Origin of the sequence: Pseudomonas sp. zfem003, assembly GCF_032621675.1 — a bacterium.
In the GTDB taxonomy this organism is placed as follows: Bacteria; Pseudomonadota; Gammaproteobacteria; order Pseudomonadales; family Pseudomonadaceae; genus Metapseudomonas; species Metapseudomonas otitidis.
This window is the reverse complement of sequence record NZ_JAVYJG010000011.1, coordinates 109901-165260: the sequence shown is the minus strand read 5'-3', so window position 1 is coordinate 165260 and position 55360 is coordinate 109901. Positions and strand designations below refer to the sequence as shown.

The following is a 55360-nucleotide window of genomic DNA, read 5'->3' as shown; positions in this document are numbered from 1 at the left end:
GGGAAAGGTCCACCTCCAGGCCAGGGGCGATGAAGTGATCGCCCTTGAAGCCATCCAGCACCGCTTCCAGGGTCTTCACCCAGGCGTCCGCGTCATCCAGCTGGATGCCTTTCTCGCCCAGCGGCAGGCTGAACAGCTGGCCGTTGAACAGGCGCATCAGGCGATCCACGTCGGCCTGGGAAAACTCCTCGCGCAGGCGCGAGTAGCTGTTGTTGTCGGCATGGTCGAGCTGCTGCTTCACCGCCTTCAGGCGCTTCTCCAGATCGCGCACGCGCTCGTCCAGGTCCTCGGTGGAGAACTGGCGGGACTGGGCCAGCGCACCGGCCAGCTCGTCGTGGGCGTCCTTCGCGGCGAGCAGTTGCTGCTCCAGCACCTTGGCGTCTTCCACCAGCGCAAAGCGATTCTTCAACACCGCCAGCTCACCCAGCCAGCGCTGGGTCTCGGTGATCTCGCGCTCCAGGCGCATCAGCTCGGTGGTGCCACCGCGCTGCTCGTTCTGCAGGCCGTCCTGCTCGCTGCGGTAGTGCTCGGCCTGGATCACCAGCTCCTCGCGGCGCGCGCCCGAGTAGTCGTGCCAGGTGCCCAGCAGCGAATCCAGCAGGGGCGACAGGCGATGCAGCTTGCCGCGCAGGATCTCGCGTTGGGTCACGCCGTTGGCCAGTGCCTCCACCAGCGGGCCGGCGGCCACCAGCGCCTGGTAGTCCTGCTCCATGCGGCGCACATCGCGGAAGGCCTCTTCGGTGGCCGCGATGTAGTCCACGCTGCCCGAGCGCAGGCTGTGCTCGAACGCATCGAGGAACAGCTGCTTGAGCTTGGCCGCGGTGATCTCGCGCATGTGCAGCAGGTTGATGAACAGCGCGCGGAAGGTCTTCAGGCTGTGCTCGCTGGTGGAGCGCAGCGGGATCAGCGTCAGGTCCAGCGGGATCGAGGTATGCCCGCCCACCAGCAGACGGCGAAGCTCATCGGGCTTCAGCTCGTAGGCCTTGATGCCCTCGCGCTCCAGGTTGGCGAACAGCTCGCGCTGGCGCAGGCAGGTGCCGTTCTTCTGGTAGTGATCCAGGTCCAGGCTGCCCTGGTAGGCGAAGAACTGGTGACCGAAACCGCCACCCGGGCCGCGACCGGCCACGCCGATCACGTGCGGGCCGTGGGGCAGGGACACCTCCACGAGGATGTAGCTGGTGTCGGTGGCGAAGTAGAACTTGCGCGACTGCTCCAGGCTGTACTTGCCGAAGCTCATGTCCGACATGCGCGCCAGGATGGGGAACTGCAGCGCGTTGATCGACGCAGACTTGCCCAGGTTGTTGGCGCCGTAGACCGACAGCGGGTTCTCCAGCGGGAACAGGCCCAGGCTGTAGCCGGCGGTGTTCAGCAGGGCGAAGCGGCGGATGCCGTAGCGTTCCTGGCTCATGCGTCGATCTCCTGTGCAGCGCGCTCTTCGGCCATGGCGCGGGCCAGGGCATCTTCTTCGGACTCATCCACAGGGCTCTCCTGCGGATCGAGGCTGACGATGGGCTCGTCGCCGTCGTCGTCCATCAGCACCGGCGCCTGCAGCGGCAGGTCGGTGCTGTGCAGGCTGGCCGCCAGGTCGCGGTCGTGCTGCACCGACAGGCATACATCGAGGAAGCGGTGCATCGGCGGCAGGAAGCGGTACACACCGTTGCTGTCCTCGGCGAAGCCCAGCTGGGTGAGGCGGCGGATGATCTTCTCCTCCAGCTCCTCATGGGTGGTCACCTCGGCCTGCAGGAACAGGTCACGGTACTTGTCCAGCAGGGCCGGCAGCTCGTCACGGCCGATGCTGCCGCCGTCGAGCACCGCCAGCGGGTCGCGGCCCTGGTCGGCCAGGTGCTCCACCAGGATGAAGGTGAACAGCGCCAGGCGCTGCGCCGTCTTGTTCACCTGCGCGCCCATCTGCTCGGGCACGAAGTAGTAGAAGCCGCGCGGGTCACACACCAGCTCGAAGCCCAGGGCCTTGAACAGCGCCCGGTACTGGTCCTGCATGGTGGACAGCTGGGCGTAGCACTCCGGCTCGCTGCGGGAGAGGTGATAGCCCTTGAACAGCTCGCGGAAGATCGCCTGGAGCTGGGTCATTTCGGAAAGATCAAGTTGCATGGTTTTCGCTCTTGATGAGGGCGAAGGAGCTCAGGCTGACCTGATGCTCGGCGGTGAGGTAGTCGCGGCGCTCGAGGCGTTCGCGCTGGAAGCGGCCATCCCGCGACAGGCGGGAGAACCAGTACAGCAATTCGTCGGTGGCGCCGTCCGGCTCCTGCTCCAGCAGCCAGGCCATCAGGTCCGGCAGCGGCAGGGCCTGCTCGCAGCGCTCGATCATCTCCCGTGCCGTGCGCGGGGCCTTGGGCGGCGCGCCCTTGCGGCCAACGCCGGCCTTGGGGAAGTGCGCCGGCTTGGGCTCGAAGCGCGCCAGGGCGTAGACGTAGGCCTCCACCTGGGACGCGCTGCCGAGGAAGGTGCTCTGCGGCCGGGTGAACAGCGGCATCGCCGCCTGGGGCACCCCGTCCAGGCCCTTCTTGCGGATCACCGAGAGCGCCAGGGCGGCGCCACGGGTCACGGCGTTGTGCCGGCGCGCTTCCTCGCGCAGCGGCAGCAGCAGCTCACGGGCCTTGCGCAGGGTCAGCTGGGCCGTGGTCTGCATCTCCAGGATGCGCGCATGGGTGCGCAGCAGCAGGTCGTCGTCCACCAGCTGGCCCAGGCGCTGTTGCTCACCGAGCAGCTTGAGCAGCACCTGCTCCACCCGGCGCACGCCCTGCTCGAAGGCGCCATCGGCGGACACCAGCTGGATCATCGGCTCGACGTACTCGTCCCAGGTCGCCAGGACCTCGGCATAACGCTGGCGCAGCGGAATCTGCCGGTCGCTGGTCTTGGCCCGCTCGGCCACGCCCACCAGCGCCTGCTCGTCGTTGTCGAGCTTCTTCAGCACGTCACGCACACGCATGTCCAGCAGGCGCAGCTGGCGTGCCAGGTCGTTGCCGTCGCGGATCTCGAAGGCTTCCTGGATGTGCCCGGCCAGGCGCTCCAGGTGGCGCAGGTAGGCCTCGATCTCCAGGCACAGGCCGAGGCGGTGCTCGCGGCGCAGGTAGGCGAGAAAGTCGTGGATCTGGGCGTTCAGCTCGAAGCGATTGGGGCTCTTGGCCACCGGCACCAGGATATCCAGGCGGATCCACTGGTCGAGCAACGCGGTGATATCGGTGGGCGTGCCCGCCGGCAACTGGGCGCCGACCTGCATGCGCAGCTCGGACAGGCTCAGGGTGCCCGTATCGAAGCGCTCGCACAGCGGCTCCAGCAGCGACCAGTGTTCGGCGAGGGCGCGCAAGACGCGCTTGGGTTCGATCATCGTGGGAGACGGTCCCTGCCAGGAAAAAGGGGGCGATTGTACTGCATGAGGGGGGCGACGAATCAGCCCGAAGCGATCAAAGGATCGCGTGCCGCACCCGGTCAGGCGTGGCGGAAGAGTCCGATCAGGTGGTCCGCGATGGCGGCCTTGATGGTGTTGACCTCCAGCTGCGACAGGTGGCCCAGGCGCGTGGTGTCGACGCGGTGCAGGTGCAGCGACGGCATGCGCGCCTCGTACTCGCGCAGGTCACCCTTGGCCAGCACCGGCAGGAAGTGGTCGTGCTTGGCCTGGTAGCGCTGGATCAGCAGCTTCAGCCCCTCCTGGAAGGGCACCTCGCGGGAGGCGGCCAGGCGATGCTCGCCGGGGATCTTCAGGTACAGGCCGGTGTGGCCCATGGTCTCGCCAGGGAGGATGTGGATGCCCGTGGGCTGCACCGCCTCCGGCGGGATCTCGTTGAAGGTGTCATGCCAGGCCTGCTCGTCGGGCAGGATGGTGATGCTGCCGTGGGTCTCCTCCGGCACCACGAAGCTGTAGTTGCTGTAGAGCTTCTCCACGTAGCTGGAGTAGACGCACAGGCGGTTCTCGAAGCGCAGCAGGAAGTCGATGGCCTGCTGGCGGTCGGTGATGGCGTCGAGGTCCCAGGCCAGGTCGTTCTGGTTCTTCAGTTCGTCCCAGCGGGCGTCGGCGTAATCCGGGTCTGTGGTCATGAGAGAGAGGAGGGCGGCCATGGCAGGGTGGGAGCAGAAAACATGCCAGGCCGTGAAGGCACGGCCTGGCATGGCCTGGGGCGATTCTACGCCCCCGGCCCCCCTCCTGCGCCAGTCGCAAACTGACGCAGTGCGTCACCTGGGCGATCAGGGCACCAGCGTCACCGGGACCGAGGCGCCGTTGGGGTAGGTGCTGTTGAAGGATTCGAAGGTGGTGCAGAAGGCGTGCTCGTCGAGGAAGTACTGCGGGTAGTTGGGGGCGTTGTCATCCAGGTTGACGGCCAAGTAGTCGAAGTAGGTCGTCCCGTTCTTCACCGATGAGCCGACCTTGCTGAGCGGGAGGTAGGTGCCGTCGAGGCTGACGCCTTGCACGTCAAGGCTGGAGGTGACGAACAGGTTGCACAGCAGGTCCGCCTCCGGGATCGGGGCGGGGTTGAACAGTTTGACCACCCTGGTGAACGCAAGCTGAGTAGTGGTGGCGGCCAGGTTGGGGCTCAAGGAGCCGGAGGTGGGCGGGAGGTTGAAGTACCCGGCCAGGACCATGTTGAACGTGGTGGTATCCGTGGGCTCCTGGTTGTAAGGCGTGTTGTTGTTCCCGTCATAGGTAATGACCTTGCCGACAGTCAGCGTGCCGGTGATGGCCGCAGCCGCGCTCAGTGCATTTCGTCCGAACAGCTTGGGCTTAAGCGTGGATGGGGCGAGCACTGCGCGGGGCTCACCCCTCATCAGGCTGAGTTGACGATCCAGCGCACTCTGCTCACCCGCCGCCGAGGCCATGAAGGGTAGGCCGAGCGCAACGAGGGCGATGGGAAGGACAGGGAATTTCAGCATGGCAACGGCTCCTTGTTGGTTTGGAGCCGGCAGTTGAACAGGTGCCCCGGTGCTCGCCCAGCTATCCAAAGACGGGTGAACGCCGAGGGCGGATAGCGGTGGCGCATCACCAGTCCTAAGCCAGGGCGGCAAGCCCGGGTGTGGATTTGGGTAACAACCGCAACGGTAGCTCGGTACGGGGCCCATGCAATTCCGCCCTTTTCCCGCCTATGGGTCGGGCCTAAATGGCGGGGGCGCCCCTATAGTGGCAACACGGAATCGTGCCGCCCCCGGAGCGGCCCCGGATAACAAGAAAAGTGAGGGAACCCGCCATGCGTCCGTCTCGCAGTCCCTTCAGGGGCGCTGTCTTCCTGCTCGCCGCCAGCTTGCTGGCCACCGGTGCCCAGGCCCAGATGCAGGCCCTGGACGACGACCAACTCTCCACCATCACTGGCCAGGCCTTCATCAACCTGACCACCGACGCCAACGCCGGCATCAACTACACCCGCGTCAACTTCGGGGTGGACGTCGACACCCAGCTCAACATCAAGAAGCTCCAGCTCGGCCAGTACAACCGCGCCGGCGAAGCGGCCGGCTCGTCGGACATCCTGATCAACAATTTCGCCCTCGGCACCGTCAATGCCGACAACACCATCAACCCCTTCAAGGTCTCCAACCCCTTCGTCGAGTTCGCCTATTCGGGCAACCAGGTAGTGGGGGTGCGCATCGGCTTTGGCGAGGCCAAGGGGATTCTCTCGGGTGACATCCAGAGCCTGACCGGGAATATCCCAGTTCACATCAAGGGGACTGGAGAGGCCATTTACAACAAGGCGGATGTAGGGCAGAGGCTTGCGCTTTTCTTGGCCGGTGTTTACCGGTCCAGCACAGTCGAGGCTGATGCCAACCTTGTGAGCTCTGGCGGGACTGCGGATCCGGTCCGTGGAACGATGGCTGGTATCAAGAATGGAGAGGGACTCAACTGCACGGCGGGTTGTGCAGGAGGATGGACAGATGCGTTGCTGGGTGCATTTGCATCGAACAACTGCAGCATCCTGGGTATCCAGACCTGCTTCAACCTGTCCCAGTTCCAGTCTCTGCCGGTGGGCAACACGGCGGACATGAGCAGCATGCAGAACTCTGCCAAAGGCTTCTTCATCTCCCTGCAGACCCAGGATGTGGCCTGGCGCGACATGGACAGCAACGCCTTCATGACTGCCCTCAAGGGCGCCTTCATGAACATGCCCAAGTACCGGGACGCCAACGGCAATATGGTGTCGCCGATCAACATCGACTTCGACCAGGCGTTCAACGGCATCCCCCGCCAGGACACCTGCCTCGGCTCCGCCACCAAGGGGTGCTGACCATGCGCACCCTGGCCCTGTTGTCGTGCCTGCTGCCGGCCCTGGCAAACGCCGAGATGCAGGCCATGGACGATTCCGAGCTGTCCGCCGTGGACGGCGCCGGCATCGGCTTCGTGCTGGACAAGGTGATGCTCGACGCCAGCGGCGCCACCATCACCCTCAATGACATCACCAACGGCAGCGGGCAGAACGTGCCCATCGCCGTGAAGGAGTTCTACCTGGGGGCCACCGGGAGCAACAACGGCGCCAACCTCAACCCGGTGACCATCGGCCGGCTCGACCATCCCTTCACCCTCAACTTCGCCCGGGGCGAGTCGATGCGCACCCTCAACGATGCCGGGCAGTGGGTGCAGACCACCCCCAGCGGCATCTCGGTGCTGGAGTTCACCTTCCCCGAGCGCCTCACCAGCGGCGGGTCGGCCTGCATCAGCGGCTACAGCACCGGCGGCAACACCTGCTCCAGCCGGGCCAGCGAGAAGGTCGACCTGGGCATCCGCTTCGACTTCCAGGTCGCCGCCGGGCGCACCGACGTCATCAACCTCGACATTGCCGAATTGGCCATGGACGGTTCCTACTTGCGCCTCTGGGGCGACAAGGTGAAGAACCAGATGGTCGGCGAACTGCGCCTTAACGTCTTCGCCAAGAGCATCCAGCTCATGTCCTGCGCAGCCGGCACCACCAACTGCACCACCGCCCAACAGCAGCGCGACCGCACGCTCTTCATGAGCGGCGCCTACGCCACCGTGGCGCTGGGCTACGGCAAGAGCCAGCCGCTGCTGTTCGACGTCAGCAGCAACGGCCAGTTCGTGCTGGAGCTGCAGAACCCCACCGCCTCCGGCACCACCGCCGCGCAGAAGCAGGCCCTGGCCGACGACTTCTACGCCAACGCCCCGCGCACCAGCATCATCATCAACAACCTCAAGTCCGGCACCGGCGACCCCGCCACCGGCGGCTACAACTTCGGCTACAACGAGATCGGCGGCCTCAGCATCAACTACCTGAAGGTGACCAGCCATGACCTCTAGGACCCGTCTGCTCACCCTGGCCCTGCTGCTTGCCTGCGCCGGCGCCCAGGCCGAACTCAAGCCCCTGGACGACGCCGACCTCAGCGCCACCAGCGGCCAGGGCGGGGTCTACCTCTCCGGCGAGTTCAGCATCAACAAGGCCGGCGGCGTGCTGTGGAACACCCCCGCCGGCAACAACCCCGCGCAGTGGACGGTCAACGAACGCAGCTGCGCCACCGCCGGTGCCAGCACCCCCGAAGCCTGCGGCATGCGCGTCGCCATCCGCACCGAAGCCAACGGCGGCTGGTACGTGCTGGACAACCTCAAGGGCGTGTTCAGCTTCGAGGGCCTGACCCTGCGCACCCGCGCCATCAACGACGCCAGCGCCGGCTTCAACCAGGACGTGATCGAACTGGGCCTGCCCAACAACGTGCGCTTCAAGGACGGCAGCTTCGCCTTCGCCGTCGCCAACCAGGGCGGCTGGCGCAACAAGGCCGGCACCGTCGCCAACGGCGGCGACGCCACCTACCAGCAGACCAACATCTTTTCCGCCCGGATCGACGGCAGCATCCGCATGCAAGGCAGCGTGCTGGTGTTCCCCAAATAGAAGAAGGAGCAGGCGATGCGTGCAGTGGCGTTGTTCGCGGTCCTCCTCAGCCCCCTGGCCCAGGCCATGCAGGCGCTGGACGACTCCGCGCTCTCCGATGTCAGCGGCCGGGACGGCATCACCCTGGAAACCACCACCGGCACCTGGTCCGCCAGCTCCATCAGCTACCAGGAGGACGGCCAGAGCCTCAACCTCAAGGGCGTCAGCAACCAGGCCCGCACCGGCGCCACCACCACCTCCACCACCCAAGTGGACGTCACCGGCGGCCGCCTGCAGGTGCAGCACCAGGGCGGCGCCCGGGTCATGAACGTCAACAGCGTCGAAATGGGCGGCAGCACCCGCAGCTTCGGCGGCCTGCGCGCCTTCTACACCCTCGGCGGCGTGCTCAAGCTCAAGGGCGGGGGCGCCAGCGGCGTCACTGGCATCTCGGTGGACGACAGCCGCCTGTCGCTCTCCGACGTCACCTTCTATTACCGCGACAACGGCTACGACCTGGTGGTGAAGGGCATGAGCCTGGACGCCTACCTGAACAACGCCTACCTCGACATCGTCAGCGGCGGCGACGGCCAGGCCGTCAAGCTCGACCTCGGCAACTCGCGCGTCGTCGCCGCCATCGGCGGCATCGGGCTCGACCTGGCCAGCGGCGACCCCACGGCCAGCCCCGTCACCCCGGATGCCCCCGACCTGCGCGGCCCCGGCGCCGACAAGAGCTTCGGCAAGCTCAACATGGACCTGCGCCTGGGCGGCACCGTCAGCGTCTCCAGCGGCGGCGCCAGCGGCTCCGGCCTGCGGGTGCGCACCGACGTCAGCATCAGCAACAGCCTGTTCCAGTACCAGGACGAAGGCATCCTCCGCGCCGAGAACTTCTCCGGCACCCTGCGCAGCCTCAACGGCCTCACCCTCGACCTGGTGCAGGACGCCAACGGCAGCTTCGTCCAGATCGCCTTCGCCGACCTCAAGCTCAACGCCACCCTCGGCGGGCTGATCCTCGGCAACCCCACCAACCAGAAGCTCGGCAGCCTCGGCATCGACCTCAACTTCGTCGACGACGGCAGCCGCCGCAACAGCATCGCCCTGCGCCCGGGCGGCGACCCCAACTCCGGGCTGACCGGCCTCACCGCCGACCTCAGCTGGAACATGGCCAACAGCGCGGTCTCGCTCACCGATAACGGCAACAGCATGTGGTTCAGCGGCCTGCGCACCTACGGCAGCGGCCAGCTCACCCTCGACATCACCCGCAGTTGCGCCGGCGGCGCCGCCACCGGGTGCTACGCCGGCACCCAGAGTGACATGAGCAAGGGCAGCTACAACGGCCACTTCGACGGCCTGCGCCTGGGGCTCAACAACCTCAAGGGCAGCTACAGCTTCGACGGCCTGCGGGTCGGCAGCGCCAACGCACCCCTGCAGGGCGGCACCGAGTTGCTGGTGCTGATGGAAATCTTCCCGGCCTACGACTTCACCCTCAACGGCCAGATCACCCTCAAGCCCGGCGGCCTGGTGGGCGACGGCATCGGCTACAACGCCGACTTCGTGGTCAGCGACGCCCGCGCCGCCATCACCGTGGACGAAACCGGCAAGGGCCTGTGGCTGTCCGGCACCCGCTACGACATGCACTTCCGCGACGGCACCGTGGACGTCACCAGCAACGGCGTCGAGCTGCGCAAGGGCACCTACTGGTCCAACCTCGACGTCTCCGACCTGCGCTGGGGCGACCGCGCCACCGGCGCCAGCCTCGGCCGGCTGGTGCTCAAGCGCTACGAACAGGGCTCCACCCTGGCCCTCAGCTCCGGCGGGGCCGGCGCCCTCTGCGTGGGCGGCAGCGGTTCCACCGCCAGCGCCTGTTCCTCCAGCGGCGGCCGCTGGGAAGACCGGGGCAACGAAGGCGTCTCGGTCAAGCTGAAGAACGTCTTCGTCCGCGACACCACCATCGACAGCTCCGTCAACGGCGTCGCCACCGACGAGAAGCGCAACCAGATCATCCTCGAGACCGACCGCGTCAACGGCGTGAACGGCAGCGGCGCCCAGCTGGTTGTGGATAACTTCTACACTTCCGACGGCGACCCCAAGAACCCCGACGCCAACACCTACGGCTTCAACGCCGACCTCAACCTGGACGTCGCGCCCACCAAGGTCTGCACCAAGAACGGCAGCAGCTGCACCCCCGTCACCCCCGACCCGCTGGGCTTCGCGGTGAACGGGCGCGTCCACTTCAAGGAAGTGGACATCGACCGCGTCCAGCACGTGCACCCCACCGGCGGGGCCGTCACCTCCATGTACGGCGTCAAGCTGCAGAACGCCGACATCCGCGCCAACCTCACCGCCACGCCGATCAACTGAGCCTGTACGGCGGCGCCCCTGTGCGCCGCCCGCGCCTTCCCGCCCCGCGCGTTTCGCGCCACAATCCGCCATCCGTCGTCGCGGCCACGAGCCGCGGCGTCATTAGCCAGCGCTCGGCCGCACCCCCGGCGGGACAAGAGGAGAGTGACCACAATGAACAACAACGATCGCGTCATCATTTTCGACACCACCCTGCGTGACGGCGAGCAGAGCCCCGGCGCCTCCATGACCCGGGAAGAGAAACTGCGCATCGCCAAGGCCCTCGAGCGCCTGCGGGTGGACGTGATCGAGGCCGGCTTCGCCATCGCCAGCCCCGGCGACTTCGAAGCGGTCAAGGCCATCGCCGACAGCATCAAGGACAGCACCGTGTGCAGCCTGGCCCGCGCCGTCGAGGCCGACATCGAGCGCGCCGCCGAAGCCCTCAAGGGCGCCAACGCCGGGCGCATCCACACCTTCATCGCCACCAGCCCCATCCACATGCAGTACAAGCTGCGCATGCAGCCGGACCAGGTGGTGGAGCAGGCCGTGCGCGCCGTGCGCCATGCCCGCAACCTCTGCGCCGACGTGGAGTTCTCCTGCGAGGACGCCGGCCGCTCCGAGATCGACTTCCTCTGCCGCATCATCGAAGCCGCCATCGACGCCGGCGCCCGCACCATCAACATCCCCGACACCGTCGGCTACGCCATCCCGCACCAGTACGCCGAGACCATCCGCCAGCTGCTGGCGCGCATCCCCAACGCCGACAAGGCCGTGTTCTCCGTGCACTGCCACAACGACCTGGGCCTGGCCGTCGCCAACTCCCTGGCCGCCGTCGCCGCCGGAGCCCGCCAGGTGGAATGCACCATCAACGGCCTCGGTGAGCGTGCCGGCAACGCCGCGCTGGAAGAGATCGTCATGGCCATCAAGACCCGCGCCGACGTCCTCGGGGTGCACACCGGCATCGACACCCCGCACATCCTCAGCACCTCGCGCCTGGTCTCCAGCATCACCGGCTTCCCGGTGCAGCCGAACAAGGCCATCGTCGGCGCCAACGCCTTCGCCCACGAGTCCGGCATCCACCAGGACGGCGTGCTCAAGCACCGCGAAACCTACGAGATCATGTCCGCCCAGTCGGTGGGCTGGCACACCAACAAGCTCTCCCTCGGCAAGCTCTCCGGCCGCAACGCCTTCCGCACCCGCCTGGAAGAGCTGGGCATCCACCTGCCCGGCGAGACTGAGCTGAACGAAGCCTTCGCCCGCTTCAAGGCCCTGGCCGACAAGAAGCACGAGATCTTCGACGAGGACCTCCAGGCCCTGGTCTCCGACACCCTCGGCGAAGAAGCCCCCGAGCACTTCCGCCTGGCCTTCCTCGAAGTCACCTCGCGCACCGGGCAGATCCCCGAAGCCCGCGTGGTGCTCAGCATCGACGGCCAGGAGCAGGAAGCCCGCGCCCAGGGCTCCGGCCCGGTAGACGCCGCCTTCAAGGCCATCGAAAGCCTGGCCCGCTCCAGCGCCAGCCTGCAGCTGTACTCCGTCAACGCCATCACCCAGGGCACCGATTCCCAGGGCGAAGTGACCGTGCGCCTGGAAAAAGCCGGACGAATCGTCAACGGCAACGGCGCCGATACGGATATAGTGCTCGCCTCCGCCAAGGCCTATCTCAACGCGCTGAACCTCATGCAGGCCGGCGTACGCAAAGCCCATCCACAGGTAGCTGACGTTTGATCCCAGAGCTTCGCCGCCGCGCATACCTCGACGCCATGCAGGTCGCCACCTGGCTGCCGCGCACGGCGCTGCCCTTCGCCGCCCCCTCGCGCCCCGAACTGCTGGTGCTGCCCGAGCCCCTGCCCACGCCGGAACCGGTCCGCCCCGCGCGCCCGGAACCGGCGGTCGCAGCCGTCGTGGCCGAACGCACCGAAGCCCCGGCAGCGCCCCGGCCGAAGATCGAGGTGCCGCGCCCGGGCAGCACGCCCCGCGTGGCCGTGCCCGAGCCGGCGGCGGAGCCCGAGGTGGATGCACCCCAGCCGGTGAAGGCCGCCCCGGTGGCCCCGCCGCGCTTCGCCCTCCAGCTGTTGCGGGCCGGTGCCTGCCTGCTGCTGGTGGAGCTGCCCACCGGGGAAGGCTTCCAGAGCCGCGACCCGGCCTACCTGCTGCTCAAGGACCTGCTGCGCGCCGCCGGCCTGCCGGATGCGCCGCAGCTCATCGGCGAGCCGATCCGCTGGCCGCTGCTGGCCCGCGGCAACATGGACCAGGGCCCGGACGCCGCCCGCGACTTCCTCCAGGGCTTCCTCGCCGCCCGCCTGGAAGAAGGCCCGGCCTGCGCCTGCCTCTGGCTGGTGGGGCTGCCCGCCGTGCGCTTTGCCGGCGAAGCCGACGCCGAGGCCTTTGGCCGCGAACTGCAGATCGAAGGGCTCTGTGCCGCCTGGGCCGTGCCCGGCCTGGAACTGCTGATGGACGAACCGCACCGCAAGGCGGACCTCTGGCGCGCCATGCGCCGGGTCATGCGCCGCTGGAACAACGCTGAATGACCGATGCCGTAACCTTCCGCCCCATGACCGAGGCGGACCTCGACGCCGTACTCAAGATCGAATACGCCGCCTTCAGCCACCCCTGGACGCGCGGCATCTTCGCCGACGGCATCAAGTCCTATGACTGCTGGCTGATGTTCGAAGGCTCCCAGCAGGTCGGCCACGGCGTGATCAACGTGATCATCGACGAAGCGCACCTGCTCAACATCACCGTCAAGCCGGAAAGCCAGGGGCGCGGCCTCGGCCTGCGCCTGCTGGAGCACCTGATGGACCGCGCCCGCGCGCTCAACGCCCGCGAATGCTTCCTCGAAGTGCGCGCCAGCAACGAATCGGCCTACCGCCTCTACGAGCGCTACGGCTTCAACGAAGTCGGCCGCCGCCGTGGCTACTACCCGGCCGTTGGCGGCCGCGAAGACGCCCTCGTCATGGCCTGCACCCTGCTCGACTGACCGCGCGCCCATCCTTCCCAGCCGTCACGCTCCCGGGCCGGCCGACTCGGCATCCAGCCTTGTCAAAGCCGGCCCCCCTCCGTAAGGTGCGCCGGCCAACGGAGGAAAAGCACCATGAGCGACCTGCAGCAGCTGCTGGACAACAACGCCCGCTGGGCTGAACGCATCAAGGAAGACGACCCCCAGTTCTTCGAGAAACTGGCCAAGCAGCAAGCGCCCGAATACCTGTGGATCGGTTGCTCCGACGCCCGCGTACCGGCCAACGAGATCGTCGGCATGTTGCCCGGCGACCTGTTCGTCCACCGCAATGTCGCCAACGTCGTCCTGCACACCGACCTCAACTGCCTGTCGGTCGTCCAGTACGCCGTGGACGTGCTGCGGGTGAAGCACATCCTCGTCACCGGCCACTACGGCTGCGGCGGTGTGCGCGCCGCCATGCAGGATGCCCAGTTCGGCCTGATCGACGGCTGGTTGCGCAGCATCCGCGACCTCTATTACGAGCACCGCGACCATATCGCCCAGTTCCCCACCGACGAAGCGCGGGTCGACCGCCTCTGCGAGCTGAACGTCATGCAGCAGGTGGCCAACGTCAGCCACACCACCATCGTCCAGAACGCCTGGCACCGTGGCCAGTCGCTGTCCGTGCACGGCTGCATCTACGGCATCAAGGACGGCCTCTGGAAAGACCTCAACGTCACCGTCAGCGGCATCGACCAGTTGCCGCCGCAGTACCGCCTGCGCCCCCAGGGCGTGCGCTGACCCATGAACCGCACACACGCCCCGGCGCTCGCCTGGGCCGGCCTGGTATTGGCCAGCGCCTGCTGGGCCGGCAACGCCCTGGTGGCCCGCGCCTTCCATGACGACATCCCGCCCTTCGCCCTGACCTTCTGGCGCTGGAGCGTCGCCCTGGTGCTGCTCCTGCCCTTCATCGCCAAGCCCCTGTGGCAGCACCGTGCCGCCCTGCGCCGCGCCGGCTGGCGCCTGCTGGTGGTGGCCGCGCTGGGCATCTGCACCTTCAGCGTGCTGATGTACTTCGCCGCGCGCACCACCGTGGCCATCAACCTCACCCTGCTCAACACCTGCCTGCCCCTGGCCACCTTCATCGGCGCCGGGGTGCTGCTGGGGGAATGGCCGGCCCGGCGCGCCTGGGGCGGCATGGCCGTCGCCATCCTCGGCCTGCTGGTGCTGATCGGCCAGGGCAGCCTGGCCACCCTGGCCGGCCTGCGCTTCAACCCCGGCGACCTGATCATGCTGCTCGGCGTGCTCGACTGGGCGCTCTACACCCTGCTGCAACGGCGCTGGGCCGCCTGGTTCCAGGGCATCCCCCCGCTGGTGTTCCTCGGCGCGCTGATCCTCTGCGGCGTGCCCATGCTGCTGCCGCTGTACCTGCTGGAGATCGCCAGCGGCCAGGGCTTCGCCCCCAGCCCGGCCAACCTCGCCGCCATCGGCTACACCGGCACCTTCGCCTCGCTGATCGCCTACCTGCTGTGGAACCGGGGCATCGCCGTGCTCGGCGTGGCCAAGGTGTCGCTGACCAACTACCTCATGCCGGTGTTCACCGCGCTGCTGGGCTACCTGGTGCTCGGCGAGTCCCTGCAGGGCTACCACTGGCTCGGCGGCGCGATGATCTTCGCCGGCCTCCTGCTGGGCACCCGGCCCAAGCTGCGCTGACCCGCGCGCCGGCCTGCGACACCACAACGCAGGCTGGCCAGAGGCTTTCTGGCGAAACGGCCAGGAATCGCGGCTTCCCCGTCGATCCCGGGTCAGAACGGGCGTACCAGCCGCGCTATTCCTGTCAATTCGTCGTATCGAAGACATTTTCACTGCGCTGTATAGTCCGCGCAGCAGATTCAGCTGTTTTAACCCGGAAGCCGATTGGCAAGTTGCCCCCCGGCACACCCCCCTATACAACAGCCGGCCGTCCGAGCCTGGCCGACAGGCATGCCCTGTGGCCCCGGACGTCCTCTGCTCCCGCCCGCCCAAACCGGGCCCGCGGGAAACGAGAGCGCCCGCCGGGTTACCCCCTGGCGGGTGTCAGCCCTTTTACAAAAATAAGAGGTTCTTCATGTCCAGCAGCGATCAACTGCACCGCGGTTTGGGTGAACGACACATACGGCTCATGGCGCTCGGCGCCTGCATCGGTGTCGGTCTGTTCCTGGGATCGGCCAAGGCCATCCAGATGGCCGGCCCCGCCATCATGCTCTCCTACATCATCGGCGGCCTCGCCATCCTGGTGATCATGCGCGCCCTCGGCGAGATGGCCGTGCACAACCCCGTGGCCGGCTCCTTCAGCCGCTACGCCCAGGATTACCTCGGCCCGCTGGCGGGCTTTCTCACCGGCTGGAACTACTGGTTCCTCTGGCTGGTGACCTGCGTCGCGGAGATCACCGCCGTCGCCATCTACATGCAGATCTGGTTCCCCGACGTGGACCGCTGGATCTGGGCCCTCCTGGCCCTGGCGAGCATGGGCACCGTCAACCTCATCACCGTGCGCGCCTTCGGCGAGTTCGAGTTCTGGTTCGCCCTCATCAAGATCGTCACCATCATCGCCCTCGTGGTGGCCGGCGCCGGCATGATCCTCTTCGGGATCGGCAACGGCGGCATCGCCACCGGCATCAGCAACCTCTGGACCCACGGCGGCTTCATGCCCAACGGCGTGCAGGGCGTGCTCATGTCCCTGCAGATGGTCATGTTCGCCTACCTCGGCGTGGAGATGATCGGCCTCACCGCCGGTGAAGCGCGCAACCCGCAGAAGACCATCCCCGACGCCATCAACTCCGTGTTCTGGCGCATCCTGCTGTTCTACGTCGGCGCGCTGTTCGTGATCATGTCCATCTACCCGTGGAACGAGATCGGCACCCAGGGCAGCCCCTTCGTCATGACCTTCGAACGCCTGGGCATCAAGACCGCCGCCGGCATCATCAACTTCGTGGTCATCACCGCCGCCCTCAGCTCCTGCAACGGCGGCATCTTCAGCACCGGCCGCATGCTCTACAGCCTCGCCCAGCACGGCCAGGCCCCGCGCGCCTTCGGCCGTACCTCCGGCAATGGCGTCCCGCGCAACGCCCTGCTGCTGTCCATCTTCGCCCTGCTGCTGGGCGTGCTGCTGAACTACCTGGTGCCGGAGAAGGTGTTCGTCTGGGTCACCTCCATCGCCACCTTCGGCGCCATCTGGACCTGGGCCATGATCCTGCTCGCCCAGATGAAATTCCGCCGCAGCCTCAGCCCCGCCGAACAGGGCAAGCTGCAGTTCAAGATGTGGCTGTTCCCCATCAGCTCCTACCTCGCCCTGGCCTTCCTGGTGCTGGTGGTGGCGCTCATGGCCTTCTTCGAAGACACCCGCATCGCCCTCTACATCGGCCCGGCCTTCCTCGTACTGCTGACCGTGCTCTTCAAGGTGTTCAAGCTCGGCAACCAACCCGACGCCCACCTGACCAGCAACCCCGCCTCCTGACGGCCCCCCCACAAACACCCCGCCCCGGCGGGGTGTTTTTGTTTGGGGCGGTTGGGTGTAGAACACCCACGCGATAAATGAAGCGGTGCCATGAAGCCGGGCGCAAAACAGGGGAGGGAGACCGGATGAGCAAATTGGGATGCAGCTGCGGGCATGTGATTGTGGATCAGACCGACTCGCTACCCTACAAGGCCGAATTGCTGCGCGCTGACCGTGAAGAGATGTTCTACGACCGGGTAGAAGCGCTGTTCGCCAGCATGAGAATTGCCATGGCTGAGGGGCGGCTATCCGAGCTGGTGCATGAGGCGTATGGCAGCTGTCTTAAAGAGGACGACTTCTTTATCGAAAAGCTGTCTAGCTTGACCTGCGAACTCTTCACGACGATGTACGAGTGCGAGGCGTGTGGTCGCCTGTGGGTTCAGCGACCGAATGACCCACATTTCATCTCGTACTCGCCGGATGGAGGAAAGCCTCAGAGAATCCTGTCTTCGGAATGATGGTTTGTCTGTTTCAAGGGCTCAGGTCGACACCCGACAAGCCATCGCCGGTGGATCGATAAAGCGCGATCCACCCTACGGGGTGCGCCTTCACCCATGGGCGCGGCCCGATCACTCCCCGACCAATCGCAAATAATTTCGCCCCCACAAACCGGCACATCGCCTCTCGGGGCGTAGGGTGGATGGCGCTCTTTCCATCCACCAATGGCGTTCGACACGGCCCCATGACGCACCCCATGGGAGCGAACTCATTCGCGATGCTTTTCCTGCCCACCATGGGCATCCGGTATGGCTCCGTTGGTGGATCGATGAAGCGCGATCCACCACGGTGTGTGCCTGTACGAATGGCAGTGGGCCGGCACGTTGTCCCTCGTAGCCCGGGCTTCAGCCCGGGAACGGCGCTGACCATTCCCGCCCCATCGCGAACGAACTCACTCCCATAAACCGGCACATCGCCTGCTCGTGGGATGCGGTGAGCTCGGCGAACCGCATCGGTCCCGATCGGTGTTGGCCGGTGGGCTGAAACCCGCCCTACGACGGCCCAGCCGGCCCACGGGCCGACCAAATTCCGGGCAAAAAAAAACCGGCAATCAAAAAAGGGAGGGATTGCCGGCGTGCGCATACGGAGGGGGAGGGTTGGCTATGCGGCGAACTCGTCCTCGTTGAACGCCATCAGGGATGCTTTGCCTGCCATCACCTCGGCCAGCAGGCCGTCGGTCTCGGTCAGGGTTCGGGTCATGTAGAAGTCGGCGGACTTCAGCTTGGCGCCGTAGAAGGTCTTCTCCTCACTGCCGGCGTCCAGCTTGGCCTGGGCCACCTGAGCCATGCGGGCCCACAGCCAGGCCAGCGCGGTCAGCGCGAACAGCCGCAGGTAGGGCGTGGCCGCAGCGCCGGCCTGTTCCGGGTCCTTCATGCCTTCGGTGGCCAGCCACATGGTCGCCTGCTGCAACTGGCGCAGCGCCTTGTCCACCTTGGCCACGTGGGCCGCCTCGGGGTTGGCCTTGAGCCACTCACCCACCAACTGGAAGAAGCCACGCACCGCACGGCCGCCCCCCAGGGCCAGCTTGCGGCCCACCAGGTCCAGCGCCTGGATGCCATTGGTGCCCTCGTAGATACGGGTGATGCGGCAGTCCCGCACCAGCTGCTCGATGCCCCAGTCCTCGGTGAAGCCGGAGCCGCCCATCACCTGCAGACCCTCGTTGGCGCAGGCGAAACCCTCATCGGTGAGGAAGGCTTTCACCACCGGCGTCAGCAGCTGCACCAGATCGTCCGCCTGCTGGCGCACCTCGGCGTCCGGGTGGTTGTGGGCGATGTCCTGATGCAGGCCGGTGAAGTAGGCCAGCGCGCGGCTGCCTTCGATCATCACCTTCTGGCGCAGCAGCATGCGCCGCACGTCCGGGTGCACCAGGATCGGGTCGGCCGGCTTGTCCTGTGCCTTCGGCCCGCTCAGGGAGCGGCTCTGCAAGCGCTCACGGGCGAAGCCCAGGCTGATCTGGTAGGCGTTCTCGGCAATGCCTAGGCCCTGCATGCCGACCATCAGGCGGGCCGAGTTCATCATCGTGAACATGCAGCGCAGGCCCTTGTGGGGCTCGCCGATCAGCCAGCCCTTGGCACCCTCGAAATTCATCACACAGGTGGCCGAGCCCTTGATGCCCATCTTGTGCTCCAGCCCCCCACAGAACGCCGGGTTGCGGCCGCCATCGGCGAGGAACTTGGGCACCAGGAACAGCGAAATCCCCTTCACCCCGGCCGGCGCGTCGGGCAGGCGGGCCAGCACCAGGTGGACGATGTTCTCCACCAGATCGTGCTCACCGCCGGTGATCCAGATCTTCGTGCCGCTCAGCGCGTAGCTGCCGTCCGCCTGGGGTTCGGCGCGGGTGCGGATCAGCCCCAGGTCTGTGCCGCACTGCGGCTCGGTCAGGCACATGGTGCCGGTCCACTCACCGCTGATCAGCTTCGGCAGGTAGGCCTCCTGCTGCTCGCGGGTGCCGTGGGCGGAGAGCGCATTGATGGCGCCGTGGGTCAGGCCCGGGTACATGCCCAGCGACAGGTTCGCCGAGCACACCATCTCCTCCACCATCATGTTCAGCACGTGGGGCAGGCCCTGGCCGCCGAACTCGGTGGGGCAGGCCAGCGCCGTCCAGCCGCCTTCGGCGAACTGGCGGTAACCCTCGCGGAACCCGGCGGGCGTCTTCACCGCGCGGGTCGCCGGGTCGTAATGACAGCCTTCCTTGTCGCCCGAGCTGTTCAGCGGGGCCAGCACACCCTCAGCCAGGCGCGCCGCCTCTTCGAGGATCGCGCTGCCCAGGTCCGCGCCGAATTCCCCTTGGGACGGCAGCGCCTGCAGGTGCGAATAGGCGTCGAGTACTTCATCGAACACAAAGCGCATGTCGCGGAGCGGCGCGCGGTAGGCCGGCATGGTCGAGTCCTCTAAAGCTGTACATTCAGTAAATTTGTATAGCTTTTCTACTGCTGCGTATAAGTTTGCGCAAGAGGCTTGTACAACTTTTTCCCACCGGGGGGATGACCGGCCAGTTCCGCTTTCAGCGCCCCGGCAAGCCGCCATGGCCCGCCAGGCCCCGCGCCCTGTAGGCTTCGCCCACCCGCAAGGAGGCCTCGATGAAACGCGCGTTAGGGATCACCTCACTCACCCTGGCACTCGCCGCCAGTGCCGCAGCCGCCGGCTACCTCTACCTCACCCAGGTGCCCCGCCTGGCCTACCCCCTCCAGCGCCTCGACGGCTGGGCCCTGAGCGATGGCGGCTCGTACGGGCTGGAGGTGGTGGATGCCGAGGGCCGTATCGTCCTGCTGGGCATCCAGGCCACCGCCCTCGATGTGCCGGTGGAGCGCTACCCCGCCTTCATCGGGCGGCCGTTGTTTGGCCTGCCCCTCACCGTCACCGCCGGCCTGGGCAGCACCCTCGAACGGCAGATCGATGCACTCGCCCACGAAATCGCCCGCAGCGGGCTGGATGAAGCGCGCTGGCACCAGGCCGAGGCCACCTTCAGCCGGCGCGAACAGCCCTACGCCTTCGCGTGGTCCTTGCATGAGCAGTTGGCCGCGCGCAGCGGGGGAGGGTAGGCGTGAAGCCGGGGGATCAGGAGAGGAAAGGGCCCGGCGCCGCATAGCGTGGGGCACCGGGCGGGGAAGATAAAAGGCGGCGCTAGGCCTGGGAGGGCGGGGCGATCAGACCGTCGTGTTCGGGGCTGCTCTGTCCCATTTCTGGCGCAATTTCCCCGGTGATTAGCCACCAGCGGTAGGCCGGGAAGAGCTTGCAGAGCTCTTCTACCTCAACCGTGCTGACCCGAATGTCCTTGTTGTACAGCACGGTTCGCCACCGGTTTGAGCCGATGGGCGTCTCACGGACCAGGCGATCCATGCCAATGATTGAAGCTAGTGTCCTGACGCGCTCGGCAATATTACTCATTTGTTACAAATAAATAGATCAAATAATTTGAAAAGCGCGAATTCTCGCCCTATGGTTATTTCAAATAGTTTGAAACGAACTATTTGATAGAAAATCTTGAGGAGTATAGGGCAAGAACTATGGAACAGTCTGGAATAGTGGGGCTTTCCTATGAAGGGAATCCCATGCGTATCACCACCTTCCGCGATGCACCGTTCTGCACGCAGCTCGTCCTGGCTGAAATGTTGGGTCTCGGAGAGATCACTGAGGACGTGGTGCGCGGCTGGGTCGAGAGCAACACCATCCCCACCGTGAAGATCGGCCGGCGCCGCGTCATCAACCTGCACCGCATCCGCCTCGACCTGGAGAGCGGTAAAACAGTGTTCAGCGCGGGGGACTACGCCCAATGAAAGCCATCAACGTTCAACTGCGCCTGCTCCTCAAGGCCATCCGCTATTCCGACTCGGAACGCGCGCTCGCCTACTACATCCGCATGGGCGGCTACCTCGACGCCCTGCAGGACACAAACACCTTCGACACCACCGAAATCAAGCGCCTCGACCGCCTCGCCTTCAACGCCTACAACCAGCGCACCAACCGCCATAACCGGGAGCTCATATGAACAAGGCCGTTCACCCCCAGCAGGCGCGCCCCGCATTGCGCCTGCTTTAGGTACTCAGCGAGAGACGTACGCCATGTCCACTTCGTCCCTAGCGGTCAAAAAGGCCTACTTCGCCAAAGTTCGCCAATCCAACTACATCGCCAGCCTTCGTCTGGAGGGACTTGATGTAACCCAGGCTGAAATCAAGCGCCTCGACCGCCTCGCTTTCAACGCCTACAACCAGCGCACCAACCGCCATAACCGGGAGCTCATATGAACAAGGCTGTTCACCCCCAGCAGGCGCGCCCCGCACTGCGCCTGCTCTGCATCCTCACCCCCACGCCCTACGGCCAATGGCGCCCCGTCCCAGCCGCCACCCGCCGCCCCCGCGCACCCCGCACCGATATCCGGGGGCGCTGGGGCTATGTGCTGCCGGAGGAGCTGTATATGCGGGAGGTGTGGATAAGAGCGGTTGGCGCAGGTAGTCGCGATGCGTGCCATAAAAGTGAGGTATCTCAGTGCCTATTAGCTTAGCCAACTGAGAGAGCCAAATTTCGGTGAAAATAAAGAAGGATTAGCAGAAGCTAATCCTTTATATATATCCAAGTTAGACCTTAAGCCCCTTTTTTTATCTATGTCTAAGGCTGATATTTGGTATTGGTGTTGTGATAGAGCTTCCTGGCTCGGTCGATTATTGCTCTTGAACAACTTCAATGTAGCCTTTGAGCTTCCCATCAAGATAGATTTGAATGTTTTTTGCTGTCGGGTTTTGTATTGCTGTAAACTCAAATGTGTGTGCTTCTCTGCGAATTGCCCTGTTGATATCTTTGATTTCTGATGTTTTTGCAGAGAGAATTGAGCAGGGTGTGAATTTGGATATTACAGTGTCTGGTCTGCACGATAGGAAACCAGGCGATGTTTTGTTGTAGTTATTTAGAATTTTTGTGAGTATTGGTTCGTAAATTGTGGATCTGCGCTGTCCAAGTGACCAGAAATTGGTTTCTATATCTGAGTTGTTGTTTGTAGTCCAGGAATCAATAAGCTGTCTTATTTCGCTTCTATGCTGTTCAAGAGTTTTTTGGTAAACGCCGGCGCCAAAGTTTTTCTTAAGCTTTGATATTAGTTTGCTGCACAGGTCTAGGTCTCTTGGGGTCTGGGTAAGTAAGCTTTTTATGAATTCCTCGCCTATAGTGATGACTCGAAGATTCCACTCAGACTCCAGTAGTGCTGTCTCTCTTGTGTTCTTAATTTTGGTTGCCCATCCACCATTAAATGTAGTTACTGACAGCCACTTATAATTTATTTCTTCACGCCAAATTGTACCGAGCTTATCTATCTCGGACTTGTCTGTGTCCTTTGTGAATATAATCAAGCTCAATAGACATGTGTTAGCGGATCGGCCAACTCGAGTAGAGGATTTAATCGCCGCATCAACAGCAGCAAATGAACCGGGGAAGGTTTCTGCTCCGTTTAATGCATTGTAAACGGCAATTTTTTCATTGGGGCCAGCCTTGTCTAAGCAATACCAGTAAGAAAAATTGTTGAGTCGGTTTGTGTTTACTCGTACTACTGTTTCTTTTTCCTGGGCGCCTGGTAGTGGGAGTGAAGTGGCCTCTAACATTCCTTGGTGTTGAGAGTTGATAGCTTCGGTTAGGTGCTCTTTGAAAGTTTGGCTGTTAGTTAGGATTACAAAGAGACATCCTCTAAGTTTGGTTCTGGCGTAGCCTACGAAGCGCTGTGCTGCTATCTGAATAGTGCTTTTGTCGTCTTTTCGCTCCATGAATTCGGCATCTGATAGATCTAGGAGCGATTGTATAAAATGGCCCCGCTCAGCATTGTCTAGAATCACAATCCAGCGGCGATCGGTATTTAATTCAATTTTTGGTATTAATTCTGTGAGCCATTTTTTGTCTTCATTTATTAGCGTTCCGTTTACAGATGAGTCGTTTGTTATGTTGATGACGGAGGTTGTATTTGTTGCGCCATTAATAAGGTTCTCATCTAGTTTGGCGGTGTAGCCATCTGTTCCTCCGCTAATCCTATGCCATAGGTTTTCTTTCGAGGCTGTGATGGGCTTCTGGTTGGTTGTAGATTTGAAGTCATTTGCTAGCTTTGTGGCGAACATTGTCTTTCCGCCACCCTGTGGTGCATGTATTAGTAGGATTCTTGTTGTGCCGCGCAAAAATACAGGCTCATAAAGATCTCTTAGCTTATTTGCTAGCGGCTGCCAAAAATCAAGAAAAATCCTATATGAGTTATAAGACGGTTGGTGAATGTCTTCTGCTCTATCTGGAAATAAAATTCCTTGGTAGCTCATATTTTACGTTCCAATGTAATGTGGGTTTTTAGATTTTTGGAGTTGTGCTAGTTTCGCGGGGCCCATTTTGTGGGGGTTGAAAGAGGTAGGTCTATATATATTATTATTGAATTATTATGTGTGGTTAGTGCCCGTCCGAGCTGCGGGGTAGAGCAGAGGGGGCTGGCAATTTTGGAATTTTGTTTGCAATTTTTTTACGGAAACTATTATGTCCGTCGACTCGGTTAGAGTGGCCATCATCATTGATGACATGACAGCAAGCGCATTAGAGCTTTTCAGGACTTGTATGGCCAACGGAAGGGGGAATCCTTCGGCATGCCGTCGGAACGCATGAATACCTCCATGAACGTAGGAGTTTAGTGCCTTTATCTGAACTTCCTTGAAGTGCTTTAGCTGTGATACCGCCATCGGTGGAACGCTTGGCGTGGTGGTAAGCCTCTTTAGCATCTCATCTAGGCCAGGTAACCCTTTCGCAGCTTGCTCTGAGTCAGTTGTAAGTGGACTAGTGAATTTTTCGAGTTGCAATTCATTTGCTGCATACCAGAGCCAGATCCCCCGAACCAGAGCTTCGAATTGCAATCGAAGCAAGGCTGTAGCAGAAACGGCGTTGCCAACCTGGATTAGATATTGAAGGCCTTTGCCGTGCTCAAGTGAAAGAGCGCATGTGATGAAGCTGGCATCTGCTCGGTTGGAATCTTCTATCGATGCATGCTTGAGGAGGCTTTCTATTGTCATGTACAGCTTGTTTGAGCTACTCAGAATTTCGTCCAGCTCAATGCTCATTCACGGCCTCCTTGTGATTCGTTAGACGGAGGTGTTGGGCCAGGAGTGTTCGGGCCTGCGTGACCTACACCCACTTGCTTCAGAAGTGACTGTTCCTGAGCTGCCCAAATTTTGGGAGCCGCATAGCCTACGACAAATGACAACGCCCAGATCTTGCAGAAGGTGCCGACTGTTTCGTTGATTGAGCCTACGAAATAAAGACCAAAGACAAATCCTAGTACCGCGCCGACAAAGATCCGCATGGACATCCACGCTCCTCTGATCTTTGCGAGTTCCGGCGGGGCTATTTCGAGTATGCCGAGCTTGTTAGGGGGACCATCAATCTGAATGGTGGCGACTATTGCTTGAGCGATGCTGCCAAAAATCGCCCCTACTGCGCAGGCGAATGGCAGAAGCAATTCGTTCCATGGGATACCGAACATCAAAACCTCCTTGTGATGCTAAAAGGCCACAGGAGGTTAAGGGAGATTATTCGGGGAGGTAAAGCGAATCTAGGAAGGGAGGAGCCTCAAGAAATGAACACCCCAGAAAGCACAAAGGGTTAGCCGAAGCTAACCCTTTGTTTTGTATGGTGGCTACGCAGGGACTTGAACCCCGGACCCCAGCATTATGAATGCTATGCTCTAACCAGCTGAGCTACGTAGCCAACGTGGCGCGCATTATTCTCTCGCTTCCTGCCTCTGTCAACCCCACTTTTCAGAATTTTTCGAAGGGCGATCAACCGCTTAGCGGTGGGTGCCGGTTGGCGTTCGGGTTGGAAAAGGGGAGGGGGCGTGCGCGGGGAAATGGGTTGTGAAGCGCGATTTGTTACTTTATAACATTTGCGTTTTCCTACAGCCCTTTCTCCCACGCCCTGGACCTGACGATGCTTCAGTTCGATGCCTTGCAATGGGGGCCGCCTGCGCGGCCGTTGGCGCCGCCGCTTTCCCTGGCGTTGCCGGCCGGCAGCCTCACGGCGGTGGTGGGGCGCAATGGGTGCGGCAAGAGCAGCCTGCTGCGGGTGATCGCCGGTTTGCAGCGCCCTTTGGCGGGGCGGGTGAGCGTCGGGGCGGCGGGCTTGGGGGCGGTGGGCTTTCTGCAGCAGCAACAGGCGCTGGACCGGCAGTTCCCCCTCAGCCTGGGGGAGCTGGCGATGGCGGGGTTGTGGCGCAGCCGCTTGAGCCGGGTGGAGCGGCGCAGGCGCTGCGAGGCGTCCCTGGCGGATTGGCAGCTGGAGGCGCTGGCCGACCAGCCGCTGCTGGCGCTTTCCGGCGGGGAGTTGCAGCGGGCCTTGCTGGCGCGGCTGGAGCTGATGGACGCGCCGCTGCTGTTGCTGGACGAGCCCGACGCGGCACTGGACGCGGAGGGCCAGGCGATTCTCTGGCAGCGCATCGCCCGCTGGCAGCGGGAGGGGCGCACGCAGCTGGTGGTCTGCCATGACCTGGAGGCGGTGCGCGAGCGCCTGCCGCGCTGCCTGCTGATCCGCTCTGACGGCTGCCGTCATGGCGCCAGCCGGGTGCTGCTGCCGGCGCCGACCCGCCAGCAGGTGGCCTGATGCTTACGGCGCTCTGGCAACCCTTTGCGGAGTTCGCGTTTTTGCAGCGGGCGCTGCTGGGCGGGGTGGCGCTGGCGTGCAGCGCGGGGCCGCTCGGGGTGTTCCTGATGCTGCGGCGCATGAGCCTGATCGGCGATGCCATTTCCCATGGGGTGTTGCCCGGTGCGGCGCTGGCGTTCTGGTTCTTTGGCCTGAGCCTGCCGGCGCTGACCTTCGGCGGCCTGGTGGCGGGGCTGGGGATGGCCGGGCTGGCCGCGTGGATCACCCGCCGCACCGGCCTGCGGGAGGATGCGAGCCTGGCGGCCATCTACCCCATTTCCCTGGCGGGCGGTGTGCTGTTGCTGGGGCTGGCCGGGCGCCGGATCGACCTGCTGCACCTGCTGTTCGGCTCGGCCCTGGCGGTGGACGGCGAGACGCTGCGCAGCATGCTGACGGTGGCCGGTACGAGCCTGGCGCTGTTGGCGCTGATCTACCGCCCGCTGCTGTGGGACAGCTTCGACCCGGTGTTCCTGCGTGGGGTGAGCCGCTTCGGGGCGCCGGCCTATGCGCTGTTCCTGGCGCTGGTGGTGCTCAACCTGGTGACCGGCTTCCACGCCATCGGTGCGCTGATGGTGGTGGGGCTGATGATGCTGCCGGCCGCTGCGGCGCGCTTCTGGAGCCGGCGCCTGCCGGTGCTGCTGCTGACGGCGGCGGGCATCGGCGCGAGCTGCGTGTGGCTGGGGCTGCTGCTGTCGTTCCACGCCAACCTGCCCAGCGGCCCCTGCATCGTGTTGCTGGCGGGGCTCGCTTACCTGATTTCGGTGTTCGTCGGGCCGGTCCACGGCTTGCTGCGACGCGCGCCCCTTCCCGTGCCCTGTTGAGGAGCCCCCGCATGTTCATGCGCCTGTGCGTTGTGCTGTTGCTGTGCCTGCCCGTTTCACTGTCCGCTGCGGAGAAGGCGAGGGTGGTGACCACCTTCAGCATCCTGGCGGACATCACCCGCGAGATCGGCGGGGACGACATCCAGCTCACCAACCTGGTGGGGGCGGATGCCGATGCCCACGTCTTCGAGCCCGCTCCGGCCCAGGTGCGCGCGGTGCTGGAGGCGGACCTGGTGATCGCCAACGGGCTGGGCTTCGAGCCCTGGCTGGAGCGCCTGCTGGCCAACGGCGAGGCGCGCGGCACGCGCATCGACGCGAGCAAGGGCGTGGTGCCGATGACGGTGCTGGAGGACGACCAGCGCCTGGTGGACCCCCACGCCTGGCAGAGCCTGGGCAATGCGGAGATCTACGCGCGCAACATCACCCAGGCGCTGGTGCAACTGGTGCCGGCCCGCGCGGCGGCCTTCGAGGCGCGGCGGGATGCCTGGCTGGGCCGCCTGGGGGCTCTGCGCCAGAGCATCGCCCCGCGCCTGATGGCGTTGCCGCCGGAGCGGCGCCGGGTGCTGACCAGCCACGATGCTTTCGGTTACTTCGCCCAGGAGTGGCGCTTGCAGTTCCTCGCAGCCCAGGGCGTCAGCGATGCGGCCGAGCCTTCCGCTGCCGAGGTGGCGGGCTTGATCCGCCAGCTGCGGGCGGAGGGGGTGCGCGCCATCTTCGTGGAGAACATCCGCGATGCACGGCTGGTGAAGCAGATCGCCGAGGAGGCCGGCGCGCGGGTGGGCGGTACGTTGTATTCCGATGCGCTGGCGGCCGAGGGCCCGGCCAGCACCTACCTGGGCATGTACCGGCAGAACGTGGAGCGGCTGCTGCAGGCGCTGGCGCCATGAGCTTCTGGCTGCAACTGGAGCGGAGCCCGGCCGGCACCGGGCGGGATCTGGAGGCGGTGATGGCGGCCATTCCCTGGAGCGCCGATGGGCTGATCCCCGCCGTGGCGCAGCAGTACGACAGTGGCGAGGTGCTGATGCTGGCGTGGATGAACCCCGAGTCCCTGCGGGCCACGCTGGAGGAGGGGCGGGCGTGCTACTGGTCGCGCTCGCGCCGCTGCCTGTGGCGCAAGGGCGACACCTCCGGGCATGTGCAGCACCTGGTGAGCGCCCACCTGGATTGCGACGGCGATGCGCTGCTGCTGCAGGTGGACCAGGCCGGCCCGGCCTGCCACACCGGGCGCCGTTCGTGCTTCTACAACCAGCTCTCCGGCGCGGGGCTGCGGGTGACGTGCGCGTCGCCTGAGCCTGGCGCGCCGGCCCACCCGTCCGAACAGGTGGCCCTTGTCCCCATCGACCTGGGGCCCGGTTACCAGGCCCTGCAGAACGAGTTCCAGCCATGCACAACCTGCTGATCCGCAATGCCCGCCTGGTCAATGAAGGCTGCGAGTGGGAGGCCGACCTGCTGGTGCACAACGGCCGTATCGAACGCATCGACCGCAGCATCAGCGCCCGCCCGGACGTGCGGGTGATCGACGCCAACGGCCAGTACCTGCTGCCGGGGATGATCGATGACCAGGTGCACTTCCGTGACCCGGGCGCGCCCCACAAGGGCACCTTCCTCAGCGAGTCCCGTGCGGCGCTGGCCGGGGGCGTGACCAGCGTGATGGACATGCCCAACACCCAGCCGCCGACCCTGGACCTGGAGGCGCTGGCGGCGAAGGAGCGCCGCGCGGCGGCCTGTTCCTCGGTGAACTACGGCTTTCACTTCGGTGTGAGCCGGGACAACCTCGACACCGTTGCCCGGCTCGACCCGGAGCGGGTGGCGGGGGTGAAGGTGTTCATGGGCGCCTCCACCGGCAACCTGCTGGTGGACGATGAAGCCTCCCTGGAGCGGTTGTTCCGCGATTGCCCGACGCTGCTGCTGGCCCACTGCGAAGACACGCCGCGCATCCGCGAGCGCGAGGCGCAATGGGCGGCCGGCTACGGCGATGCCATCCCGGCCGACGCGCACCCGCTGATCCGCGATGCGGAGGCCTGCTACCGCTCCTCCAGCCGGGCGGTGGCGCTGGCCCGTCGCTTCGACACCGACCTGCATGTGCTGCACATCACCACGGCGCGGGAGCTGGAGCTGTTCATCCCCGGGCCGCTGCCGGGCAAGCGCATCACCGCCGAGGTGTGCGTGCACCACCTGCTGTTCGATGACCGCGACTACCCGCGCCTGGGCCACCTGATCAAGTGCAACCCGGCGATCAAGGCGCCTTCCGACCGCGATGCCCTGCGCCGGGCCTTGCTGGACGGGCGGCTGGACGTGATCGGCAGCGACCACGCGCCCCACACCCGGGAGGAGAAGGCCCGGCCCTACGCCCAGGCGCCCGCCGGTTTGCCGCTGGTGCAGCACAGCCTGCCGGCGCTGCTGGAGCTGGTGGCCGACGGGCTGCTGCCGCTTACGCTGGTGGTGCACAAGACCAGCCACGCGGTGGCGGAGCGCTTCGCCATCGAGCGGCGCGGCTACCTGCGCGAGGGCTACTGGGCGGACCTGGTGCTGGTGGAGCGCCTGGCCGAGCCCCGGCCGGTGGAGGCGGACCCGATCCACGCGCAATGCGGCTGGACGCCGTTCCAGGGCCGCACCTTCCGCCACGCGGTGCGCACCACGCTGGTGTCGGGCCAACTGGGCTGGCACCAGGGGCGTTTCGGGGAGGATTGCCAGGGCCTGCCCCTGCGTTTTCGAAGGCGCTGAGGGCAGCGCTTGACGTGGCACCGCCAAAGGGTTGACTTAGAGCGTGCTCGAACTTCTAGGATCGCCCCATGGAACCTCATCTCAGCATCGACGAAGTCGCCCGGCGCACCGGGCTCACGGCTCACACCCTGCGTTATTACGAGCGCATCGGGCTCATCGCCCCGGTGGGCCGGGCGCCGGGTGGGCAGCGGCGCTACGCGGCTGCGGACATGGCCTGGATCGAGTTCCTGCTGCGCTTGCGCACGACCCGCATGCCCATCGGCAAGATGCAGGCGTTCGCAGCGCTGAGGAGCGCCGGGGACCCGACGGTGCCGGCGCGTCGCCAGATGCTGGAGGGCCACCTTGCGGAGGTCCTGGCCGAGATCGAGGCGATGCGCCAGGCCGCCGATGCGCTGCACGCGAAGATCGAGCATTACCGCGCGTGCGAGCAGGCCCTGGGGCTGGAGCCATCAACCGAGAAGGGCAACGCAGATGAATGACGAGAGCCGCTACCAGCGTGGGCTGGCGAAACTGAAGGAAATCGACGGCGAGGCCGGTGAGCGGGTGGTGGAGAGCCTGGCGGGCATCGCCCCGGACTTTGCGCGCTACCTGGTGGAGTTCCCCTTCGGCGACATCTATTCCCGCCCGGGGCTGGACCTGAAGAGCCGGGAGATCGCCGTGGTGGCGGCGCTGACCGCCCTGGGCAACGCCGCCCCGCAACTGAAGGTCCACGTGCACGGCGCGCTGAACGTCGGCGCCAGCTGCACGGAGATCGTAGAGACGATCATGCAAATGGCCGTCTACGCCGGCTTCCCGGCCGCGCTGAACGGCCTGGCGGTGGCGCGGGAGGTGTTCGAGCAGCGGGGCGAGGCGGCCTGAAGCACGAAGCCCCCGGCGGAGCAGGTCCGCAGGGGGCTTCGGGTGAAGCGGGGAGGGCTTAGACGTTGAAGCGGAAGTGCATCACGTCGCCGTCCTTGACGATGTATTCCTTGCCTTCCAGGCGCCATTTGCCGGCTTCCTTGGCGCCGGCTTCGCCCTTGTACTGGATGAAGTCGTCATAGGCGACCACTTCGGCACGGATGAAGCCTTTCTCGAAGTCGGTGTGGATCACGGCAGCGGCCTGCGGGGCGGTGGCGCCGATGCGCACGGTCCAGGCGCGGACTTCCTTCACGCCAGCGGTGAAGTAGGTCTGCAGGTTGAGCAGGTTGTAACCGGCGCGGATCACGCGGTTCAGGCCCGGCTCTTCCATGCCCATGGACTCGAGGAACATGAGTTTCTCTTCGTCGTCGTCCAGCTCGGCGATCTCGGCTTCGATCTTGTTGCACACCGGTACGACCACGGCGCCTTCTTCGGCGGCGATGGCCTTGACCACGTCCAGGTGCGGGTTGTTCTCGAAGCCGTCCTCGGCGACGTTGGCGATGTACATCACCGGCTTGCTGGTGAGCAGGTGGAAGCCGCGGATCACGCGCTTCTGCTCGTCGTCCATGTTCTTCATCAGGCTGCGCGCGGGCTTGCCTTCGGTGAAGTGGGCGATCAGCTGTTCCAGCAGGGCCTTCTGGGCGATGGCGTCCTTGTCGCCGCCCTTGGCGTTGCGGACCACTTTCTGCAGTTGCTTCTCGCAGCTGTCGAGGTCGGCAAAGATCAGTTCGAGGTCGATGATCTCGATGTCGCGCTTGGGGTCGACGCTGTTGGAGACGTGGATGACGTTGTCGTCCTCGAAGCAGCGCACGACGTGGGCGATGGCGTCGGTCTCGCGGATGTTGGCGAGGAACTTGTTGCCCAGGCCTTCACCCTTGGAGGCACCGGCGACCAGGCCGGCGATGTCGACGAACTCCATGGTGGTGGGCAGGACCCGCTCCGGCTTGACGATCTCGGCCAGGGCTTCCAGGCGTGCGTCGGGCATGGGAACGATGCCGCTGTTCGGCTCGATGGTGCAGAAGGGGAAGTTTTCCGCCGCGATGCCGGATTTGGTCAGGGCGTTGAACAGGGTGGACTTGCCGACGTTGGGCAGGCCGACGATGCCGCAATTGAATCCCATGCTATGTCCCTCGCGCCAATGGGGCGATTAAGAGGTGTGGATCAGGCCTTCTGGCTGTGCAGTTTCTGCATCGCGCGGGTGAAGTCCCCCGCGAGGATGTCGGGCAGCACGCCGAGGGCGAAGTCGATGCTGGTGTCGAGCAGTTCCTGCTCGCTGCGCGGTGCGCGGCCGAGGACGTAGCCGGATACCAGGCTGGCGTGCCCGGGATGGCCGATGCCGAGGCGCAGGCGATGGAAGCCGTTCTGGTTGCCGAGCTGGGCGATGATGTCGCGCAACCCGTTGTGCCCGCCATGGCCACCGCCCTGCTTGAGCTTGGCGACGCCGGGGGGCATGTCGAGTTCGTCGTGGGCCACCAGGATCGCGTCGACCGGGATGCGGAAGAAACCGGCGAGCGCCGCCACGGACTGGCCGCTGCGGTTCATGTAGGTGGTGGGGATGAGCAGACGAACGTCGCGGCCCTGGTGGCTGAATTTGCCAACGAGGCCGAAATACTTCTTGTCGAGAGACAGGTTGACGCGCTGGCTGTCTGCCACGCGCTCAACGAAAAGGGCCCCTGCGTTATGCCGGGTCTGGTCGTATTCGGGGCCTGGATTTCCCAGGCCGACGATCAGTTGTACGGCGGTCACGACAGGGGCCCTTCCTTTTCAGGCTGCGCGAATTACTCGGCGGAGCCTTCTTCCTTCGCTACGCGAGCAGCGTGGATGTTGGCAACTGCCAGGTCGTTGCCGTGGGCCAGGGCCACCAGCTCGACGCCTTTCGGCAGCTTGAGGTCGGACAGGTGAACGGTCTGACCCACTTCGACCTTGGCCAGGTCGACTTCGATGAATTCCGGCAGGTCTTTCGGCAGGCAGGAAACTTCGACTTCGGAGATGGTGTGGGAGATCTCGCCACCACCAGTCTTCACGCCAACAGCAGTGGCTTCGTTCAGGAAGTGCAGCGGTACGTGAGCGGTCAGCTTCTGGCCGGCAACGACGCGCTGGAAGTCAGCGTGTACGACGAAGCCTTTGGACGGGTGACGCTGCAGGGCCTTGATCAGAACGGTCTCGGTGGCACCGGCAACGTTCAGGGCGATCACGTGGCTGAAGGCAGCCTCGTTTTCCAGCAGCTTGGCCAGTTCTTTGGCCAGCAGACCGATGGATTGCGGAGCCTTGTCGCCACCGTAGACAACGGCGGGAACTTGGGCTTCGTTACGACGCAGGCGGCGGCTCGCACCTTTCCCCAGGTCGGAACGTACGGAAGCGTTCAGGGCGAATTCAGTCATTGCAGTTCTCCAAAATAGCCAAACCGCCCCGAGTGCTTGCGACCAGCATCTTGGGCGGTTAGGCAAAAAAGCCCCGCCGGAGCGGGGCGTTTTCGTCAGGCGCGTTCCTTAGCGGAACATCGCGCTGATCGATTCCTCATTGCTGATGCGGCGGACCGCTTCAGCCACGACCGGCGCGATATCCAGTTGACGGATACGGGAGCAGGCCTGTGCCGCGGCAGACAGCGGGATGGTGTTGGTCACCACCAGCTCGTCCAGCACGGAGTTTTCAATGTTCTCGATGGCACGACCGGACAGCACCGGGTGGGTGCAGTAGGCGTAGACCTTGGCAGCGCCGTGGTCCTTCAGGGCCTTGGCGGCGTGGCCGAGGGTGCCGGCGGTGTCGACCATGTCGTCGACCAGGACGCAGGTCCGGCCATCCACATCACCGATGATGTGCATGACCTCGGACTGGTTGGCCTTGGGACGACGCTTGTCGATGATCGCCAGATCGACGCCCAGGGACTTGGCGACGGCACGGGCACGTACCACGCCACCGATGTCCGGGGAGACGATCATGAGGTTGTCGAAACGCTGGTCTTCGATGTCATCCACCAGGACGGGGGAGCCGTAGATGTTGTCCACGGGGATATCGAAGAAACCCTGGATCTGGTCGGCATGCAGGTCGACGGTCAGCACGCGGTCGATGCCGACCACTGTGAGCATGTCGGCCACGACCTTGGCGCTGATCGCCACGCGAGCGGAACGCGGGCGGCGGTCCTGGCGGGCATAGCCGAAGTAGGGGATCACAGCGGTGATACGGGACGCCGAGGAGCGGCGGAAGGCGTCAGCCATCACCACCAGCTCCATCAGGTTGTCGTTGGTGGGCGCGCACGTGGGCTGGATCAGGAAGACGTCCTTACCGCGGACATTTTCGTTGATTTCCGCGCTGATTTCGCCGTCGGAGAACTTGCCTACAGAGGCATCACCGAGGGGGATATGCAGTTGACGTACGACGCGACGCGCCAGATCGGGGTTGGCGTTCCCCGTGAAGACCATCATCTTGGACACGCGCAGTACCTGCCGGCTGAGGGTGGACCTGATGAATTAAAAAGCTGTTCAAACGCCGAGGCTTTTGAACAGCTTCTTCGTGTATGGCAGGGGCGGCTGGATTCGAACCAACGCATGGCAGGATCAAAACCTGCTGCCTTACCGCTTGGCGACGCCCCTATATCGTTTAACTACCGTTGCAAGACCTGTTTTACCGAGGACCCTGGGAAGGGTTATGGCAGGGGCGGCTGGATTCGAACCAACGCATGGCAGGATCAAAACCTGCTGCCTTACCGCTTGGCGACGCCCCTGTATCGGTATAACCGGAGGACTTGCACACTTCTTTCAAGCCAGGCTTTCGAGGCGTCGATGCAGCATCGAGATGTTGCTGCCCTTGGCGACGAAACTTGGCAGAGTGGCCGGAAGTTGGCGGGCGACTTTATCAGCATCGTCCCGGTTTGGGAAGCTCCCAAACACACAAGCTCCGGTGCCGGTCAGTCGGGCCGATGTGAATTTGTTCAACCACATCAGTGCGTTACGAACTTCGGGGTAACGCTTCTCGACCACTGGCTGACAGTCGTTACGACTGCCCCCCTCAAGAAGGCTGCGAAGATTAATGGGCGCCGAATTCCGTGTCAACTCGGGATCGGTGAAAACTTCTGCTGTGCTGACAAAGACTTGCGGTACGGCGACGAGGAACCACGGCTCCTCCAGGGTGACCGGTTGCAGGCGCTCGCCGACGCCTTCGGCGAAGGCCGCGCGACCGCGTACGAACACCGGTACGTCGGCACCCAGTGCCAGCCCCAGCTCGGCCAGGCGCTCTTCACCGAGGTGCGTGCGCCAGAGGTGATCGAGGCCGAGGAGAGTGGTGGCGGCGTCGGAACTGCCGCCGCCGATGCCGCCGCCCATGGGCAGGCGCTTGTCGAGCCAGATGTCGGCGCCCAGGCGGGTGCCGGACGCCTGCTGCAGGCTGCGTGCGGCGCGGACGATCAGGTTGCTGTCATGGGGGACGCCGGGCACCTCGGTGCGCAGGTGGATTTCGCCATCCTCGCGGAGCGAGAAGCCCAGTTCGTCCCCGTGGTCGAGGAACTGGAACAGCGTCTGCAGCTCGTGGTAGCCGTCGGGACGGCGCCCGAGGATGTGCAGCATGAGGTTGAGCTTGGCCGGCGCCGGCAGGATCAGCTGGGCGTCTTGCATGGCGGAACTCACTGGCCGAGCTGGCGCGGCTGCCAGTCCTTGATCACCAGGGTGACGTCGAGGTCGGCGCCCTTGAGCTTGATGCGCTCGGGCAGGGTGAAGCCGTTCTGCTCGACGTAGCTGAGGTAGTTCACCTCCCAGCCGTCCTGCTCCAGGCGGGAGAGGTGGCTGTCGCTGTCGAGGGTCAGGCGGCTGCGGCTGTCAGGGGCGGGCAGGCCGCGCACCCACCATTGCAGGTGGGAGACGGGCAGGCGCCAGCCGAGCTGTTCTTCCAGCAGGGCTTCGGGGGATTCGGCTTCGTAGCGGCCCTGGTTGGCCACTTCCAGCACGATGGCGCCGGGGTGGCCGGTGAGACGGGCGGCGCCACGGCCCAGCGGGCCGGAGAGGCGGATGTCGTAGTAGTCGCGGCGTTGCAACCAGAACAGGGTGCCGCTGCCGGAATCCTTCGGTGCGCGGATGCCGACCTTGCCGGCGATCTGCCAGCCATCGAGGGCGGCGACCTGCTGCTTGTGGGCTTTCCAGAGGGTGGTGTCGCCCTTGCCTTCAACCGATTCGCGGGAGGTGAGGCCGGCGCAGCCGGTGAGCAGGAGCAGCGCCCCTGCGGCCAGTAGATGACGTAGACGCATGGATCAGAGGGTCTCGGAACCGGTCAGGCGCTTCAGGGTGCTGCGCAGGATGGGGCTGTCGGGCTGGTTCTTCAGGGCTTCGGCCCACACCTTGCGGGCTTCGCTCTGCTTGCCGTTGGCCCACAGCACTTCGCCCAGGTGGGCGGCCACTTCATGGTCGGGGAAGGCTTCCAGGGCCTGGCGCAGCAGACTCTCGGCTTCGTCCAGCTTACCCAGACGGAAGTTGATCCAGCCGAGGCTGTCGAGGATGGCCGGATCATCCGGCTTGAGCTGGTGCGCCTGTTCCACCAGGGCGCGGGCTTCCTCGTAGCGGGTGGTGCGGTCGGCCAGGGTGTAGCCCAGCGCGTTCAGCGCCATGGCGTTCTCGGGCTCGCGCTCGATGATGAAGCGCAGGTCGCGCTCCAGCTGGGCCAGGTCGCCGCGTTTCTCGGCCAGCATGGCGCGGGTGTAGAGCAGGTTGAGATCGCCCGGGAACTGCTTCAGGCCCTGGGCGATGGTGGCCCAGGCGTGGTCGATCTGCTGGCGCTCGGCGAAGTTCTCCGCCTCGATCAGGTACAGCTGGATGGCGTAGTCGGGCTGTGCCTCGCGGGCCTTGGCCAGGTGGCTGGCGGCTTCGTCGCCGCGCTTGGCGTCCAGCAGCAGCTCGGTGTAGCGCAGTTGAGCGGGCAGGTAGTCGTTGCCGGCGCCCACCAGGCCGTATTCGATCAGCGCGCTTTCGAGGTCGTTGCGCTTCTCATAGACCTGGCCGAGGTTGAAGTGGGCGGAGTCCACGTGGCTGCCGCGTTCCACCAGTTCCTGCAGGTAGACCTGGGCTTCGTCCCAGGCTTCGCCCTCCATGCACACCAGGGCGAGGGAGAAGCGCAGGTCGTCGTCATCGGGGAAACGCTGCACCAGCCCGGCGAACTCGGACTTGGCTTCGTCCAGCCGACCAGCCTCCACCAGCAGGCGGGCGTAGGTCAGGCGCAGGCGCTTGTCGTCCGGATGCTGCTTGATGGCGCGTTCCAGCAGCGGGAGCGCGTCGTCGGTGCGGTCCAGGCTCTGCAGCAGGCGCGCACGCAGGAGGATCGGCGGGATCTGTTTGTCACTGGAGGGCAGGTCTTCCAGCAGGGCCAGGGCGTCCTCGGTGCGGCCGTCCTGTTGCAGCAGCACGGCCTTGCCGAACACCAGCTGGCTGTTGTCCGGGTACTTGGCCAGCAGGCGGTCGAAGCTCTGCAGCAGGCCGGCGCGGGTGTCCGGGTCGGTCTCGGCGGCGGAGAGGGCGAGGAAGTCGAAATGGGTGTCGCCCTGCTTCTGCAGCACCTTCTCCATGTAGGTCATGGATTCGTCGTAGCGACCGCCACGGGCCAGCTGGATGGCGGCGGCGCGCTGGGCATCGAGGTTTTCGGGGGCGTTGGTGGCCCAGATCAGCGCGGTGTCCAGCGCGGCCTGGTCGGCGCCCAGGTACTCGGCGATGCGGAAGGCGCGTTCGGCGACGGCGGGGTCCTGGGTGGCGTTGGCCTGCTGGACGTAGTTGCCGAGGGCGATGTCGAAGCGGTTGCGCTGCCCGGCCAGCTCGGCGGTGAGCAGGGCGAACAGCGTGTCGCGGCTGAAGGACGCATAGACCTGGGGTTTGGCTTCGGGTGCCTGGGCACTGTCTTCCACCGGCGGGGTGCCGTCCGGGGATGAAGGGGCCAGGGTCTGGCATCCGCCAAGGAACAGGAAGGCGGTCAGCAACGCGAGGGATTTATTCATAAGGGGGAAAGGGCGACTAACCTGCGGTCGGAGCATCATGACACAAGCCGCCAGGCAAGCCCATGGGGCCGGGCCCTATAGATTGCATGGCGCGTATACAGGCCTGTGACAATGGCAAGCGGTGGTTGTTCTCACTGAATCGAAGTAGGACAATTGCGCGCCTTCCGTATCCGTTAGCGACCCTGCATGGCCTTTCTAGCCCTCGGTATCAACCACAAAACCGCCTCCGTGGATGTGCGCGAGCGCGTGGCTTTTACTCCCGAGCAGCTGGTCGAGGCCCTGCAGCAGCTGTGCAGCCTCACTCCCAGTCGCGAGGCGGCGATCCTCTCCACCTGCAACCGCAGCGAGCTCTACCTGGAGCAGGACGAGATCTGCGCCGACGAGGTGCTGACCTGGCTGGCCGGCTACCACAACCTCAGCCTCGAAGAGCTGCGCGCCTGCGCCTACGTGCACCATGACGCCGCCGCCGTGCGCCACATGATGCGCGTGGCCTCGGGCCTGGACTCCATGGTGCTGGGCGAGCCGCAGATCCTCGGGCAGATGAAATCCGCCTACGCCGTGGCGCGTGAGGCCGGCACCGTCGGGCCGCTGCTGGGGCGCCTGTTCCAGGCCACCTTCAGCACTGCCAAGACCGTGCGCACCGACACCGCCATCGGCGAGAACCCCGTCTCCGTGGCCTTCGCCGCCGTCAGCCTGGCCCGGCAGATCTTCTCCAGCCTGAGCCGCAGCCAGGCGCTGCTGATCGGTGCCGGCGAGACCATCACCCTGGTCGCCCGCCACCTGCACGAGCAGGGCGTCAAGCGCATCGTCGTCGCCAACCGCACTCTGGAGCGCGCCAGCCTGCTGGCCGAACAGTTCGGGGCCCACGCGGTGCTGCTGGCCGACATCCCGGACGAGCTGGTCAACAGCGACATCGTCATCAGCTCCACCGCCAGCCAGTTGCCGATTCTCGGCAAGGGCGCCGTGGAGCGCGCGCTGAAGCAGCGCAAGCACAAGCCGATCTTCATGGTCGACATTGCCGTCCCCCGCGACATCGAGCCCGAAGTGGGCGAGCTGGACGACGTCTACCTCTACACCGTCGATGACCTCCACGACGTGGTCGAGGAGAACCTCAAGAGCCGCCAGGGCGCTGCCCAGGCCGCCGAGGAACTGGTCAGCGGCGGTGTCGACGAGTTCATGCAGCGCCTGCGCGAGCTGGCCGCGGTGGACGTTCTGCGCGCCTACCGCCAGCAGGCCGAGCGGCTGCGCGACGAGGAACTGGCCAAGGCCCAGCGCATGCTGGTCAACGGCGCCGCCCCGGAGGATGTCCTCGCCCAGCTGGCCCGTGGCCTCACCAACAAGCTGCTGCATGCCCCCAGCGTGCAGCTGAAGAAACTCTCCGCCGATGGCCGCTTCGATGCGCTGGCCGTGGCCCAGGAACTCTTCGCCCTCGACGAGGGCCCGGACAAGCACCCTCAATGAAAGCGTCACTGCTCAAGAAGCTCGACATCCTTCAGGATCGTTACGAGGAGCTCACCGCATTGCTCGGCGATGCCGAGGTCATCAGCGACCAGACCCGCTTCCGCGCCTACTCCAAGGAGTACGCCGAGGTCGAGCCGGTCATCCTCGCCTTCCGCGAGTTCCGCAAGGTGCAGGACGACCTCGAAGGCGCCCAGGCGCTGCTCAAGGACAGCGACCCAGACCTGCGCGAGATGGCCGAAGAGGAAGTCGCCCAGGCCCGCGAGCAACTGGTGGGGCTGGAGGCACGCCTGCAGCGCATGTTGCTGCCCAAGGACCCGAACGACGGCCGCAACGTATTCCTCGAGATCCGCGCCGGCACCGGCGGCGACGAGGCGGCGATCTTCTCCGGCGACCTGTTCCGCATGTACTCGCGCTATGCCGAACGCCAGGGCTGGCGGGTGGAGATCCTCTCCGAGAACGAGGGCGAGCACGGTGGCTATAAAGAGGTGATCGCCCGGGTCGAGGGCGACAACGTCTACGCCAAGCTCAAGTTCGAATCCGGCGCCCACCGCGTGCAGCGCGTGCCGGAGACCGAGTCCCAGGGCCGCATCCACACCTCCGCCTGCACCGTCGCCGTGCTCCCCGAGCCGGACGAACAGGCCGCCATCGAGATCAACCCGGCGGACCTGCGCATCGACACCTACCGCTCCTCCGGCGCCGGCGGCCAGCACGTGAACAAGACCGACTCCGCCGTGCGCATCACCCACATCCCCAGCGGGATCGTGGTCGAGTGCCAGGAAGAGCGCTCCCAGCACAAGAACCGCGCCAAGGCCATGGCCTGGCTCGCGGCCAAGCTGAACGACCAGCAGGAAGCCGCCGCCCACAAGGAAATCTCCGAGACCCGCAGGCTGCTGGTGGGCTCCGGGGACCGTTCCGAGCGCATCCGCACCTACAACTACCCCCAGGGCCGGGTCACCGACCACCGCATCAACCTGACCCTCTACGCCCTGGACGACGTGCTCGCCGGCAGCGTGGAAGCCGTCATCGAACCGCTGCTGGCGGAATACCAGGCCGACCAGTTGGCCGCCCTCGGAGACTGACCGTGAGCATCATCGCCAGCCTGCTGAGCGACCCCCGCCTGCCGGACTCGCCCAGCCCCCGCCTGGACGCCGAACTGCTGCTCGCCGCCGCCCTCGGCAAGCCGCGCAGCTTCCTCCACACCTGGCCCGAACGGGTGGTCAGCGGCGAGGCCGCCGAGCGCTACGCCAGCTACCTCGAACGCCGCCGCCAGGGCGAGCCGGTGGCCTATATCCTCGGCCACCAGGGCTTCTGGAGCCTGGACCTGGAAGTCGCCCCGCACACCCTGATTCCCCGCCCCGACACGGAGCTGCTGGTGGAAACCGCCCTGGCCCTGGTCACGCTGCCCCAGGCCCGCGTGCTCGACCTCGGCACCGGCACCGGGGCCATCGCTCTGGCGCTGGCCTGCGAGCGCCTCGGCTGGCAGGTCACCGGCGTCGACCGCATCAGCGAGGCCGTGGCCCTGGCCGAGCGCAACCGCGAGCGCCTCGGGCTGGGCAATGCCGCCTTCCGCGAGAGCCACTGGTTCAGCGCCCTGGGCGCCGAGCGCTATGACCTGATCGTCAGCAACCCGCCCTACATCGCCGCCCAGGACCCGCACCTGGCCCAGGGCGACGTGCGCTTCGAGCCCAGCAGCGCGCTGGTGGCCGGGGCCGACGGGCTGGACGACATCCGCCTGATCGTCAGCCAGGCCCCCACGCACCTGAATGCCGGTGGCCGGCTGCTGCTGGAACACGGCTACGACCAGGCCGCCGCGGTGCGCGAACTGCTCGCCCGCGAAGGCTTCGAAGCCGTGGAAAGCCGCCGCGACCTGGGTGGCCACGAACGCATCAGCCTGGGTCGCCGGCCATGCTGAGCGACGAGGAACTGCTCCGCTACAGCCGGCAGATCCTCCTGCCGCAGATCGACGTCGACGGGCAACTCCGGCTCAAGCAGGGCCGCGTGCTCATCGTCGGCCTTGGCGGCCTCGGTTCGCCCGTCGCCCTCTACCTGGCCGCCGCCGGTGTCGGCGAGCTGCACCTGGCCGACTTCGACAGCGTCGACCTGACCAACCTGCAACGCCAGGTGATCCACGACAGCGCCAGCGTCGGTGTGCTCAAGGTGGAGTCGGCCATGGCCCGCCTGGCCGCCCTCAACCCCGGCGTGCGCCTGGTGCCGATCACCCGCGCGCTGGACGAGGACAGCCTGGCGGCTGCCGTGGCCCAGGTGGACGTGGTGCTCGACTGCACCGACAACTTCGGCACCCGCGAGGCGGTCAACGCTGCCTGCATGGCGGCCGGCAAGCCGCTGGTGTCCGGCGCCGCCATCCGCCTCGACGGTCAGCTCTCGGTGTTCGACCCGCGCCGCGACGACAGCCCCTGCTACCACTGCCTCTACGGCCACGGCAGCGAAGCCGAGCTGACCTGCAGCGAGGCTGGCGTGGTCGGCCCGCTGGTGGGCCTGGTGGGCAGCCTGCAGGCCCTGGAGGCGCTCAAGCTGCTGGCTGGTTTCGGCGAGCCGATGGTGGGCCGGCTGCTGCTGGTGGACGCCCTCGGCACCCGCTTCCGCGAGCTGCGGGTCAAGCGCGACCCGGCCTGCAGCGTCTGTGGCGAGCGCCATGCCTGATCGGGCGCCGATCGGGGTCTTCGACTCCGGCGTGGGCGGCCTCTCGGTGCTGCGCGAGATCCGCGCGCTGCTGCCGGGCGAATCCCTGCTCTACGTGGCCGACAGCGGCCATGTGCCCTATGGCGAAAAGAGCCCCGACTTCATCCGCGAGCGCAGCCAGCGCATCGCCGACTTCCTCCTCGGCCAGGGCGCCAAGGCCCTGGTCCTGGCCTGCAACACCGCCACCGCCGCCGCCGTGGCCGACCTGCGGGCGCGCCATCCGCACCTGCCCATCGTCGGCATGGAGCCGGCGGTCAAGCCGGCGGCCCGTGCCACCCGAAGCGGCGTGGTGGGCGTGCTGGCCACCACCGGCACCCTCAGGAGCGCCAAGTTCGCTGCCTTGCTCGACCGCTTCGCCGGGGATGTGCAGGTGGTGACCCAGCCCTGCCCGGGCCTGGTGGAGCGCATCGAGGCCGGCGATCTGGCCGGACCGGCGACCCGCGCGCTGTTGCAGGGCTACGTCCAGCCCCTGCTGGAGGCGGGCTGCGACACGCTGATCCTCGGCTGCACCCATTACCCCTTCCTGCGCCCGCTGCTGCGGGAGCTGGTGCCGGAGTCGGTGAGCCTGGTGGACACCGGCGCCGCCGTGGCGCGTCAGCTGCAGCGCCTGCTGCAGGCTGGCAATGCCCTCGCCGAAGGCGAAGCAGCACCCTGCCGTTTCTGGAGTTCCGGGGATGCCGGCGCGTTGCAGGCGGTATTGCCGGTGTTGTGGGGGGAATGCGGCGAAGACGTGCAGCCGCTGCCGGTGTAAAAAAACTCTGAACTCTCCGTTCGTCGCCTTTCTCTTAGAACCAGCCACTCTATAATTCGCGCAATTCCTAGCGTGGTATCCCCTCCTGATCAGCCTTTTTTAATAAGGAAGTTTCCATCATGAAGAAACTGTTTTCCCTGGCTGCCCTCGCAGCCCTGTGCGTGGGTCCCGTCATCAGCGCCCAGGCCGCCGACGTCTCCCTCGACATCGGCCAGACCGGTGACTCCACCATGGTCTACCGCCTGGGTACGCAGTTCGACTTCGGCACCCGCTGGCTGGAAAGCAGCGTCGGCCATGTCACCGGCTACTGGGATGCGGGCTACACCTACTGGGACGGCGACGACACCGCCAGCAACCACAGCATTTCCTTCGCCCCGGTGTTCGTCTACGAATTCGCCGGCGAGACCGTGAAGCCCTACGTCGAGGCCGGCATCGGCGTGGCACTGTTCTCCAGCACCGAGCTGGAAGACAACAAGCTGGGCTCCTCCTTCCAGTTCGAGGACCGCATCGGCGCGGGCCTGCGCTTCAACGGCCAGGAAGTCGGCGTGCGCGCCATCCATTACTCCAACGCGGGCATCAAGCAGCCCAACGACGGCGTAGAGGCCTACACCCTGCACTACCGCGTCGCCTTCTAAGGGCCTGCCTGTCATCGGCTGCGCGTCTCCGGAGCGCGCAGCCACAGGCACGACAAGCGCCCGCTCCACCAATGGGGAGCGGGCGTTCTGTTTCTTCATCGATCGATTTCCAGCGCCCACGAGCACCGGTCACCCCGTGTCGCGCCTCAGCGCGCGGGCACCAGCCGGGCTGCCAGTACGTGCAGCAGCGGGAACACCAGCGCCCAGATCACCGCCAGCAGCGCCAGGCTCGCCGCCTGGCCCAGTGGCAGGCCCACGTCCGCCAGGCGCGCGCCGGCGTAGTAGGAGAGCGGCCCGCCGAGGGCGCCGAGCAGCGCCGACAGCCACAGCGGGCGCGCGCTCCAGGCCAGGCAGTGGCGCAGGGTGGTGGCCAGCAGGGCCCAGAGCAGGATCAGCCAGGCCGGTGCCCAGCGACTCTCACCGGCGAAGTCGAACAGCCCCAGGTTGAGCAGCAGGCTGTCCAGCGCCGCACCCAGCAGGGCGACGGCCGCCACCAGCGGCAGCTCCTGGCGCCAGTGGGCGACGAGGCCCAGGTGCAGCGCCAGCGCCGCCAGCGGCACCAGCAGCAGGAGCGGGTGCTGGCTGGCGAACACGCAGGCGAACCACCCGGCCTGGAAGGCCAGGGCGTTCAGCCCGTTCGCCAGCAGCGGCGGCAGCTTACGCATCCAGCTGGCCGAGCAGCGGGGCGTGGCGGGCGCCGGGCTTGGCCAGCAGCAGCTGGGCGGTGCCGATGGCACGTTCCAGGAAGCCGCCTTCGCAGTAGCACAGGTAGAACTCCCACAGCCGGTAGAAGTAGGCGTCGTAGCCCAGGCCTTCCAGCTCGCTGCGGGCGCGGGCGAGGTTCTCGTGCCAGGCGCGCAGGGTGCGGGCGTAGTCGGTGCCGAAGTCTTCCATGTGCACCAGGTTCAGGTCGCTGGCCTCGGTGGCCACCTGCAGCATGCGGGTGACCGAGGGCAGGGCGCCGCCCGGGAAGATGTAGCGCTGGATGAAGTCCACGCTGCGCTTGGCCTGCTCGTAGCGCTGGTCGCGGATGGTGATGGCCTGCAGCAGCATCAGGCCGTCGTCCTTCAGCAGGCGCGCGCACTGGGCGAAATAGGTGGGCAGGAAGCGGTGGCCCACGGCCTCGATCATCTCGATGGAGACCAGCTTGTCGAAGCGGCCCTCCAGGTCGCGGTAGTCCTTCAGCAGCACCTCCACCCGGTCCTGCAGGCCCAGTTCGGCGATGCGCTTCTGGCAGTGGGCGTGCTGCTCGTGGGAGAGGGTCACGCTGGTGACCTTGCAGCCGAAGCGGGTGGCGGCGTGGATGGCCATGCCGCCCCAGCCGCTGCCGATCTCCAGCAGGTGGTCGTCGGGGGTCAGGCGCAGCTTCTGGCAGATGCGCTCCAGCTTGTTCAGCTGCGCGGCCTCCAGGGATTGCTCCGGGTGCTCGTACTGGGCCGCCGAGTACATCATCGTCGGGTCCAGCATGCGCTCGAACAGGTCGTTGCCCAGGTCGTAGTGGGCGGAGATGTTGCGCTGGGAGCCGGCGCGGGTGTTGCGGTTGAGCCAGTGCAGGCCGTGCAGCAGCGGACGGCCGAGCAGCGCCAGGCCGCCCTCCATGTCGTCCAGCACGTCGAGGTTGGCGACGAACACGCGGATCACCGCCGTCAGGTCCGGGGTGGTCCAGTAGCCGTGGACGTAGGCTTCGCCGGAGCCGATGGAGCCGTTGCTGGCCACCAGCGCCCAGGCTGCCGGGTCGAGGATCTCGATGCGTGCCCGCAGGGTGGCGCGCGGGTCGCCGTAGACGTGCTCCTCGCCGTCTTCCAGCACGGTGAGCTGGCCGTGGCGCAGCTGCGCCAGGCGCGAGGTCACCAGCCGCCTCAGCAGGCCGCTGGCCAGGCCGTTGCCGCCGAACAGTCCGGTCCGGGCGAGGCTAGGGTTTTTCATGGTCATGCTCCTGGGAAAGCGGGACGGCAACGCGGTAGGCGTCCGTCGCCACCTGATGGTTGAAAATGGGCGTGCGTTTGATCAGCAGGCGCAGGGCCTGCCAGTAGATGGCCAGGCCGGTCTTGGCGGTCATCCAGGGGAAGCGTGCGAGGTAGCGGTGCAGGCTGCCCCGGTCCAGCGGCTCGCGGGTCAGGTCGAGGGTGGCGTCGAAGGCGCGCTGGCCCTCGCGCCAGTTCTCGATGTGCACCCCCAGGCGCTGGCTCACCGGGGTGAAGGCCATCCGGTAGGTCATGTCGCGGGGCATGAAGGGCGAGACGTGGAAGGCCTTGTCCACCTGGATGCGCTGGGCGCCGTCGCCCTGGGCCGGCACCACGTAGTGGTAGCGCTCGCGCCAGGGGGTGTTGGTCACCTCGCAGAGGATGGCCGCCAGGCGGCCGTCGGCGTGGTGGCAGTAGTAGAAGCTCGCCGGGTTGAAGGCCAGGCCCCAGCTGCGCACCTGGGTGAGCAGGCACACCGGGCCCTCCGGCCGCTCGCCGAGGGCCTCGGTCACCAGCTGGCGGGCCGCTTCGGCCAGGGGCTGGCCGTTGGCGGTGTAGGCGCACAGGTAGTCCCGCTCGCGGAAGGAGAAGGGCGCGAAGCGCCCGCTGCCGGCCAGGGGCGACAGGCCGAGTACCGCCTCGCGTTCGTCCAGGTCCAGGTACAGCAGGCCGATGCGGTAGCGGAAGGCATGGGCCCGCGGGCTGTGCCTACGGTGCTGCACCCAGCCGCTGTAGAGGGCGCTGTTCACAGGTTTTCCCCGAATGCACGGGCCACGCGCAGGGCGCTGACCACGCCGTCCTCATGGAAGCCGTTGGCCCAGTAGGCGCCACAGAAATGGCTGTGCTGCTGGCCACTGATTTCCCCCCAACGCGCCTGGGCCTGCATGCCGGCCAGGCTGTACTGAGGATGAGCGTAGGTGAAGCGCGCAAGGATGCGTGCCGGGTCGATGGCGTCGGTCTGGTTGAGGCTGACGCAGAAGGTCTCCGGCGCCTCGATGCCTTGCAGGCGGTTCATGTCGTAGGTCACGGCCGCCGGCTGGTGCGCCGGGCCGCCGAGGCGGTAGTTCCAGCTGGCCCAGGCCAGCTTGCGGCGGGGCAGCAGGCGGGCATCGGTGTGCAGCACCACCTCGTTGTCGGCGTAGGGCAGGGCGCCGAGGATCTCGCGCTCGGCCTGGCTCGGCTCGGCCAGCAGGGTCAGGGCCTGGTCGCTGTGGCAGGCGAACACCACCTGGTCGAAGCGTTCGGCGCCGGCGGCGCTGTGCACGGTCACCCCGTCGGCATCGCGCTCCACGCGGCTGACCGGGCAGGCCAGGCGGATGCGCTCGGCGAAGCTCTCCGTCAGGGGCGCCACGTAGCTGCGCGAGCCGCCGCTGATGACCCGCCACTGCGGGCGGTCGTTGACCGAGAGCAGCCCGTGGTTCTTGAAGAAGCGCACGAAGAACGCCAGGGGGAAGGCCAGCATGTCCTCCAGGGAGGTGGACCAGATGGCCGCGCCCATGGGCACCAGGTAATGGTCGCGGAAGCGCTGGCCGTAGCCGCGCTCGCGCAGGTAGTCGCCGAGGGTGGCGCTGGTGGGCACGCGGCCGCTGTCGAGGTCGGCCAGGGACTCGCGGTTGAAGCGCAGGATGTCCCGCAGCATGCCCCAGAACCCCGGGGAGAGCAGGTTGCTGCGCTGGGCGAACAGGCTGTTGAGGTTGTTGCCGTTGTATTCCAGGCCGCTGGCCGGGTCGCACACGGAGAAGCTCATCTCGGTGGGCTGGTGGGCCACGCCGAGCTGCTCCATGAGGCGGATGAAGTTCGGGTAGGTCCAGTCGTTGAACACGATGAACCCGGTGTCCACCGCGTAGCTGCGCCCGTGCAGGGTGACGTCCACGGTGTGGGTGTGGCCACCGATCCAGTCGCTGGCCTCGAACACCTGGATGTCGTGGCGGCGGTTCAGCAGGTAGGCCGTGGTGAGGCCGGCGATGCCGCTGCCGATGATGGCGATCTTCATGAAGGGGCTCCGTTGCGCGACAAGCGTTTGCCGATGGCCAGTCGCAGCCGCGCGGGCAGGCTCCCGAGCAGGCCTAGGGTGAGGATGAAGGGGCGCGGGAAGGCGATGTCCAGCGGGCGGCGTTCCAGGCGCTCGGCGATGTAGCGGGCGGCCCGCTCCACCGGCCAGCGCATGGGCATGGGAAAGTCGTTGCGCTGGGTCAGCGGGGTGTCGACGAAGCCGGGGCTGACCACGGTGACGTCGATGCCTTCGCTGGCTAGGTCCACCCGCAGCGATTGCAGCAGGTAGCGCAGGCCGGCCTTGGAGGCGCCATAGGCTTCGGCGCGGGGCAGTTCGAACAGGGTCACGGCGCTGGCCACGCCCACCAGGTGGGGATCGCGGCCGGCCCGCAGCAGCGGCAGGGCCGCCTCGATGCAGCGGGCGCTGCCCACCAGGTTGAGGTTGACCACCCGTTCCACCATGTCGGCGTCGAACTGGCGGGCGTCGAGGTATTCGCAGGTGCCGGCGTTGAGGATGGCGGTATCCAGCGCGCCCCAGTGCGCCTTGATGTGCTCGGCGATGTCGGTCGCCACGCCGCGGGCACCGAGGTCACCGGGCAGGGCCAGTACCTGGCCGGGGTAGCGATGCTCGAAGGCTTGCAGCGCGGCCAGCGAGCGCGCGGTGAGGGCCAGGTGGTGGCCCTGCTCCAGCAGGCACTCGGCCAGCGCGGCGCCGATGCCGCTGCTGGCACCGGTGAGCCAGATGCGTCGGGTACTCATGCCAATCTCCCTTTCAGCCAGTGGATGACCCGCCCCATCAGCGGCAGGTGTTCGTAGAGCAAGGCGCCGGCGTCGAAGTAATCGCGGTGGTGGTACACGCGGCCGTCGCGCCAGCGCAGGTGCGAGCAGCCTTCCACGGCGATCTCGCGGCCACCGGCCAGGCGCGGGTGGCGGTAGCGCATGGTCCAGCGCAGGTAGCCCTCGCCCTCCCCAACGCTGTCGTGGCCGTGGAACTGGAAGGCCAGCGCCTCGACGTTCTCATACAGCTCGGCGAAATAGCGGCGCAGGGCGGTCAGGCCCTCGATGCGGTGCAGCGGGTCCTGGAACACCACGTCGTCGCTGTAGAGCTGGCCCAGGCGGTCCAGGCTGTCGCGACCGATGGCGGCGAAGTCCTCGGCGAAACGCGGCAGGAAGGCGTCCATCAGTGGGGCTCCTTGGGCAGGTCGCGGAAGGCGGCGATGGCGCGGTCACGGCTGGCCGCCAGGTCCACCAGCGGGCGCGGGTAGCCCTGCACGCCGAACAGCCCGCCAAGGGCGGACGGGTCGTGCACGGCGTCGTCGTCCAGGCGGCCCAGCTCCGGCAGCCACTGCCGCAGGAAGCGCGCCTTGGGATCAAAGCGACGGGATTGGGTGACCGGGTTAAACACGCGGAAGTAGGGCACGGAGTCGGTGCCGGTGGAGGCGCTCCATTGCCAGCCGCCGTTGTTGGCGGCCAGGTCGCCGTCGACCAGGTGGCGCATGAACCAGCGCTCGCCCTCGCGCCAGTCGATGAGCAGGTTCTTCGTCAGGTACATGGCGGTGATCATGCGCAGGCGGTTGTGCATCCAGCCGGTGGCCAGCAACTGGCGCATGGCGGCGTCGACGATGGGCACGCCGGTGCGGCCCTGCTGCCAGGCCTCCAGGTCGGCCGGGGCATCGCGCCAGGGCAGTGCTTCGGTCTCCGGGCGGAAGGCGCGGTGCCGGCTGACGCGGGGATAGCCCACCAGAATGTGCTTGTAGAACTCGCGCCAGAGCAGTTCGTTTATCCAGGTCACGGCGCCTTCGCTGCCGCTGTCGAACTCGCCGCGGTTCTGCGTCAGGGCGGCGTGCAGGCACTGGCGCGGGGAGACCACGCCGGCCGCGAGGTAGGGCGAGAGCTGGCTGGTGCCGGGCTCGGCGGGCAGGTCGCGGCGGTCACGGTAGCCGTGCAGGTCGTCCTCGGCGAAGGCCGCCAGGCGGGCCAGGGCTGCGCGTTCACCGGCGGGCCACAGCTCGCGCAGGCTCTGCGGCGGGGTCGGGAAGCCGTCCACGGCTTCCGGCAGCGGGTCGCTGGGCACAGTCAGCGGCGCCTGGGCGGCGGGCAGCGGCAGGCACGGAGGCAGGGCGCTGTGCAGGCGCTCGTAGCAGACCTTGCGGAACTGGCTGTAGACCTGGAAGTAGCCGCCGGTGCGGGTCAGCACGCTGCCGGGGCGGAACAGCAACTGGTCGAGGTGGCTGTGCAGGGGGATGCCGTCGCGGGCCAGGTGGGCGCGCACGGCCTCGTCCCGGCGCTGCTCGTGGATGCCGTATTCCTCGTTGACCTGGACGCTGCTCACGGAATGCTCGCGGCACAGTCGGGCGATGGTCTCGGGCGCTTCGCCCCAGTGGTCGATGTGGCGCACCAGCAGCGGCACGTTCAGGGCCTGCAGTTCGCGTTGCAGTTCGACGAGGTTGCGCAGCCAGAAGTCGACCTTGGCCGCTGCGTCGTCGTGGGCCTGCCACTGGCCGGGGCTGACCAGGAACAGGGCGAGGGTCGGGCCGGCCTGGAGGGCGGCGGTCAGGGCGGTGTTGTCGTGGACCCGCAGGTCGCACCGGAACCAGATCAGTTGCTGCATGGGAACCTCAGGAGCCGGCCAGCAGGCCGAGCCCGTACAGGGTGTTCAGGGCCGCGACCGGGTCGTCGGCCAGGTGGATGTCGGGATGGTCGTGTTCCAGCGGTGCCAGCGCTTCGCGGTGGATGCGCACGGCGGCGCCGCTGAGCAGGACGGGGCAGGCGTGGCCCATCAGCAGGCGCGGCAGCTGCCCGTTCAACGCGTGGTCGGCGTGGAAGGCCAGGGCGCGGGGCTCCATGCGGGCCAGGGCCAGGGGCAGCTCGGCCACCGGCACCGGCCACTCCAGCACTTCCACCGGGCAGCCGGTGTTGCTCGCCAGCCAGGCGGTGAGCCAGAGGCCGGGGTTCATCGGCTGCTCGCAGGGGTTGATCAGCAGCAGCGGCGCGCCGCTGTTCTGGCGGTTGTTGTGGTGGATGCGGGTGCCCAGCTTGCTGCGCAGCCAGGCATTGAAGAAGACCCGCTCCAGTCGTGCGCCGTACTGGTCGCGCCAGCGGCTTTCCAGCTGGGTGAGCAGGGGCAGCAGCAGCTGCTGGCACAGGGTGTGGGGCGGGTAGAGCGACAGGGCGGCATTGAAGCGCTCGTCCAGGCGCCGGTCGGCGAGGGCGTCGATGGCTTCCAGCAGCTTGGCGCGCTGTTCGTCCCACTGGGAGGTAATGTCGATGTCCGGGCTCTGGCCGCCGCGCAGCAGCGCCTTGACCTGGCTGACCGGCACGCCGCGGTCCAGCCAGGCGAGCACGGCACGGATGCGCGCCAGGTGCCCTGCGTCGTACAGGCGGTGGCCCTTGGCGGTGCGGTGGGGCAGCACCAGGCCGTAGCGCCGTTCCCAGGCGCGCAGGGTCACGGCGTTGACACCGGTGAGCCGCGACACGTCGCGAATCGGCAGCAGGCCGCGTTCCAGGGCTGCCTGGCACTCGGCGTCGAGGGGGATGTCGTCCTGTTCGTCCATGGTCAGATGGCGTTGCGCAGGCTGAGGTCTTCGGGATGCGGTTGCAGGTAGGCCTGCTGCGCGATGTAGGGGTGCGGGTGGCGGGCGAAGTGGTGCTTGAGCAGGGTCATGGGCACCACCAGCGGCACGATGCCGGCGCGGTACTTGTCGATCAGGGCCTGCATTTCGGCCTTCTCCTCGCGGGACAGGGCGTCCTTCAGGTAACCCGACAGGTGCTGCAGGACGTTGCTGTGGGTGCCCCGGGTGGCGCAGCGGCTGAGGCCCTTCATCAGCTCGCTGAAGTAGCGCGGCGCCAGTTCCTCGGGGTGGTGTTCGCCGATGCCGCCGAGCATCCGCCCCAGGGCGCGGTAGCGCGCGGGGTCGCTGGCCATCAGCTGGTACTTGTAGCGGGCGTGGAATTCGAGGACGCCGCGTCGGGTCAGCCCCTCGGCCAGCAGGGCGCGCCATTCGGCGTGGGCGTAGACGCGGGTGAGGAAGTTCTCCCGCAGCACCGGGTCGCACAGGCGGCCTTCTTCCTCCACCGGCAGGTCGGGGCGGGCGGCGCAGAAGGTCTCGGCGAACAGGCCGCGCCCGCCGCCTTCGGCGGGGTAGCCGTTGTCCTGGTAGACCTTGACCCGGTAGAGGCCGCAGGAGGGCGACTTCTGCATGAAGATGAAGCCGTCCAGGTCGTCCAGGCGCTCGGCGATCTGCCGGCCGTAGTCGCGCAGGGCATCGCTGACGTCACGCTCGTCGCGGCTGCCCACGGCACGCGGGGCGGCAGGGTCGCCCACCAGGCGCAGGGTCGGGCGCGGCGTGCCGAGGCCGATGCCGACCTCCGGGCAGACGCGGACGAATTCCAGGTGGCGGGCGAGGAACTGGCTGCACAGGCGGGATTCCTTGTGCCCGCCATTGAAGCGGACTTCCTCGCCCATCAGGCAGGCGCTGATGCCGATCTTGGGGGGCTGGGCAGTGGGGGCGCTGGACATGCGGTGCCTCGGATGAACTTGTACAGGTTCGGTGATTTGTACAACCTGTGTTCATCATAGGCGTGCTGTTGTACAAATCAATAGCCTTGTACAACTTTCCCGGCGACCTGTCCGGGGTCGCCGGTGGGACGGTGCGCGACCGTCAGAGGTGTTCGAGCAGGCGGCGGGCGGCGTCCTGCCCGCTCAGCCAGGCGCCCTCCACGCGGCCGGAGCTGCACCAGTCGCCGCAGGCGTAGAGCCCCAGGTCGGCATCGGCCAGGGCGCCCCATTCGTGGGCCTGGGCCGGGCGCGCGTAGAGCCAGCGGTGGGCCAGGGTGAAGGCTGGCGGCGGCACGGCGCAGCCGATCAGCTCGGCGAAGGCGCCGTAGAGCTGCTCGATCACCGCTTCCTTGGGCAGGTCCAGGTGCTGGCGGCTCCAGGCGCTGGTGGCGTGCAGCACCCAGGTGTCCTGGCTGTTGTCGCGACCGGGCTTGGTGCGATTGCGCGCCACCCAGTCGAGCCCGCTGCCTTGCACGAAGCAGCCTTCGACGGGCGTCTCCAGCGGTTTCTCGAAGGCCAGGGCCACGGCCCAGGTGGGCTCCATGGCGACGCTGGCGGCAACCCCGGCGAGCTTGGGGGCGGCAGCCAGCAGGGTGGTGGCCTGGGGCGCGGGGGTGGCGATGATGACGTGGCTGAAGGGGCCGTGGCTCTGGCCCTCGGCGTCCAGCAGGCTCCAGTGCTGTTCGCCGCGGAACACTTCGGTGATGCGGCAGCTGAAGTTCACCGGCAGCGCGCCCATCAGGGCCCGGGTGATGGCGCTCATGCGTGGGGTGCCGACCCAGCGCACCTGCTCGTCCGGGGAGGGCGAGAGGGTGCCGTTGCGGAAGTTGTAGAGGGTGGGCGTCCACTCGGCGACCCAGCCGCGTTCGCGCCATTGCTGGACGACTTCGTTGAAGCGGCGGTCGCGGGCGGTGAAGTACTGCGCGCCCAGGTCCAGGGAGCCGGCGTCGCTGCGCTTGCTGGCCATGCGTCCGCCACTGCCGCGGCTCTTGTCGAAGAGCTGCACGGCATGCCCGGCGGCGCTCAGCGCCTGGGCGGCGGAGAGGCCCGCGAGGCCGGTCCCGATGATTGCGATGGGTGTGTTCATGGTCTACCTCGATACCTTTGTGCGTGACTGCAGGTCGGGCTGACAAACCTGTACAGATTGCTTGAATTGTACAGGGATGATCGGTTCCAATCGCGATGCCTTCAAGGGGTGTGACCGTGATGGAGCCAACCTGTGCCCCGTCATGATTCAGACTAGGGCGATATTTCCAGTTGGTGCCATGCGAGGAGGATGCCATGCACATATTGCTGACCGGCGGTACTGGGCTGATTGGAAGCGCCCTGTGCCGGCGCTGGGTTGCCGAAGGCCACCAACTGACGGTCTTGAGCCGTCGGCCCCAGGATGTACCGCGCCTGTGCACCGCTTCGGTGCGTGGCATCGCCCGGCTGGAAGACTACGGGGACGGCCCGCTGGACGCGGTGGTGAACCTTGCCGGCCAACCCGTTGCCGACCGCCCCTGGACCCGTGCCCGCAAGGCCAGCCTGCTGGCCAGCCGCGTGGCGCTGACCGAGCGCCTGGTGGCCTGGCTGGGTACCCGCAGCCAGCGCCCGGCGCTGCTGCTCAACGGCTCGGCGGTGGGCTGGTACGGCGACGGCGGCGAACGCGAATTGCGCGAGGACGCCCCACCCGGACAAGGCGATTTCGCCAGCGAGCTGTGCCAGGCCTGGGAAGACGCCGCCCGTGACGCCGAGGCCCTGGGCATTCGCGTGGTGCTGCTGCGCATCGGCCTGGTGATGTCGCCCCGTGGCGGCTTTTTGTCGCGCCTGCTGCCGCAGTTCCGCTTCGGCCTCGGCGGCACCATGGGCAGCGGACGCCAGTGGTGGCCGTGGATTCATCTGGAAGATCAAATCGCCGCGATGGATTTTCTTTTGCGGCTGGACGGCGCGAGCGGTCCCTATAATGCGTGCGCGCCGCAGCCGGCCCGCAACGCCGACTTCGCCCGCAGCCTGGGCCGTGCCCTCGGGCGGCCGGTCTGGCTGCCGACGCCGGCCGCGGTGCTGCGGCTTCTGCTGGGGGAAATGTCGATCCTGATGATCGGCGGCCAGCGGGCCCTGCCCAGCCGATTGCTGGAGGCCGGCTTCACCTTTCGTTTCAACGACCTCGACCGGGCGCTGGCTGACCTGGTCGGGCCCAAGAAGGATGTTCCATGACCGATCACGCGCTGCTGTTGGTGAACCTGGGTTCGCCGTCGTCCACCTCGGTGGAGGACGTGCGCCGCTACCTCAACCAGTTCCTCATGGACCCCTACGTCATCGACCTGCCCTGGCCGCTGCGCCGTCTGCTGGTGTCGCTGATCCTGATCAAGCGGCCGGCGCAGTCGGCACATGCCTACGCCTCCATCTGGTGGCCCGAGGGCTCGCCGCTGGTGACCCTCAGCCGCCGCCTGCAAGAGGCCACCCGGCCGTTCTGGCCCCACGGGCCGGTGGCCCTGGCGATGCGCTACGGCGAGCCCTCCATCGAGAACACCCTGCAGGAGCTGGTGCGCCAGGGCGTGAAGCGCGTGACGCTGGCGCCGCTGTACCCGCAGTTCGCCGACAGCACCACCACCACCGTCGAGCAGGAGACGCGCCGGGTCATCGCGGCCCACGGCCTCAAGCTCCAGGTGCAGGTGCTCGACCCCTTCTATGACCAGCCCGAGTACCTCGACGCCCTGGTGGCCAGCGCCCGCCCGCACTTGGAGCAGGGCTTCGACCACCTGCTGATGAGCTACCACGGGCTGCCCGAGCGCCACCTGCACAAGGCCGACACCAGCGGCAGCCACTGCCTGAAGGGCGCGGACTGCTGCCAGCGCGCCGAGGGCCAGGTACTCGCCCGCTGCTACCGCGCCCAGTGCTACCGCACCAGCGAAGGCTTCGCCGCACGCATGGGGCTGCAGCCGGGGCAGTGGTCGGTGTCCTTCCAGTCGCGCCTGGGGCGCGCCAAGTGGATCGAGCCCTACACCGAAAGCCGCCTCGACGAACTGGCGGCCCAGGGGGTGAAGAAACTGCTGGTGATGTGCCCGGCCTTCGTTGCCGACTGCATCGAGACCCTGGAGGAGATCGGCGACCGCGGGCGCGAGCAGTTCATCGCCGCCGGCGGCGAGGACCTGGTGCTGGTGCCCTGCATGAACGACCACCCGCAATGGGCCCAGGCCCTGGCCAGCCTTTCCGGCAAGGCCCAGCGCCTGCTCTGAGCATCAGCCCGGGGGCAGCCCGGGCATTCGCCTGGCCTATAAGGCCGCTGCCCCACCCCGCCTGCACCTAAGCTGGGCGCTCCTTCCACCCGTCGTGCGCCGCACCGGCGGCGCCGAGGAGAGCCCATGCAGAACAACAACAACGGCTATCCCTCGGGCCTGCGAGCCTGGACCACCGTCGCCATCCTGATGGTGGCGTACGTGCTGTCGTTCATAGACCGGCAGATACTCAACCTGCTGGTGGGCCCCATCCGCCGCGACCTGGTCATCAGCGACACCCAGATGAGCCTGCTCATGGGGCTGTCCTTCGCGCTGTTCTACACGGTGTGCGGCATCCCCCTCGGGCGCCTGGCCGATACCCGCAGCCGACGCGGGCTGATCGCCATCGGCGTGCTGTTCTGGAGCGCTGCCACCGCTGCCTGCGGGCTGGCCAAGCTCTACTGGCAGTTCCTGGTCTGTCGCATCGGCGTGGGCGTCGGCGAGGCGGCCCTGTCGCCGGCGGCCTATTCGCTGATCGCCGACAGCTTCCCCCGGGAGCGCCGTGCCACCGCCATCAGCGTCTATTCCATGGGGGTGTACCTGGGTTCTGGGCTGGCCTTCCTGGTGGGCGGGCTGGTGATCAAGTTCGCCTCGGCCCAGGGCGACGTGCACCTTCCGCTGCTGGGGGACGTGCGGCCCTGGCAGCTGATCTTCCTGATCCTCGGCGCCGCCGGGGTGCTGTTCACCTTGTTGATGCTGGCAGTGCGCGAGCCCGAGCGGCGGGGCGTCGGTTCCGGCGTCGCGGTGCCGCTGTCGGAAGTCGGCCGCTACCTGCGCAGCAACCGCCGCACGGTGCTGTGCCACAACCTCGGCTTTGCCGGGCTGTCCTTCGCCGGCTACGGCAGCGCGGCCTGGATTCCCACCTACTACATCCGCA

At 66.4% G+C, this 55360-nt stretch carries 57 protein-coding genes, 3 tRNA genes and 1 pseudogene (2 of these 61 cut by a window edge); 31 read left to right on the top strand and 30 right to left on the bottom strand.

The features are described 5' to 3' along the window. From mksF to RTK35_RS25305, 5 genes are all read right to left on the bottom strand, one after another. Positions 1–1408 carry the beginning of an Mks condensin complex protein MksF gene (mksF, locus tag RTK35_RS25325; RefSeq protein ID WP_208276237.1) on the bottom strand. It extends 1433 nt beyond the left edge of the window, so only the first 1408 of its 2841 coding nucleotides appear in the window; the start codon lies at positions 1406–1408; its stop codon lies off the left edge, out of view. Beyond that, complete coding sequence (gene mksE, locus RTK35_RS25320) at positions 1405–2109, bottom strand: Mks condensin complex protein MksE (protein WP_069566494.1); 705 nt, start codon at positions 2107–2109, stop codon at positions 1405–1407. Before mksE ends, mksF begins: the two co-directional genes overlap by 4 nt. Further along, on the bottom strand, positions 2099–3346 hold the full coding sequence (gene mksB / locus RTK35_RS25315; protein WP_044407837.1) for an Mks condensin complex protein MksB: 1248 nt from the start codon (positions 3344–3346) through the stop codon (positions 2099–2101). The genes mksE and mksB overlap by 11 nt, the downstream gene beginning before the upstream one ends. Positions 3347–3447: 101 nt before the next feature. After that, on the bottom strand, positions 3448–4053 hold the full coding sequence (locus RTK35_RS25310) for a hypothetical protein (RefSeq protein ID WP_316909283.1): 606 nt from the start codon (positions 4051–4053) through the stop codon (positions 3448–3450). Between the two features lie 147 nt (positions 4054–4200). Then, positions 4201–4884: a hypothetical protein gene (locus RTK35_RS25305; protein ID WP_316909282.1), complete on the bottom strand. Its 684-nt coding sequence runs from the start codon at positions 4882–4884 to the stop codon at positions 4201–4203. Between the two features lie 311 nt (positions 4885–5195). On the opposite strand from RTK35_RS25305, the gene RTK35_RS25300 reads away from it, so the two are divergent. The 11 genes from RTK35_RS25300 (at position 5196) to RTK35_RS25250 (ending at position 17079) form a co-directional block, all read left to right on the top strand. Then, entirely contained in the window at positions 5196–6224 is a 1029-nt protein-coding gene (locus RTK35_RS25300) for a DUF6160 family protein (RefSeq protein ID WP_316909281.1), read from the top strand. Between the two features lie 2 nt (positions 6225–6226). Further along, the gene (locus tag RTK35_RS25295; protein WP_044407842.1) at positions 6227–7249 is read left to right on the top strand and encodes a hypothetical protein; all 1023 of its coding nucleotides are present in this window, start codon (positions 6227–6229) and stop codon (positions 7247–7249) included. Further along, positions 7239–7835: a DUF6160 family protein gene (locus RTK35_RS25290; protein WP_316909280.1), complete on the top strand. Its 597-nt coding sequence runs from the start codon at positions 7239–7241 to the stop codon at positions 7833–7835. The genes RTK35_RS25295 and RTK35_RS25290 overlap by 11 nt, the downstream gene beginning before the upstream one ends. A gap of 15 nt (positions 7836–7850) precedes the next feature. After that, positions 7851–10172 (top strand): DUF6160 family protein, encoded by a 2322-nt coding sequence (locus RTK35_RS25285; protein WP_316909279.1) that lies wholly within the window; start codon positions 7851–7853, stop codon positions 10170–10172. Between the two features lie 153 nt (positions 10173–10325). After that, positions 10326–11876 (top strand): 2-isopropylmalate synthase, encoded by a 1551-nt coding sequence (locus tag RTK35_RS25280; protein ID WP_142014425.1) that lies wholly within the window; start codon positions 10326–10328, stop codon positions 11874–11876. Next, the gene (locus RTK35_RS25275) at positions 11873–12679 is read left to right on the top strand and encodes an energy transducer TonB (RefSeq protein WP_279812687.1); all 807 of its coding nucleotides are present in this window, start codon (positions 11873–11875) and stop codon (positions 12677–12679) included. Before RTK35_RS25280 ends, RTK35_RS25275 begins: the two co-directional genes overlap by 4 nt. Further along, a complete protein-coding gene (gene rimI / locus RTK35_RS25270; protein ID WP_044407854.1) occupies positions 12676–13128 on the top strand; it encodes a ribosomal protein S18-alanine N-acetyltransferase in 453 nt (150 codons plus the stop codon). Before RTK35_RS25275 ends, rimI begins: the two co-directional genes overlap by 4 nt. A 114-nt stretch (positions 13129–13242) precedes the next feature. Then, positions 13243–13887, top strand: coding sequence for a carbonate dehydratase (can, locus tag RTK35_RS25265; RefSeq protein ID WP_044407857.1), 645 nt, complete (start codon positions 13243–13245; stop codon positions 13885–13887). A 3-nt stretch (positions 13888–13890) separates the two neighbouring features. Beyond that, entirely contained in the window at positions 13891–14799 is a 909-nt protein-coding gene (locus RTK35_RS25260; RefSeq protein WP_074973529.1) for a DMT family transporter, read from the top strand. A 394-nt stretch (positions 14800–15193) separates the two neighbouring features. Further along, positions 15194–16582 carry an amino acid permease gene (locus RTK35_RS25255; RefSeq protein WP_279862813.1) on the top strand — a complete coding sequence of 463 codons (1389 nt, stop codon included), beginning with the start codon at positions 15194–15196 and terminating at the stop codon, positions 16580–16582. Between the two features lie 125 nt (positions 16583–16707). Further along, positions 16708–17079: a hypothetical protein gene (locus tag RTK35_RS25250; RefSeq protein ID WP_208276471.1), complete on the top strand. Its 372-nt coding sequence runs from the start codon at positions 16708–16710 to the stop codon at positions 17077–17079. A 640-nt stretch (positions 17080–17719) separates the two neighbouring features. On the opposite strand, the gene RTK35_RS25245 is transcribed toward RTK35_RS25250, so the two are convergent. Next, positions 17720–19498, bottom strand: coding sequence for an acyl-CoA dehydrogenase C-terminal domain-containing protein (locus RTK35_RS25245; RefSeq protein WP_316909278.1), 1779 nt, complete (start codon positions 19496–19498; stop codon positions 17720–17722). Positions 19499–19698: 200 nt separating this feature from the next. On the opposite strand from RTK35_RS25245, the gene RTK35_RS25240 reads away from it, so the two are divergent. Then, entirely contained in the window at positions 19699–20160 is a 462-nt protein-coding gene (locus RTK35_RS25240; protein ID WP_316909277.1) for a hypothetical protein, read from the top strand. Between the two features lie 82 nt (positions 20161–20242). Here the strand turns inward: RTK35_RS25240 and RTK35_RS25235 are convergent, their stop codons facing one another. Next, complete coding sequence (locus RTK35_RS25235; protein ID WP_316909276.1) at positions 20243–20407, bottom strand: hypothetical protein; 165 nt, start codon at positions 20405–20407, stop codon at positions 20243–20245. Positions 20408–20625: 218 nt separating this feature from the next. Between RTK35_RS25235 and RTK35_RS25230 the strand changes: the two genes are divergently transcribed. From RTK35_RS25230 to RTK35_RS25220, 3 genes are all read left to right on the top strand, one after another. Beyond that, on the top strand, positions 20626–20895 hold the full coding sequence (locus RTK35_RS25230) for a helix-turn-helix domain-containing protein (RefSeq protein ID WP_165676758.1): 270 nt from the start codon (positions 20626–20628) through the stop codon (positions 20893–20895). Next, positions 20892–21107 (top strand): hypothetical protein, encoded by a 216-nt coding sequence (locus tag RTK35_RS25225; protein WP_044403786.1) that lies wholly within the window; start codon positions 20892–20894, stop codon positions 21105–21107. Before RTK35_RS25230 ends, RTK35_RS25225 begins: the two co-directional genes overlap by 4 nt. A 73-nt stretch (positions 21108–21180) precedes the next feature. Continuing rightward, positions 21181–21363, top strand: coding sequence for a YhfG family protein (locus tag RTK35_RS25220; RefSeq protein WP_172434662.1), 183 nt, complete (start codon positions 21181–21183; stop codon positions 21361–21363). 414 nt (positions 21364–21777) lie between these two features. Here the strand turns inward: RTK35_RS25220 and RTK35_RS25215 are convergent, their stop codons facing one another. From RTK35_RS25215 to RTK35_RS25200, 4 genes are all read right to left on the bottom strand, one after another. Next, positions 21778–23403, bottom strand: coding sequence for a hypothetical protein (locus tag RTK35_RS25215; protein ID WP_316909275.1), 1626 nt, complete (start codon positions 23401–23403; stop codon positions 21778–21780). A 114-nt stretch (positions 23404–23517) separates the two neighbouring features. Continuing rightward, positions 23518–24186, bottom strand: coding sequence for a DUF6988 family protein (locus tag RTK35_RS25210; protein WP_316909274.1), 669 nt, complete (start codon positions 24184–24186; stop codon positions 23518–23520). Beyond that, positions 24183–24608: a hypothetical protein gene (locus RTK35_RS25205; protein ID WP_316909273.1), complete on the bottom strand. Its 426-nt coding sequence runs from the start codon at positions 24606–24608 to the stop codon at positions 24183–24185. The genes RTK35_RS25210 and RTK35_RS25205 overlap by 4 nt, the downstream gene beginning before the upstream one ends. Before the next feature lie 147 nt (positions 24609–24755). Next, positions 24756–24832, bottom strand: a tRNA-Met gene (locus RTK35_RS25200). A gap of 219 nt (positions 24833–25051) precedes the next feature. Between RTK35_RS25200 and RTK35_RS25195 the strand changes: the two genes are divergently transcribed. From RTK35_RS25195 to RTK35_RS25165, 7 genes and pseudogenes are all read left to right on the top strand, one after another. Next, on the top strand, positions 25052–25720 hold the full coding sequence (locus RTK35_RS25195) for a metal ABC transporter ATP-binding protein (protein WP_316909272.1): 669 nt from the start codon (positions 25052–25054) through the stop codon (positions 25718–25720). After that, complete coding sequence (locus tag RTK35_RS25190; protein WP_316909271.1) at positions 25720–26580, top strand: metal ABC transporter permease; 861 nt, start codon at positions 25720–25722, stop codon at positions 26578–26580. Before RTK35_RS25195 ends, RTK35_RS25190 begins: the two co-directional genes overlap by 1 nt. 17 nt (positions 26581–26597) lie before the next feature. Next, on the top strand, positions 26598–27467 hold the full coding sequence (locus RTK35_RS25185) for a metal ABC transporter solute-binding protein, Zn/Mn family (protein ID WP_111261006.1): 870 nt from the start codon (positions 26598–26600) through the stop codon (positions 27465–27467). Further along, positions 27464–27862, top strand: a pseudogene (hisI, locus tag RTK35_RS25180) (phosphoribosyl-AMP cyclohydrolase); the annotation flags it as partial. The gene RTK35_RS25185 and the pseudogene hisI, both read left to right, overlap by 4 nt. A gap of 101 nt (positions 27863–27963) precedes the next feature. Then, positions 27964–29304: a dihydroorotase gene (locus RTK35_RS25175; RefSeq protein ID WP_316909270.1), complete on the top strand. Its 1341-nt coding sequence runs from the start codon at positions 27964–27966 to the stop codon at positions 29302–29304. A gap of 68 nt (positions 29305–29372) precedes the next feature. Continuing rightward, positions 29373–29783: a MerR family transcriptional regulator gene (locus tag RTK35_RS25170; protein WP_316909269.1), complete on the top strand. Its 411-nt coding sequence runs from the start codon at positions 29373–29375 to the stop codon at positions 29781–29783. After that, on the top strand, positions 29776–30162 hold the full coding sequence (locus RTK35_RS25165) for a carboxymuconolactone decarboxylase family protein (RefSeq protein WP_316909268.1): 387 nt from the start codon (positions 29776–29778) through the stop codon (positions 30160–30162). Before RTK35_RS25170 ends, RTK35_RS25165 begins: the two co-directional genes overlap by 8 nt. A 58-nt stretch (positions 30163–30220) precedes the next feature. Here the strand turns inward: RTK35_RS25165 and ychF are convergent, their stop codons facing one another. The 9 genes from ychF to RTK35_RS25120 all read right to left on the bottom strand — a co-directional run bounded on the left by ychF (position 30221) and on the right by RTK35_RS25120 (position 37165). Then, positions 30221–31321, bottom strand: a complete 1101-nt coding sequence (ychF, locus tag RTK35_RS25160) for a redox-regulated ATPase YchF (RefSeq protein WP_044404449.1) — start codon at positions 31319–31321, stop codon at positions 30221–30223. A 41-nt stretch (positions 31322–31362) separates the two neighbouring features. Continuing rightward, a complete protein-coding gene (gene pth, locus RTK35_RS25155; RefSeq protein ID WP_044404452.1) occupies positions 31363–31947 on the bottom strand; it encodes an aminoacyl-tRNA hydrolase in 585 nt (194 codons plus the stop codon). Positions 31948–31979: 32 nt separating this feature from the next. Next, positions 31980–32582: a 50S ribosomal protein L25/general stress protein Ctc gene (locus RTK35_RS25150; protein WP_044404455.1), complete on the bottom strand. Its 603-nt coding sequence runs from the start codon at positions 32580–32582 to the stop codon at positions 31980–31982. 108 nt (positions 32583–32690) lie between these two features. Then, the gene (locus RTK35_RS25145; protein WP_044404458.1) at positions 32691–33632 is read right to left on the bottom strand and encodes a ribose-phosphate pyrophosphokinase; all 942 of its coding nucleotides are present in this window, start codon (positions 33630–33632) and stop codon (positions 32691–32693) included. Positions 33633–33716: 84 nt separating this feature from the next. Then, positions 33717–33791 (bottom strand) — tRNA-Gln (locus RTK35_RS25140). Positions 33792–33847: 56 nt separating this feature from the next. Further along, positions 33848–33922, bottom strand: a tRNA-Gln gene (locus RTK35_RS25135). Positions 33923–33956: 34 nt separating this feature from the next. Then, positions 33957–34808: a 4-(cytidine 5'-diphospho)-2-C-methyl-D-erythritol kinase gene (gene ispE, locus RTK35_RS25130; RefSeq protein ID WP_182850995.1), complete on the bottom strand. Its 852-nt coding sequence runs from the start codon at positions 34806–34808 to the stop codon at positions 33957–33959. Between the two features lie 8 nt (positions 34809–34816). Continuing rightward, positions 34817–35434 (bottom strand): lipoprotein insertase outer membrane protein LolB, encoded by a 618-nt coding sequence (gene lolB, locus RTK35_RS25125; RefSeq protein WP_316909267.1) that lies wholly within the window; start codon positions 35432–35434, stop codon positions 34817–34819. A gap of 3 nt (positions 35435–35437) precedes the next feature. After that, a complete protein-coding gene (locus RTK35_RS25120) occupies positions 35438–37165 on the bottom strand; it encodes a tetratricopeptide repeat protein (RefSeq protein ID WP_074973502.1) in 1728 nt (575 codons plus the stop codon). A gap of 186 nt (positions 37166–37351) precedes the next feature. Between RTK35_RS25120 and hemA the strand changes: the two genes are divergently transcribed. The 6 genes from hemA (at position 37352) to RTK35_RS25090 (ending at position 42712) form a co-directional block, all read left to right on the top strand. Continuing rightward, positions 37352–38626: a glutamyl-tRNA reductase gene (hemA, locus tag RTK35_RS25115; protein WP_044404469.1), complete on the top strand. Its 1275-nt coding sequence runs from the start codon at positions 37352–37354 to the stop codon at positions 38624–38626. Further along, a complete protein-coding gene (gene prfA, locus RTK35_RS25110) occupies positions 38623–39705 on the top strand; it encodes a peptide chain release factor 1 (RefSeq protein WP_316909266.1) in 1083 nt (360 codons plus the stop codon). The genes hemA and prfA overlap by 4 nt, the downstream gene beginning before the upstream one ends. A gap of 2 nt (positions 39706–39707) precedes the next feature. Then, entirely contained in the window at positions 39708–40538 is an 831-nt protein-coding gene (gene prmC, locus RTK35_RS25105) for a peptide chain release factor N(5)-glutamine methyltransferase (protein ID WP_316909265.1), read from the top strand. Further along, positions 40532–41287 (top strand): molybdopterin-synthase adenylyltransferase MoeB, encoded by a 756-nt coding sequence (locus tag RTK35_RS25100; RefSeq protein ID WP_160482032.1) that lies wholly within the window; start codon positions 40532–40534, stop codon positions 41285–41287. The genes prmC and RTK35_RS25100 overlap by 7 nt, the downstream gene beginning before the upstream one ends. Further along, the gene (gene murI, locus RTK35_RS25095) at positions 41280–42077 is read left to right on the top strand and encodes a glutamate racemase (protein WP_316909264.1); all 798 of its coding nucleotides are present in this window, start codon (positions 41280–41282) and stop codon (positions 42075–42077) included. Before RTK35_RS25100 ends, murI begins: the two co-directional genes overlap by 8 nt. A gap of 119 nt (positions 42078–42196) precedes the next feature. Next, complete coding sequence (locus RTK35_RS25090) at positions 42197–42712, top strand: acyloxyacyl hydrolase (protein WP_044404483.1); 516 nt, start codon at positions 42197–42199, stop codon at positions 42710–42712. Between the two features lie 146 nt (positions 42713–42858). Here the strand turns inward: RTK35_RS25090 and RTK35_RS25085 are convergent, their stop codons facing one another. The 10 genes from RTK35_RS25085 to RTK35_RS25040 all read right to left on the bottom strand — a co-directional run bounded on the left by RTK35_RS25085 (position 42859) and on the right by RTK35_RS25040 (position 52313). Next, on the bottom strand, positions 42859–43377 hold the full coding sequence (locus RTK35_RS25085) for a DUF2878 domain-containing protein (RefSeq protein WP_316909263.1): 519 nt from the start codon (positions 43375–43377) through the stop codon (positions 42859–42861). Further along, positions 43370–44638 (bottom strand): SAM-dependent methyltransferase, encoded by a 1269-nt coding sequence (locus tag RTK35_RS25080; protein ID WP_074973492.1) that lies wholly within the window; start codon positions 44636–44638, stop codon positions 43370–43372. Before RTK35_RS25080 ends, RTK35_RS25085 begins: the two co-directional genes overlap by 8 nt. Next, positions 44625–45425: a DUF1365 domain-containing protein gene (locus RTK35_RS25075; protein ID WP_316909262.1), complete on the bottom strand. Its 801-nt coding sequence runs from the start codon at positions 45423–45425 to the stop codon at positions 44625–44627. The genes RTK35_RS25080 and RTK35_RS25075 overlap by 14 nt, the downstream gene beginning before the upstream one ends. Then, positions 45422–46669 (bottom strand): NAD(P)/FAD-dependent oxidoreductase, encoded by a 1248-nt coding sequence (locus tag RTK35_RS25070; protein WP_107330332.1) that lies wholly within the window; start codon positions 46667–46669, stop codon positions 45422–45424. The genes RTK35_RS25075 and RTK35_RS25070 overlap by 4 nt, the downstream gene beginning before the upstream one ends. Further along, a complete protein-coding gene (locus tag RTK35_RS25065; RefSeq protein ID WP_316909261.1) occupies positions 46666–47427 on the bottom strand; it encodes an SDR family NAD(P)-dependent oxidoreductase in 762 nt (253 codons plus the stop codon). The genes RTK35_RS25070 and RTK35_RS25065 overlap by 4 nt, the downstream gene beginning before the upstream one ends. Beyond that, entirely contained in the window at positions 47424–47849 is a 426-nt protein-coding gene (locus RTK35_RS25060) for a nuclear transport factor 2 family protein (protein WP_069562636.1), read from the bottom strand. The genes RTK35_RS25065 and RTK35_RS25060 overlap by 4 nt, the downstream gene beginning before the upstream one ends. Then, entirely contained in the window at positions 47849–49279 is a 1431-nt protein-coding gene (gene phrB / locus RTK35_RS25055) for a deoxyribodipyrimidine photo-lyase (protein WP_316909260.1), read from the bottom strand. Before phrB ends, RTK35_RS25060 begins: the two co-directional genes overlap by 1 nt. 7 nt (positions 49280–49286) lie before the next feature. Further along, positions 49287–50222, bottom strand: a complete 936-nt coding sequence (locus RTK35_RS25050) for a MerR family transcriptional regulator (RefSeq protein WP_074973484.1) — start codon at positions 50220–50222, stop codon at positions 49287–49289. A 2-nt stretch (positions 50223–50224) separates the two neighbouring features. Beyond that, complete coding sequence (locus tag RTK35_RS25045; RefSeq protein ID WP_316909259.1) at positions 50225–51187, bottom strand: 2-thiouracil desulfurase family protein; 963 nt, start codon at positions 51185–51187, stop codon at positions 50225–50227. A 142-nt stretch (positions 51188–51329) separates the two neighbouring features. Next, positions 51330–52313: an NAD(P)/FAD-dependent oxidoreductase gene (locus tag RTK35_RS25040; RefSeq protein WP_160482026.1), complete on the bottom strand. Its 984-nt coding sequence runs from the start codon at positions 52311–52313 to the stop codon at positions 51330–51332. Between the two features lie 194 nt (positions 52314–52507). On the opposite strand from RTK35_RS25040, the gene RTK35_RS25035 reads away from it, so the two are divergent. The 3 genes from RTK35_RS25035 to RTK35_RS25025 all read left to right on the top strand — a co-directional run. Further along, entirely contained in the window at positions 52508–53422 is a 915-nt protein-coding gene (locus RTK35_RS25035) for a TIGR01777 family oxidoreductase (RefSeq protein ID WP_044407450.1), read from the top strand. Then, positions 53419–54444: a ferrochelatase gene (gene hemH / locus RTK35_RS25030; RefSeq protein WP_044407447.1), complete on the top strand. Its 1026-nt coding sequence runs from the start codon at positions 53419–53421 to the stop codon at positions 54442–54444. Before RTK35_RS25035 ends, hemH begins: the two co-directional genes overlap by 4 nt. Before the next feature lie 126 nt (positions 54445–54570). Further along, positions 54571–55360, top strand: partial view of a spinster family MFS transporter gene (locus RTK35_RS25025; RefSeq protein ID WP_044407444.1) — the 5' portion only. The gene runs 569 nt beyond the window's last position; only the first 790 of its 1359 coding nucleotides appear in the window; it begins with the start codon at positions 54571–54573; the stop codon falls past the right edge of the window.

Coding starts and splice junctions, on each gene's coding strand:
- RTK35_RS25080 (WP_074973492.1), bottom strand. CDS start 44,638: ATGAAAAACCCTAGCCTCGCCCGGACCGGACTGTTCGGCGGCAACGGC.
- mksB (WP_044407837.1), bottom strand. CDS start 3,346: ATGATCGAACCCAAGCGCGTCTTGCGCGCCCTCGCCGAACACTGGTCG.
- hemH (WP_044407447.1), top strand. CDS start 53,419: ATGACCGATCACGCGCTGCTGTTGGTGAACCTGGGTTCGCCGTCGTCC.
- prfA (WP_316909266.1), top strand. CDS start 38,623: ATGAAAGCGTCACTGCTCAAGAAGCTCGACATCCTTCAGGATCGTTAC.
- RTK35_RS25065 (WP_316909261.1), bottom strand. CDS start 47,427: ATGAGTACCCGACGCATCTGGCTCACCGGTGCCAGCAGCGGCATCGGC.
- RTK35_RS25305 (WP_316909282.1), bottom strand. CDS start 4,884: ATGCTGAAATTCCCTGTCCTTCCCATCGCCCTCGTTGCGCTCGGCCTA.
- RTK35_RS25050 (WP_074973484.1), bottom strand. CDS start 50,222: ATGGACGAACAGGACGACATCCCCCTCGACGCCGAGTGCCAGGCAGCC.
- can (WP_044407857.1), top strand. CDS start 13,243: ATGAGCGACCTGCAGCAGCTGCTGGACAACAACGCCCGCTGGGCTGAA.
- RTK35_RS25040 (WP_160482026.1), bottom strand. CDS start 52,313: ATGAACACACCCATCGCAATCATCGGGACCGGCCTCGCGGGCCTCTCC.
- RTK35_RS25060 (WP_069562636.1), bottom strand. CDS start 47,849: ATGGACGCCTTCCTGCCGCGTTTCGCCGAGGACTTCGCCGCCATCGGT.
- RTK35_RS25300 (WP_316909281.1), top strand. CDS start 5,196: ATGCGTCCGTCTCGCAGTCCCTTCAGGGGCGCTGTCTTCCTGCTCGCC.
- RTK35_RS25255 (WP_279862813.1), top strand. CDS start 15,194: ATGTCCAGCAGCGATCAACTGCACCGCGGTTTGGGTGAACGACACATA.
- RTK35_RS25245 (WP_316909278.1), bottom strand. CDS start 19,498: ATGCCGGCCTACCGCGCGCCGCTCCGCGACATGCGCTTTGTGTTCGAT.
- RTK35_RS25090 (WP_044404483.1), top strand. CDS start 42,197: ATGAAGAAACTGTTTTCCCTGGCTGCCCTCGCAGCCCTGTGCGTGGGT.
- ychF (WP_044404449.1), bottom strand. CDS start 31,321: ATGGGATTCAATTGCGGCATCGTCGGCCTGCCCAACGTCGGCAAGTCC.
- mksE (WP_069566494.1), bottom strand. CDS start 2,109: ATGCAACTTGATCTTTCCGAAATGACCCAGCTCCAGGCGATCTTCCGC.
- RTK35_RS25220 (WP_172434662.1), top strand. CDS start 21,181: ATGTCCACTTCGTCCCTAGCGGTCAAAAAGGCCTACTTCGCCAAAGTT.
- hemA (WP_044404469.1), top strand. CDS start 37,352: ATGGCCTTTCTAGCCCTCGGTATCAACCACAAAACCGCCTCCGTGGAT.
- RTK35_RS25175 (WP_316909270.1), top strand. CDS start 27,964: ATGCACAACCTGCTGATCCGCAATGCCCGCCTGGTCAATGAAGGCTGC.
- RTK35_RS25260 (WP_074973529.1), top strand. CDS start 13,891: ATGAACCGCACACACGCCCCGGCGCTCGCCTGGGCCGGCCTGGTATTG.
- RTK35_RS25280 (WP_142014425.1), top strand. CDS start 10,326: ATGAACAACAACGATCGCGTCATCATTTTCGACACCACCCTGCGTGAC.
- RTK35_RS25070 (WP_107330332.1), bottom strand. CDS start 46,669: ATGAAGATCGCCATCATCGGCAGCGGCATCGCCGGCCTCACCACGGCC.
- lolB (WP_316909267.1), bottom strand. CDS start 35,434: ATGCGTCTACGTCATCTACTGGCCGCAGGGGCGCTGCTCCTGCTCACC.
- RTK35_RS25230 (WP_165676758.1), top strand. CDS start 20,626: ATGGAACAGTCTGGAATAGTGGGGCTTTCCTATGAAGGGAATCCCATG.
- RTK35_RS25210 (WP_316909274.1), bottom strand. CDS start 24,186: ATGAGCATTGAGCTGGACGAAATTCTGAGTAGCTCAAACAAGCTGTAC.
- murI (WP_316909264.1), top strand. CDS start 41,280: ATGCCTGATCGGGCGCCGATCGGGGTCTTCGACTCCGGCGTGGGCGGC.
- RTK35_RS25310 (WP_316909283.1), bottom strand. CDS start 4,053: ATGACCACAGACCCGGATTACGCCGACGCCCGCTGGGACGAACTGAAG.
- RTK35_RS25170 (WP_316909269.1), top strand. CDS start 29,373: ATGGAACCTCATCTCAGCATCGACGAAGTCGCCCGGCGCACCGGGCTC.
- RTK35_RS25215 (WP_316909275.1), bottom strand. CDS start 23,403: ATGAGCTACCAAGGAATTTTATTTCCAGATAGAGCAGAAGACATTCAC.
- ispE (WP_182850995.1), bottom strand. CDS start 34,808: ATGCAAGACGCCCAGCTGATCCTGCCGGCGCCGGCCAAGCTCAACCTC.
- RTK35_RS25165 (WP_316909268.1), top strand. CDS start 29,776: ATGAATGACGAGAGCCGCTACCAGCGTGGGCTGGCGAAACTGAAGGAA.
- RTK35_RS25085 (WP_316909263.1), bottom strand. CDS start 43,377: ATGCGTAAGCTGCCGCCGCTGCTGGCGAACGGGCTGAACGCCCTGGCC.
- RTK35_RS25285 (WP_316909279.1), top strand. CDS start 7,851: ATGCGTGCAGTGGCGTTGTTCGCGGTCCTCCTCAGCCCCCTGGCCCAG.
- RTK35_RS25100 (WP_160482032.1), top strand. CDS start 40,532: ATGCTGAGCGACGAGGAACTGCTCCGCTACAGCCGGCAGATCCTCCTG.
- RTK35_RS25240 (WP_316909277.1), top strand. CDS start 19,699: ATGAAACGCGCGTTAGGGATCACCTCACTCACCCTGGCACTCGCCGCC.
- phrB (WP_316909260.1), bottom strand. CDS start 49,279: ATGCAGCAACTGATCTGGTTCCGGTGCGACCTGCGGGTCCACGACAAC.
- RTK35_RS25120 (WP_074973502.1), bottom strand. CDS start 37,165: ATGAATAAATCCCTCGCGTTGCTGACCGCCTTCCTGTTCCTTGGCGGA.
- RTK35_RS25295 (WP_044407842.1), top strand. CDS start 6,227: ATGCGCACCCTGGCCCTGTTGTCGTGCCTGCTGCCGGCCCTGGCAAAC.
- RTK35_RS25250 (WP_208276471.1), top strand. CDS start 16,708: ATGAGCAAATTGGGATGCAGCTGCGGGCATGTGATTGTGGATCAGACC.
- RTK35_RS25205 (WP_316909273.1), bottom strand. CDS start 24,608: ATGTTCGGTATCCCATGGAACGAATTGCTTCTGCCATTCGCCTGCGCA.
- RTK35_RS25045 (WP_316909259.1), bottom strand. CDS start 51,187: ATGTCCAGCGCCCCCACTGCCCAGCCCCCCAAGATCGGCATCAGCGCC.
- RTK35_RS25035 (WP_044407450.1), top strand. CDS start 52,508: ATGCACATATTGCTGACCGGCGGTACTGGGCTGATTGGAAGCGCCCTG.
- RTK35_RS25290 (WP_316909280.1), top strand. CDS start 7,239: ATGACCTCTAGGACCCGTCTGCTCACCCTGGCCCTGCTGCTTGCCTGC.
- RTK35_RS25225 (WP_044403786.1), top strand. CDS start 20,892: ATGAAAGCCATCAACGTTCAACTGCGCCTGCTCCTCAAGGCCATCCGC.
- RTK35_RS25190 (WP_316909271.1), top strand. CDS start 25,720: ATGCTTACGGCGCTCTGGCAACCCTTTGCGGAGTTCGCGTTTTTGCAG.
- rimI (WP_044407854.1), top strand. CDS start 12,676: ATGACCGATGCCGTAACCTTCCGCCCCATGACCGAGGCGGACCTCGAC.
- RTK35_RS25150 (WP_044404455.1), bottom strand. CDS start 32,582: ATGACTGAATTCGCCCTGAACGCTTCCGTACGTTCCGACCTGGGGAAA.
- RTK35_RS25185 (WP_111261006.1), top strand. CDS start 26,598: ATGCGCCTGTGCGTTGTGCTGTTGCTGTGCCTGCCCGTTTCACTGTCC.
- RTK35_RS25195 (WP_316909272.1), top strand. CDS start 25,052: ATGCTTCAGTTCGATGCCTTGCAATGGGGGCCGCCTGCGCGGCCGTTG.